This window comes from Nocardia aegles, from assembly GCF_052545135.1.
In genome coordinates this window covers 114,253-171,923 of record NZ_JBQWRI010000009.1, presented here as the reverse complement: position 1 = coordinate 171,923, position 57,671 = coordinate 114,253, and the positions used below count along the sequence as shown (strand labels likewise).

The window sequence follows — 57,671 nt, the reverse complement described above, 5'->3', positions numbered from 1 at the left end:
TCGGCGCCGAGATGTTGCGCGAGGCGGCAGCGCAGGTGTACGCGACGGTCGGACAGGTGATTCCGTCGAACGTGCCGGGACTGACCGCCCTGGCGGAGCGCAAGCCCCTCGGCGTCGTGGTCGGGATCGCACCGTGGAACGCCCCGATCATCCTCGGCGTCCGCGCGATCGCGATGCCGCTGGCCCTCGGCAATACCGTCGTGCTCAAAGCGGCCGAAGAGACCCCTGCCACGCACGCTGCGATCGTGCAGTGCCTGGTCGACGCGGGCGCCCCGGCGGGTGCGGTCAACCTGATCACCAATGCCCCCGCCGACGCCGCCGAGGTGGTCGAGGCCCTGATCGCGCACCCGGCGGTCCGCAGCGTCAACTTCACCGGCTCCACCCGGGTAGGGCGCCGGATCGGTGAGCTGGCGGGCCGCCACCTCACCCGCTCGGTTCTGGAACTGGGTGGCAAGGCCCCGTTCGTCGTACTGGCCGATGCCGACCTCGACGAGGCCGCCGCAGCCGCCTCGTTCGGCGCCTTCATGAACCAGGGCCAGATCTGCATGTCCACCGAACGGATCATCGTCGACCGGTCCGTGGCCGAACCGTTCGCCGCCAAGCTCGCCGAGCGCGCCGGCGCCCTGGTGGTCGGCGACCCGCAGGAGCCGGGCACCCAACTCGGCCCGTTGGTCCACGAAGCCGCAGTCGCCCACGTCCACGCCCTGGTGCAAGACGCGGTCGCGCACGGCGCGGCGGTTCGCACCGGCGGCGAACCCGACGGACTGTTCTACCCGCCGACCGTCCTCACCGGGGTTACGGCCGATGCGCGGATCTACTCCGAGGAGAGCTTCGGTCCGCTGGCACCGATCATCGTCGTCGACGGCGTCGACGAAGCCGTCCGAGTGGCCAACGACTCCGAGTACGGGCTGTCCGCGGCAGTGTTCACCTCCGATGTCGATCTCGGGCTGCGGGTGGCTCGCCGGATCGAGTCCGGCATCTGCCACATCAACGGAGCAACCGTGCACGACGAGGCGCAGATGCCGTTCGGCGGGGCCAAAGCCAGTGGTTACGGGCGGTTCGGGTCGCAGGCCGCGATCGAGGAATTCACCGAGCTGCGCTGGGTCACCATCTCCTCCGAGCACCGGCACTACCCCATCTGAGCGACAACTGCGATGACACGGAGCCTGGAATGACACACAGCACTGCGCCCGTGCAGGGCGAAACGGACGACCCGTTCGCGTCGCTGGTGCCCCGCTACGGGGAACTCGTCGAGCGGCGTGCCGAACGCCAGCCGACGCGCACGGCGATCGTGCACGAGGGCAGGCACTGGTCCTATGGGCAGCTGCGGGAGCGCATCCTCGCGACGGCTCAGTTCCTGGTCCGGCGCGGCGTCGGCCCGGGCGACCGTGTGGTGTGTTTCGCGGAGAACCGCCCCGAGCTGCTGGTGGCGCTGTATGCCTGCTCGCGTATCGGGGCGGTATTCGCCCCGGTGGGGATCGCCTCCACCGTCGAGGAACTCACCCATGTCCTCGACGACCTGGACCCACGGGTGCTGCTGGTCTCCGGCGAAACCGCCGAACGGCTGGCCGCACAGGCCGGCCCGGCGGTCACGCAGTATTTGCTCGCTCCGAGCAGCGGCACGGTGCTGGATGCGCTCCCGGAGGCGGCCACCTTCCCCGTGGAGGCCGCTCACCGGCCTGATCCCGCGGATCCCGTGCTGATCGTCTACACCTCGGGCACCTCGGGGCGGCCGAAGGGAGTGGTGCTCAGTCACCGGGCGCTGTGGTTCAACAGCCTCAACACCCTGCTGGGGCTCGATGTGGTCTCCGACGACGTCACCTTGGTGAACACGCCGCTGTCCCACACGGCCGCGCTGAACACGCTGGCGATCACCACCCTGCACAAAGGGGGCACCGTGGTGCTGGATCGAGGCTTCGAGGCGCGTCGCTGCCTCGAGCAGATCCGGCGCCACCGGGTGACCACCATGTTCGCGGTGCCTTCGATGCTGGCCCTGATGTCCCAGGCGGAAGGATTCGACGACGCCGACCTGTCGAGCCTGCGATGGATTCTGGCCGGCGGAGCGCCGACGCCCCCGGCGCTGGTGGCCGAATGGTCCGAGCGCGGAGTGCCGGTACTCGCGAGCTTCGGCATGACCGAGGCCGGCCCGTCGGTCAGCTTCCGGCGCACGGACGATGCCTCCGGCAAATCCGGGTCGTCGGGTCCCCCGGCGCTGCTGACCGATGTCCGGATCGTGTCCGCGGAGGGGACAGACTGCGCCCCGGGCACGGTCGGCAACGTGCGGGTTCGTGGCCCGCACCTGGCATCCGGCTACTGGCGCAACCCCGAAGCGACCAGCGCCACCTTCCAGAGCGGGTGGCTGGATACCGGCGACCGCGGTTACCTCGACGAAGATGGGGATCTGTGCATCACCGGGCGGTCGAAGGACACGATCATCACCGGTGGCGAGAACGTCGACCCGGCAGAGGTCGAGCACCTGATCGCCCAGTATCCGGGTGTCCGGGATGTGGCTGTGGTGGGCCGGCCCCACCCGGTCTGGGGGGAGATCATCACCGCCGTGCTAGTCGCCGATGTCGAGGTCACCGTCGAGGATCTGCAGGAATTTCTGCGGCCGCACCTGGCCAAGTTCAAGATTCCGCGCGTGGTCGAGACCCGGTCCGCGCTGCCGCGCAGCGCGGTGGGCAAGTTGCTGCGGCGGGCGCTGACGGAGCCGTCGGTGCATACGCCATGAGTCCACCCGGGCCGGGCGAGCAAGGTCATTCCCGCTGCCTCCGCGGGAATCCCGCCCGCTCCGGTCCGGGTGCCCGAAGAACACCCTCGCTCCCGGGTTCGTTCCGGTCCCGGGGCACCCCCGAGAAAGCAGACATCCGATGAGTACTTCCGTATCCGACCAGGGATCCGGTACCGCACTGCGCGTCGTCGTCGTGGGCGGCGGCATCGGTGGCCTGGCGGCTGCCGCCTTCCTGCACCGAGCCGGAATCGATGTCACCGTGTTCGAGCAGGCGCCCCAGCTCGGCGAGGTCGGTGCGGGCCTGGTGGTCTCCCCGAACGCGGTGCGCCTGCTGCGCCGGCTCGGCCACCTGGATCGCTTCCTCGACTCCGCGGTCGAACTCGACGTCGCCTGGGAATTCCGGCGCTGGCAGAACGGCGAAGTCATCTCCGCCGAACAGATGAGCGGGCGTTGCGAACAGCTCTACGGCGAGAGTTCCTACGTCAGCCACCGCGCCGACCTGCTCGAGGCCATTCGGGCCGCGGTGCCGCCGCAGCTGGTGCAACTCGGTAAGCGATGCACCGGTATCGACCAGCTTCCTGACCAGATCCGCGTCCACTTCGACGACGGAACGGCGGTCGACGCCGACGTGGTCGTCGGCGCCGACGGAGTCCACTCGGTGATTCGCGGGTACATCACCACCCCCGCGCCGGCGACGTACTCCGGGATGTGCGCCTACCGCGCCCTCGTCCCGGCGGAGAGCGCACCCGAGTTCAGCCGCCGCCCGGTCCAAACCCTGTGGATCGGCCCCGATCACCACCTGGTGCACTACCCCGTCTCGGCGGGACGCAAGATCAACATTGTCGCCTTCGCTCCCGCCGGGGATTTCACCGACGAATCGTGGAGCAGCCAGGGCACCGTCGAGCAGCTCCTCGCCGAGTTCGACGGGTGGGATCCGCGGCTGCGCGAATTGATCGAGCATGCGGGCACGCCGGGGCGCTGGGCCCTGCTCGACCGCGCTCCCCTGCCGAGGTGGAGCAGCGGGCGGATCACGTTGCTCGGCGATGCCGCGCATCCGATGTTCCCGTTCTTCGCCCAGGGCGCGGTGCAGGCGATCGAGGACGCCGCCGCCCTCGCCCAGTGCCTGTCCGCCGGGTCCGGTGACCCGGAGCGCGCGCTCGCGGTGTACGAGGAGATCAGAATCCCCCGCGCGGGCCGTCTGCAGCAGCTCAGCCATGAACGCAAGGACATCAACCATCTACCGGACGGCCCCGAGCAGCAGCGCAGGGACGCCGAACTCGGCGCGGGCGATGCCCTCGTCCGCAGTGGTTGGATTTACGAATACGACGCCGAAGCCGCAGCCAGGGAGGCACTCGCACGATGCTGACCTTCACTCACCGCACGCTCGGGCAGCGAGTGCTCTTCGGCGAGGGCAGCGCTGCCGACCATCTGCTCGCCGAGGTGAAACGCCTCGAGGCGCAGGCAGTCATGCTCATCGCCGAGTCCTCGGATCGTGAGCGGGCGACACAGCTGGCCCAGCGCCTGCCCCACGCCTCCATCTACGACCGGGTGGCCCCGCACGTACCGGTCGAGGAAGCGGAACGCGCCCGCCGATTCGCCGGTGCGCAGGGAATCGACCTCCTCGTGAGCCTCGGCGGCGGATCGGCCACCGGGCTGGCCAAAGCTGTCGCGCTGACCACCGGTATCCCCATCGTCGCGATCCCCACCACCTACGCGGGCTCGGAGGCCACGAACGTGTGGGGGATCACCGAGAGCGCGCGCAAGACCACCGGCGTCGATGATCGCGTCCTGCCGGTGACCGTGGTCTACGACGTGTCGCTGACCTACTCGTTGCCGGTGGACTTGTCGGTGGCGTCCGGGCTCAACGCGCTGGCGCACTGTGTCGACTCGATGTGGGCGCCGCGCACCGATCCGATCGACCAGGCCATGGCCACGGAAGGCATTCGCGCTCTGAGTGCCGGGCTTCCGGCGGTCAAGCGGGACCCGCTGGATCGCGCGGGCCGCGAACAGACGCTGTACGGCGCGTATCTGTCGGCGGTGGCGTTCTCCTCGGCCGGCTCCGGCTTACACCACAAGATCTGCCATGTGCTGGGCGGCGCGTACAACCTGCCGCACGCACAGACCCATGCTGTGATCCTGCCCCATGTCCTGGCCTTTCTCGCGCCCGCGGCACCGGACGCCGCGGCGCGGATCGCCGGCGCGTTCGGCAGCGACGACGCCGTCGCCGGGCTGAATCGGCTGCGCGAGACGCTCGACGCCCCGGTCGCTCTTGCCGACTACGGCTTCGACGAAACAGCGATCCCGGAAGCCGCGCAGCTCATCCTGCCCGCCGTGCCCGAGAACACGCCGCGGGAAGTCACCGTCGCGGAGCTCGAGCGGTTGCTGCGCGCGGCCTGGGCGGGTACCGCACCGAATACGGAGGGAATGAAATGACGACCGATTCGGACCTCGAGCAGAGCCGGCGGGAGCAGGATCTCACCGATCGGGTCGTGGCGAGCTTCGATTCGTGCACCGACCCCCGTTTGCGGCTGCTGATGCAATCGCTGGTGCGGCACCTGCATGCCTTCATTCGCGAGGTCCGGCTGACCGAGGACGAGTGGCAGACCGCGATCGACTTCCTCACCGCGGTCGGGCACATCACCGACGATCGCCGCCAGGAATTCATCCTGCTGTCCGATGTGCTCGGTGCCTCGATGCAGACGGTGACCGTCAACAACGAGGCCTACGGCGATGCCACCGAGGCAACGGTGTTCGGGCCGTTCTTCGTCGAAGACGCTCCCGAGGTGGCCATCGGCGGAGACATCACCAGCGGTGCGACAGGCGAGCTCTGCTGGGCCGAGGGCACCGTTACCGACACCGACGGAAACCCCGTTCCCGGCGCGCGGATCGAGGTCTGGGAAGCCGACGAGGACGGCTTCTACGACGTCCAGTACGCCGACGGCCGAGTCGCCGCTCGTGCGCATCTGTTCACCGACGCCGAAGGCCGCTATGCCTTCTGGGGACTTCGCCCCACCCCCTACCCGATCCCGCACGACGGACCGGTCGGGCGGATGCTCGAGGCGACGGGGCGCTCGCCGATGCGGGCCAGCCACCTGCACTTCATGGTCAGCGCTGAGAATTACCGCACGCTGGTCACGCACATCTTCGACCGCACCGACGCGCTGCTTGATTCGGACACGGTCTTCGGCGTGCGAGATTCCCTGATCAAGGATTTCGAATCGATGCCCGCCGGCACGCCCACGCCGGATGGCCGCGATCTCGCCGGAGCTGCCTGGTCCCGGGTGCGGTTCGACATCCGGTTGGCGCCGGCGCGGACCGCTACCGCGAAGACCGGCACAGCTCGCTGACGGTCGGCCGGGGGCGCCGACGATGCGGCCCGGTCCGAATGGGTGCCCCCGCTCGAGTACACGAAAGAGAACACAGCCGATGAGTCACTATCACAGCAATATTCGCGACATGCAGTTCGTCCTGTTCGACCTGCTCGACGGCCGAAGCCGGTACGGCACGGCGCCGTTCGCGGACGTCGACCCCGAAATGGCGAAGACGATCCTGACCGAAGCCGCCGGTTACGCCACGGACCGGCTCGCCCTCACCTTCTCCGACCGCGACCGGGAACCGGTGAGCTTCGATCCGGCGACGCACAGCGTCCGATTGCCGTCGGCCTACCGCGACGCCGCGGCCGATTACCTCGACTCGGGCTGGCTCGAGCTGGATCTGCCGGAGGAGATCTCCGGGCAGAACGTCCCACCGTCGCTGCGCTGGTGCGTCACCGAGCTGATGCTCGGCGCCAACCCCGCGATCCCGCAGGGCCTCAACGTCATTCCCCAGGTGGTTCGGCTGCTGTGGCAGCGGGGAACCGACGACCAGCGACGGATCGCGGAGCTGATCCTGAAGCGGCGCTGGATGGTCACCATGCTGCTGACCGAGCCGGACGCGGGCTCGGACGTGGGGGCGGGCCGCACCACTGCGGTACCGCAACCGGACGGCAGCTGGCATCTCGACGGCACCAAGAGATTCATCACCTACGGCGACCACGACCTTACCGATAACATCATCCACCTGGTGCTGGCCCGGCCGGTCGGGGTCGAGGGCGCCGGTGGTCCGGGTACCCGGGGGCTGTCGCTCTTCGTGGTCCCGAAGTTCCACTTCGATCTCGCCACCGGGGATCTCGGTGACCGCAACGGGGTGATGGTGACCGGCCTCGAACACAAGATGGGGCTGACGGGCAGCCCCACCTGCGAGGTGACCTTCGGCGCCGACCGGCCCGCCGTCGGTTGGCTGCTCGGTGACGAGCACGCCGGGCTGCGCCAGATGTTCGAGCTGATCAAACATCTACGCATGCTGGTCGGGGTCAAATCGACCGCCGCGCTCTCCACCGGCTACCTCAACGCCCGCGACTACGCCACTACCCGAGTCCAGGGACATCGTCTCGTCGGAGGCGACAACCGCTCCGTGCCCATCATCGAGCACCCTGACGTACGCCGGTCGCTGATGACTCAGAAGGCCTACGCCGAGGGGATGCGAGCGCTGATCCTTTACACCGGGTCCCAGCAGGACCGATTGGAGGCCTCGCGCAGCACCGGCGAGCTGGATCGTGACGCTGATGCCTGTCATCAGCTGCTCCTTCCGGTGATCAAGGGGTACTGCGCGGAAACGGCCTGGCGCGTGCTCGGTCAGGAGAGCCTGCAGATGTTCGGCGGCTCCGGGTACCTTGCCGACTATCCCCTCGAGCAGTACGTCCGCGACACCAAGGTCGACTCGCTGTACGAAGGGACCACCGGGATCCAGGGCCTGGACCTGTTCTCCCGCAAGATCCTGCGCGACGGCGGGGCGACGCTCGAACGACTGCTGGCCGAGATGGAGAAGACCGCCACCGCCGCCGACACCCGTTTCGGCCACGAGCGGGCCATCCTGTCGGCCGCCATCGATTCGATTCGCGGCATGGTCGCGCTGCTCACCGCCCGGTGGGGGGACGACGACGCGCATGCCGAGCGGGAGCTCGCCGCGCAGGACACCACCAGGCTGTTGCTCGGGCTCGGTGATCTGGTCTGCGGATGGCTGCTGCTACGCGGCGCCGAGGTCGCGCAGACCCGGCTGGCCGACGCCGATGACACCGATCGGCCGTTCTACCTGGGCAAGATCGAGGTGGGGTCCTGGTTCGCGCGACAGGTTCTGGTCGGCCTGCCCGCTGGGCTGGTGGCGATGCAGAACAGCACCCCGGACCTGCTCGCCCTGCCGATCGAGGCGTTCTGACGCGACGAACCATGCCTGGGTGAACCATGCCTGGGTGAACCATGTCTGGGTGCGAGTGCCATCGCTCCCTTTGACGGTCGGCACGGTGCGGGCGTCCGCCCGGCAGCGCCCCCGCATCAGCCGAACCTCGAACGACCGGTTCGCGCGTCTCAGCGCGGACCGGTCGTCTCGCTTCCGGCCGGTAACATGACCATCAGCTGTCGCGGGGTCGAAGCGTGGGTGGGGCCCGCAGCCGATGACCGATGATCGGCGCCCGCCGACTCCTGCGAGGTCGGACAGCTACCACTCGGTGCGTTCGGTGTACCGATCGTCCCCGGCACCGTGTCCCGGCCCGACCTCCTCCGCCCGCCGCGGCGCTATTCCAGTTTCCCACTGGACGGAAATAGTGTGGCCGCGATCATATCAGTGAGTCTTATATATAGACGTCGGCATCGAGGCCGACTCGAAGTTTCAAGGAGTAATCGAAAATGGCAGGAACCATGCTGGCGGCCCGCATGCATCGGGTGGGCGAGCCGATGACCCTCGACGAGGTTCCCGTGCCCGAGCCCGGGCCCCACGACGTGCGGGTGTCGGTGCGGGCCTGCAACATCGTGCCCAATCTGGCGAACATCCTGCAGAACTGGACCACCTGGTTCCCGCAGAATCCACTACCCAAGCTTCCGGCGATCTTCGGGCTCGATCCCGCGGGCGTCATCGAGGCCGTCGGCTCGGACGTGCACGGCTTCGCCCCGGGCGACCGGGTGTACGTCAACCCGGGCCGCTACTGTGGCGACTGTCTGCCGTGCCGACGGGGTGAGCACAACGACTGCACCAGCTACGCCTTCTCCGGCTACTTCGGGTTCACCGCGACCGCCCCACGCATGCTCGACCGGTACCCCTATGGCGGCCTGGCCGAGTACATGATCGCACCGCAGTACGCCCTGGTGAAGTTGCCGGAGAAAGTCTCCTTCGAGCAGGCTGCCCGGTTCGGCTACCTGGGTACCGGTTACGCCGCCCTGCGCAAGGCCCGAGTCGGCACCGACACCACCGTTCTCGTCAACGGCATCAGCGGCACCCTGGGACTCGGCGTGGCCCTGCTGGCGCTGGCCATGGGAGCGACCACGATCCTCGGCACCGGCCGTGACCGCGACCTGCTCGCCCGGGTAGAGGCACTGGCACCCGAACGAATCCGGACGTTCTCCACCCACGACGGCACCATCGATTCCTGGGTGCACGACACCCTCGGCGGTGGCGTCGATGTCTACATCGACGCGCTCGGCCCGGGCGCGTCGCACGAGCCGTTCCAGCAGGGTCTGAAGTCCCTGCGCCGCGGCGGGCGCGCCGTCAACATCGGCGCCACCGCGGGCGAAGTGCCCATCGATGTCCACCACATCATGGATCAACAGCTGCAACTGCTCGGATCGTGCTGGTTCTCCGCGGGCGAAGGCCAGGACATGGCGGCCATGGCCGCGGCGGGATTGCTCGATCTCTCGGTCTTCGAGCACATCACTTACCCGCTGGCCAAGGTCAACGACGCGATCAGCGGCGTCGCCATCCGCAACGGCGGTTTCAGTAACTTCCTCATCACCCCGACCGCGGAGTGAGCGCGATGAGCGACAACCACGATCCCCTCGTTCTGGAACCGGCGCGGACCGCCCTGATCAATGTCCACTGGCAAGCGGACATCGTGAGCCCCACCGGCGCATTCGCTCCGTTCTTCGCCGAGTCGGTCGCCCGCAACGGCGTCGTCGGCACCGCGCGCACGCTTCTCGCCGCCTTCCGCGCGGCGGCGGCACCGGTGGTCTTCGCGCGCGCGGTGTTCGCGCCCGGCTACCCCGAACTGATCCTGAACACTGGGCTCAACCGCGCCATCGTCGACCTGGGAGCCCTGGTCGAAGGGTCACCCGGAGCTCGCATCATCCCCGAGATGGCGCCGCTTCCCACCGAGCCGGTCGTCGGACATCCTGGAACCTCCGCTTTCCCGACCACCGCCCTCGACGCGATTCTCCGGCGCTTCGGAGTCGACACCGTCGTGTTCACCGGTGTGGCGACCAATGTCACGGTCGAAGGCACCGCACGGGACGCGATCGAGCTCGGCTACCAGGTGGTGCTCGTGTCCGATGCGTGCGCGGCCGCCACCGACGAGGCCCACGAGGCCACGCTCGCCACCTTCGGACTGCTCGGACGGGTCGCGACCGCCGACCAGGTCGCTGCGGCGCTGTCACAGGGCACGCCCCGGGTGCCCGCCGGCTCGGCGCCCAGCGCTGTCGCAGGCGAGCACTGACCGTTCAACGGGCGATCCCCCACCTCCGCAACCACGACATGGAACATAGATGCACACCACAGCAGCACTGAGCCGCGGTCCGGCTTCCACATTCACCCTGGAAGAAGTCGAGCTCGCCGACCTGCGGCCGGACGAGGTCCTGGTCCGGCTGGTCGCAGTCGGCATCTGCCATACCGATCTGACCACCAAGGCGACCTCCGCCCCGGACGCGCCCGCGCTGTACGGGCACGAAGGCGCGGGAGTCGTGGAGCAGGTCGGGTCGGCGGTCACGGGTATCGAGACCGGTGACCACGTCCTGCTCAGCTACAACAACTGCGGCACCTGCGCACAGTGCCTAGCGGGGCGCCGCGCGTACTGCGCCCATTTCACCGAGCTGAACAGCTCCGGAGGCAGGCTCGACGGCACCTCCCCGGTGTCGCAGTCCGGCGAGGCGGTGTGGGCGAATTTCTTCGGCCAGTCGAGCTTCGCCCGGCACGCCATCGCGAACCGCGAGAACGTCGTCGTGGTCCCCCGCGACGTCGACCTCGCCGCCGCGGCCCCGCTGGGCTGCGGTTTCCAGACCGGCGCCGGAGCGGTGTCGAACGTCCTGCGGCCGACTGCCGACTCCACGCTGGTCGTGTACGGAGCCGGAGGTGTCGGGATCGCGGCCGTCATGGCCGCCCACGCGCTCGGAGTGCAGACCATCATCGCGGTCGATCTCTCCGAACCCAGGCGACAGCTCGCCGCCGAACTCGGCGCCACGCACGTTCTCGACGGCGCGGATCCGGCGCTCGTGGATCGCATCCGGGAGATCACCGGGGGCGGCGCGACCCACGCCTTCGACACCACGTCGGTTCCGAGTGTCATCCGGGGCGCGGCTCTCGCGCTCGGCGCACTCGGTGTCCTGGTGGTCGTGGGAATCGGAAATCCCGAGATCAGCTTCGACGCCGTGGACCTGATCGTCGGCGGCAAAACCGTTCGCGGCTGCATCGAGGGTGACGCCGACTCGCGGAAGTTCATTCCGCAGCTGCTCGAATGGCACGCACAAGGCAAGTTCCCGATCGAAAAGGTCATTACCCGGTACCGGTTCGAACAGATCAACACCGCGGTCGCGGACGCCGCAGGCGCGGTGATCAAACCGGTCCTCGAGTTCTGATCGGTTCCCAGAGGAGATCCCATGGTCTGCTGCATGCTGCTGGCCGGGCTGGCCCTGTTCGGGCCACGCGGAGCGGCGCTTTACCGGTTCCTGCGCGGGCAGCGATCCGGCACCGCGATCGGGGGACGCAGCGCACCGGAAGTGCAGATCTCCACCCATCTCGTTTTGACCCCGGCAGGGCAGGAAAGACCATGACGACAACAACTCGTGCCTCCACGGACAACAGCAGAGCGCCGAACACCGGATTCTCCTACGGACCGATGACGAAGCGGTGGCGCCGCCGAACCTTGATCATGGCGGTGGTGTTCTGGGCGGTTGCGGCCTTCGCGCCGACCGCGCTCGGGCTCGGCGAGCCGTGGCGGGCATTCGGTGCCGGCCTGGTAGTCCCGGGCGCATCGATGCTGTACTCGATTCCCGCGCTCGATCAGACCTTCGGCGCGACAACAGTGCTCGGGCACGCCGCGCTGCTGCTCGTCGAGGTGATCGCCGTCGCCTGGCTGCTGCGTCGGCGGGCTCCGGTGGTGGCAGTGGCAGTGGCGCTGGCCGGCCTCGGAGCCATCGTGGCAGGGGTCGCCGCCGCGCCGGTGGCAGTGGTCGTGGCCGGCCACGTCGCCGGCTTCCTCGGTGTGCTGGTCAGCTGCTTCTGGGCCTTCGGTCTGCGGCTGATTCCGCACGCCGACTTCGTGACCCTACCGGTCATCGTCGTTGCCACGGCCGCGCTCGGCGCGGGGTTGACCGCGCACCACGGCAGTGCGGCCCACACCGGCCATCCGGTTGCCGATCACCAGCCCACGTCCGGACCGATGACCTGGGTTCCGGTCGCGGCCTTCATCCTGGCCGTCACCGCGGTCGCGCTCATGGCCCTGAAGGAGGCCCGGATTCGCCGGGCCGCGACGCTGGTCCGGGCAGAACGTGAGCGCCTGCTCGCCCAGAGCCCGCAACCGCCGGGACCGGCGCGCACCGACGTCGTACCCCTCGGCACCCATGATTCGCCGATCGTCGGCGAAGCCGGCCCCGACGAGCTGAAGCTGCTTCGGTACCTGATGAGCACCGCGCTGCAGCCGGTCGACAACTGGGACAGCTACGACAAGGAGATCCCCGCGGGCCCGGTGTCCAGGCTCCGCTACCAGCTCAACGCGCTGGGGTGGGCACTGGCCACGTACAACTACACCTACACCCCGGCCTACTCCGGTGCCCTGACCCGAGCCCAGGTCATGCTGTTCGAACGGATGCAGCGCAAAGAGGTGTGGGGCTACTGGTACTGGCAGAACCTGCTCGGCAACTACGACTTCTTCAAACGCCGCGCCGACCCCATCGATGTTCCGCAGAACATCATGTTCAGTGGCTACCTCAACCTGCAGCTCGGCATGTTCAAGCACGCCACCGGCGACGACCGGTACGACCGCCCCGGAGCCCTGGTCTTCGACTGGTCGGCCCGGCAGCGATTCGCCTTCGACCACTCCCGGATCAACGACATCACGCTGCGCAATTTCGACCAGGATCTGTGCCTGTGGCCGTGCGAACCCGCGCCGCTGAGCCTCGATCGCACGCGCGGGTACGTCTTCCCGTACTGCAATGCCGTCGCCACCGCGGGCATCGGTGTGCTGGACGGCCTCAACGGCACCGATCACGCCGCCCGACTGGCGCCCCGCGTGGCGGACCGGATGGATCGCGAATTCCGGACTGCCAGTGGTGATCTCGTTGCCTTCATGGTGTCGGGCACAGGTATCTCCCCTCGTCTGTCGGGCGGCCCCACCACCACTGCGGGCATCTCCACCTATCTCGCACCACTGCAGCCCGAGTTCGGCAGGCGATCATGGGAGGTACTCCGGCGCGAGTGGCTCGACACCGGGAAGTACCGGGAGGCGAACTCGGCCGGCCCGGAGATCCCGGACTGGAGCACCGGCGCGAAGACCAACGCCGAACCACTCGCCGCCGCGATGCTCCTCGCCCGTGAGTGCGGCGAGCGGGAGTGGCACGACGAGCTGTGGAAAACCGCACTCGATCAGCTGGAATTCACCGCCGACCCCGACACCGGACTGCACCGCTTCCAGCTCGCGTCGGTGCGCGCGAACGGCATGCTCGGATTCGGTGGATTCGGCAACGGGCCCACCCTGGCCACCATGATGAGCACCCCGCGCCCGGCGGCGTGGAACACCGGGCCACGCCTGACCGAGGTACCCCACCCCGAGGTGCTCGTGGCCCGGGCCGTCAGCGACGGCGCCGCCCTCGACCTCGTACTCCACCCCGGCAGCGACGGCGGCCGGTACGCGCTGCGCCTCGACCGGCTCGTTCCCGGGGCCCGCTACCGCCTCTCCGGCGCCGTGGAAGCCGAGATCGTCGCCGACGCCGACGGATGCGCGACCGTGACCGTAGACCTGAGCGGTCGCCACAAGGTCGCAGTTCGACCCAACTGAATCACCCGCCGAATACCGCGGAATATCTATTCGAGCAGGCCAGACCCCGTCTGGCCTGCTCGTTCTGTTATCGCTCCGGGCCGCGAGCGCCGACCGTCCCGCCTGCGCGCCTCCCGCCGATGCCCACCCGCGCGCGGCGCTATCGAGCCGAATTCCGCAAATCCGAGCCGGCACCGCGCCGAAAAGTGTCTACTTTCGGCTACTGGCCCCAGTGGTGTTACCTGCGTTACTTTCTTCGGAGCGCTGTGAGGCGAGTCACTGTCATTCAGAAAGGCGAAAAACCTTTTTCGCACGACTCGAAGAAAGCGATGCCGGAGCGTGGGCCGAAAACGGTCGTCGCGCTTCAGCGAATTTGTCCGCCAGAATTTGATCGAAGTAGGCAGGTACCACCGGCATGTCGACGAACTCCACCGCTGAAATCGTCCGAGAGTTCAATCAGGGGATCGGCGCCCTCGCCGCGGAGCCGGCGACCTCGGCGGTGCTGAAAGCATTCCAGGAACTGCACAAAGCGGCCTCCGCGCCGGGCGCCCTGCCGTCGGCTGTCAAGGAGCTGATCGCCCTGGCCATCGCCATCGCCACGCAGTGCGACGGATGCATCGCGTGGCATGTGACGAACGCCGTCAAAGCTGGGGCGCAGCGCGATCAGGTGCTGGAGACGATCGGCGTCGCCGTGATGATGGGCGGTGGGCCCGCGACCTACTACGGCTCGAAGGCGGCGAGGGCGCTCGATTCCGTCGCGGCTAGCTGAAACGCCGTCCACCATGACCTCTCGCGTATTCACGCTGAACCGCTGCGTGACCGGCGACGGGCCTGCGCTGGTGCCGCTACCGCTTTCGGACAGAGAGTTTCGAGGTCGAGCACCGAGCCGAACCGTGCGGAGTCCCCTTTCTCGACACAGCAGCTGCCCCGCACGAACGCACGTTCGCCGCATTTCCGGCGCTTACAGATAAACGGAGTTGCACCATGTACGTGGTCAAATTGCCCCGGCTCGGGCAGACGATGGAAAGTGGAATCATCACCTCGTGGCACCTCGATGAAGGCGACGAATTCGCCGAAGGAGATCCCCTCTACGAGGTCGAGACCGACAAGATGACCAGCGAGGTGGAGGCGAAACAGTCCGGCGTCCTCGCCAAGATTCTGGTCCCGACCGACGAGAATGTTCCGGTAGGTACGGTGCTGGCTCTCGCCGCCGAGCCGGGCGAGACGGTGTCGGACGACGACATCCGGAAGTTCATCGGAGACCAGGACTCGAACGGCACCACGGCACGGGAAGATCCGTCGGCGACCGTGCCCGGGGAATCGCAGGCGATTTCCGCGCCCGCGCAGGCCCCGGTTCCGTCGGGCGCGGTGCGCGCTGTGCCGAAGGCCCGGCACTTGGCGAAGCAGGCCGGAATCGACCTCACGAGCGTCCGCGGTACGGGGGTGGACGGCACGATCCGAGTGGCGGACCTGCCGAGGGCGCACGCGAACGACGCTGAACCCCGCTACGTGGGACCGCCCCGGGTCGCCGAGCGGATACCGCTGCGCGGTGTCGCCAAATCGATGGCCGAAGCGGTGACCCGCAGCTGGCGGGAGATCCCTCAGTTCGTCCAGCAGACGAATCTCGACGCCACAGCGCTGCGCGCGCGGCTGGAGCGACTGCGGTACGAGGGCGTCCAGGTCACGATCACCGATCTGGTGATCGGTGCGGTGGCTCATGCGGCCGCCGACGTTCCGGAGGTCAACGCCACCTTCTCGGATGAGGAGATCATCCGCTATTCCGACGTGAACGTGTCGTTCGCCGTGGCCTCCGATCGCGGCCTGGTCGTTCCGGTCGTACGGCAGGCGAACACGTTGCCGATCGCGGAGGTCTCGCGACGCACCAAGGAACTCGCGGGCAAGGCCAAGGCCGGAAAGCTGACGACGGAAGACGCAGGCGACGGCACGATCACGGTGTCCAATCTGGGGGTATTCGGTATCGACACCGGGACTCCACTGGTCAACGCGCCCCAGTCGGCGATCGTCTTCGTCGGTTCGCTCCGGGACGAGGCGGTCGTGGTCGACGGCCGGATCGTCGTGCAACCCCGGATGAATATCGCCGTGGCCTTCGACCACCGGGTGGTCGACGGGATGACCGGGGCGCAATTCACCTCCACGCTCAAAGGGCGACTGGAAGCGGGAGGCTGACCAGCCCACGCCTACGCCGGATCACCCGGCTCACGCCGCCCTTTCTCGCCCTTCTCGCCTAGGAGACACCGATGCCGACCCCTCAGCTCGCACTCGACATCTACCGCACCATGTACCAGGTCCAACAGTGGGAGAAGCAGCTGCTTCGTTTCCTCGACGACGGACTGGTGTCAGGGTTCTACCACGCCGGACGCGGCCACGAAGCGCTCGAAGTCGCCTCGATGTACGCCCTCCGCGAAGACGACTACCTGCTCTACGATCACCGCGGATGCGGCCACATGATCGCCAAGGGCATGGACATGGTCAGCTTGTACGGCGACTTCCTCGCCAATGACAAGGGCTCCACCAAGGGGCTCGGCGCCGGCATCGTCCACATCGCCGACCCCGCCCGCGGCGTCCTCGGCCAGTCCGGAACGCTCGGCGGCGGACACGTGCTGGCCGCGGGAGCCGGCTTGTCGATCAAACTTCGCGGTACTGATCAGGTGGTCGTCAACTTCTTCGGCGACGGCGCCGCCAACCGCGGAACCTTCCACGAGGGCGCGAACGCGGCAGGAGCCTGGAAGCTCCCGGTGATCTACATCGTGCAGAACAACGGCTGGGCGATCTCGACGCCGCAGGAGAAAGTCACGGCGGTGAAGTCCTTCGCGGAGCGTGCCGCCGGGTACGGGATGCGCGGAGTCACCGTCGACGGAATGGATCCGTTCGCGGTCTACGAGGCGATGGCCGACGCGGTCCGCCGGGCGCGACAGGGTGAGGGCCCGACCCTGTTGGAGGGCACCGTCGTGCGCTTCCGCGGGCATTTCGAGGGCGATCCGGGCACCTACCGCCCCGAATCGGAACTCGAACGTGGCCGCAGCCTCGATCCCGTGGTGACCACCCGGGCCAGGCTGATCGCCGAAGGGACCGCGACCGAGGCGGAGCTCGGCGTGCTGGAGAAGAACGTCGACGAGCAGGTCGCCGAGGCCGCGCGGGAAGCGCTCACCGGCACACTTCCCGGCCGGGAGCGGCTGTCCGAAGGCGTGTACGCCTAAGTCCGCGCATGGCCGCAGCGAAGGCGGAGGTACGCCGGCGCGGTCCGTTCACACACATGGGAAAGAAGACATGACTCGCAAGATTTCGTACTCGCAGGCCATCAACGAAGCGATGGCGGAAGAACTCGCCCGTGACGATCGGGTGTTCCTGATGGGCCAGGACGTCGGCGTGTTCGGCGGCGTGTTCGGGGTGACCTCCGGGCTCTACGAGAAGTTCGGGCCCCAGCGCGTCATCGACACCCCCATCTCGGAGATGTTCCTCGTCGGTGGCGGAGTGGGCGCGGCGATCACCGGTATGCGCCCGATCGTGGAATTGCAGTTCGGCGACTTCATCTGGAACGCCGGCGACGAGGTGGTCGGCAAGATGTCCAAGTGGCGGTACATGCACGGAGGGCTCTTCAGCGTCCCCATGGTGCTGCGCCTACCGGAAGGTGCCGCGGGTGGCGCCGGGCCCGAGCACTCGACGTGTCCCGAGGCGGCACTGCTTCCCGCGGCCGGCACCTACATCGTGATCCCGTCGACCCCGTACGACGCGAAAGGCTTGCTCAAGTCCGCCATCCGGGACGACAACCCGGTGGCGTTCTTCGAGCACAAAGGCATGTACAGCCTCAAAGGCGAAGTGCCCGAAGAGGAGTACCTCATCCCGCTCGGTCAGGCCGACGTGAAGCGGGCAGGCAGCGACGTCACGATCATCGCGTGGGGACGGCTCGTACACCGCGCCCTCGAGGCTGCCGAACTGGCGGCCGCCGACGGCATCGACGTCGAGGTCCTCGATCCTCGCGGCCTGCGCCCTCTGGATGTCGAGGCGATCGTGCGCACCGTGGAGAAGACCGGGCGCGTGATCATCTCGCACGAGGCGGGGAAGACCGGCGGTGCAGGCGCCGAGATCGCGGCGATCATCGCCGAGCAGTGCATCACCAGCCTAGAGGCGCCGATCATGCGGGTGTGCGGCGTCGAGACGCCCGTCCCGCAGAGCGTGCATCTCGAGCAGTTCATCATCCCCACTGCCGCCGAGCTGCATGTGGCGATCAAGGAGATCGCGGACTTCTGAGCCGCGAAGAGACTCGGCTGACGCGTCGGCGAGTGCCCGAAAGGAATGCGATGAGTGGGAAACAGTTCGAGAACAAGGTTGTGATCGTCACTGGTGGTGCCAGCGGCCAGGGGAAGGCGGCGGTGCTGCAGTTCGCCGCCGCCGGAGCCGCGGTGGTCGCCGCCGATCTCGATGTCGACAGTGCGCAGCGCGTGGTCGACGAGGTGCGGGCCGCCGGTGGCGTCGCATCGGCTGTCGCCGCGGACGTCTCGTCCGAGGACGACGTCCGCGCGATGATCGCCGCGGCGGTCGACGAGTTCGGACGCCTGGATGTGTTGTTCAACAACGCCGGCATCGGCTTCTCCGCACGCGGCCGGTACACGATGGCCAGTGTTGTGGAGACCCCGGCAGCGGATTGGGACGCCGTCCTGGCCATCAATCTCAAGGGTGCGGCGCTCGGTTGCAAGCACGCCATTCCGGTCATGCTGAAACAGGAACAGGGCGGTGTCATCATCAACAACAGCTCGGTGAACGGGATCGCCGGTGTGACCGGAGCCGATGCGTACACCGCCGCCAAGGGCGGCGTCGTGGCCCTCACCCGCACGCTGGCCGTCGAATGGGGGTCGCGCGGGATCAGAGTGAACTGTATCTGCCCCGGCGCGATCGAGACCCCGATGATCGCCGAAGCCCTGGAGGACAGCGAGTACGCGAAGGCCGTACGAGACGACAATCCGATGAAGCGTCTCGGCAAGCCCGAGGAGATCGCAAGTGTTGCGGTCTTCTTGGCCGGCGACGCGGCCTCCTATGTCAACGGAGCCATCCTCCCGGTCGACGGCGGCTGGACCGCGAAGTGAGCTCCCCGAGCACCGAGCACATCGCCGCGCGCTCCGCCCGCGCGCCCGGAACAAAGGAGGCAATTGTGTCGGAACCGAAGTCGCGCACTGTGAGCGCGGCAGGGCATCGTATCCATCTCGAGGAGTTGGGCGAAGGACCCATCGTCCTCATGATCCACGGTTTCCCGGAGTCGCCACGATCCTGGCGGCACCAGATGCGGCCGCTCGCTGACGCGGGGTACCGAGCGGTCGCGATCGACCAGCTGGGATACGGACGATCGTCCAAGCCACTCGCGGTCGAGGAGTCCCGCATCACGCGGCTGGTCGACATCGCCGTCGGCGTGGTGCATGCTCTCGGTGAATCGACCGCGGTCATCGTCGGCCACGATTGGGGTGCGCCGGTCGCGTGGACAGCGGCATGGACCCGGCCGGACGTCTTCACCGCGGTCGTGGGTGCCAGTGTGCCGTTCGGCGGACGCGGCATGACCGTACTGCCCGGCAGTGCCCGTGGCGAAGTGCGTCCGAGCATCATCGAGACCGAAATCGCAGGCCCAGGGCTGATCTGGTATCAGCAGTTCATCCAGAAACCGCAGGCGGCCGAGCCGGACGCGGAGTCCGATGTCCGACGCTTCCTGGCGTCGGTCTACTACTCGCTCTCGGCTGCCGCGATCCCGGAAGTACCGACTTTCGACAGCCGCGAAAGCCTCGTCGAGTGGTTGCGCGGCACCGGCGTCTGCCTGGCGCCGGGTCAGGTGTGGAGCGATCGGCTGGCCACGCCCGACGGCCCGCTCGAATGGCTCCCGGACGCGGAGTTCGAGCGGACGGTCGCGCAGTACGAGTACACCGGTTTCACCGGTCCGATGAACTCGTACCGCACCAATGACCTCGACTGGGAGTTGCTCGCCGCATTCGACGGGAAGCCACTCGAGGTCCCCGCGCTGTATATCGGGGCCGACCGCGACGTCTGCACGTTGTGGGGACGCGAGTCGCTCGAACTCTTCCCGAAGCTGGTGAGCAACTACCACCGATCGGTCATCCTCGACAACTGCGGACACTGGATCCAGCAGGAGAAGCCGGACGAGTTCAACCGGGAACTTCTCGATTTCCTGAAAGAAGCCAGTTCGCTCCGCGGCTGAGGCTCGCAGGGATGTCGCGCGCCGGTTCGGTTCGTTTCCCGGGCCCGCGTGCGACACCGGCCTCGTTCATCCGATGACTGTCGCCGGCGACGTCCGTGCGAGGCCGACTCGCGACAGATCAGTGGCCGACCGGATGGGCGAATCCGCCACGGACCTGATCGCGCCGCAGCACCGCCGCTGTCAGCGCGGCTCGGTTGGGGCACCGCGCCGTGACGAAAATCCGACTGAGATGCTTCTTCACGGCCGCCTCGGATACGCAGAGAACATGGGCGATCTCCGCATTGCTGAGGCCGTCGCCGACCAGACGCGCGACTTCCATCTGCCGCGGGGTCAGTTCGTCCAAGAGGTCCGAGCCCTCCTCGCTCGAGATCGAGATCTGGCGGCTGTAGATATTGAGGTGGCGGGCCAGTGTGCGCACCGCGACCAGATCGCTTCTGTCCCAACCGCGATCGGTGTCGAACATCCCGACGAGGGCTTCACCGTCCGCCAATTTGAGATGGAGGGCGGAGGCTTTTCCCATCCGGTGGGGAAGCAGATAGCCCTCCACATACGATCGCTGCTCCATCGGCAGCCACCGCAGCTGATCGAGCGTCACGAATCCCTCCCTGGACAGCGTCCGCCGCGCTTCGGGCGAGGTGAAGATGTCCTTGTCCTTCCACCGAGAGCGATACTCCTCCAGCAGCGGCACGATGTCTCCGGTGAGAATCGGATCGGGATCGGAGAACAGCGCCGCGTACGTCGGCCCGCAGAAGAAGGTCACATCTCGAACGTCGAACAGCTCCCGGACCCTCGTGACGAGAGTCTTCTTGTATTCGGCGAGGGAGGATGAACTGCCACAGGATTCGAGTGTTTCGAGGATCCCGCGCAACTGGCGCCGCGAAAGCATGTCCGCCGAATACTGGTAAGCCATCGTTGATTACCCTCCGCTCCGAAAGCCGGCTTGCTCCCGGACTCGCCTGTTCTCGTTCCGATCCTAGGTGGGAGGCTCCGGCGCCGGAGCCATATCGACAGCCCCACCGCACCGCACGTCATGGCGGTTCCGGACGGAACGGGTGTTACCGGTTACGCCACCGTGGGAGCCGCTTCTCGGCGAAGGCGGTCATGCCTTCCCGCATGTCATCGCTGTTCATCAGATCATCGAGAGCCTGAGCAGGATGCAGGACCGCGTCCACGACATCGGCAATCGCACTCGTCTCACGCATCACCGCCAAAGACGCCCGCACCGACGTGGGCGAGCCGCTCAGGATCCGCTGCGCCAGCTCCCGGGCCTCCTCGAGCACCGCCCCGGGCCGCGAGACCCGATTGACCAGCCCGTATCGATGAGCGGTGTCCGCCGAGATCTGCTCGCCGGTGAGGATCATCTCGGTTGCCAACTTCACGGGAATCGCCCGGGGCAAGCGGACAAGTCCCCCAGCCGCGGCGACGAGCCCAACATTCACCTCGGACAACGCGAACCTCGCCGACGGGTCGGCGACCACCAAGTGGCATGCCAGGGCGATCTCGCAGCCCCCACCCATCGCGAACCCGTTCACCGCGGCGATGACCGGCTTGTCCATCTCGCGCCGACTCGTGAGACCCGCGAATCCGTTCTTCGGCGTCCACATCGGCTTACCGCTGGCCGAGTACTTCAAGTCGTTTCCGGCGCTGAACGCTTTGTCGCCGGCGCCGGTGAGAATCGCGACCCACAATTCGGGATCGGCGAAGAAGCCGTCGAAGATCTCGTCCAGCTCCTCGTTCGCTTGGGGCGTCAGGGCGTTGCGGGCCTCCGGCCGGTTGATGGTCACCTCCAGCACCCGGCCCTGCCGGCTCACCAGAACGTGCTCGTAGTCGTCGCGAAGGCCGGGGCGCCGCGGCGGCGACAGCTCGTTCATGCTCGCCCGGGAAAGGGCGACGCGGTTGCCCCGGCTCGTCGAGCGAACGAAGACCCGGTGTCCCAACGGTTCGCCCTGCGTGAGTAATTCGACGAGTTCGGTGTCGTGCTCGAGGGTGGTCGCCAGGAACCGGCGGCCGTCGTCGAGCCGACCGACCACGATCCCCCTGGTCCGGCGGTCGCGCGTGTACTGGACGGTGTAGGTCTCGATCGTCGCCCACCCGTCGGCGAACTGGGCGACGACCGGCGTGGGCACCGCGTCCAGATCCGCCTGGACGAGTTCGCTGCGATCTTCGCGCCACTGCACCGGGGTGGTGGAGTAGACGGCCGCCGAGTACTTGCTCAGCGTTCCGCCGTTGGCGCCGACGAACCCGTAATCCCCCGGCCGGGCACGCAGCCGGGTCACGGTCTCGGCGATAGCGTGCAGGGAGTAGTTGTTGCCCGCTCCGCCGAAGAACGGCAGGCCGCCGGTGACGGTCAGCCCGCGGGGATCGGCCGGCGAGAGCCCCAGGCCATCGCAGATGTTGAAGACCGCGATCGGAAAGCAGCTGTACAAATCGATCGTGCTCAGAGCGGCCGCGTCGATTCCCGCCACTTCCAGGGCGTGCCGGGCGGCGTGAACCGACGCCGGCGCGACGCCCAGATCCGGGCGTTCCAGCAGCGGCCGTTCGCGCAGATCGGCATGGCCGTGCAGGAATACCCACTTGTCGGAGGAGATGCCCAGCTCCTGCGCGGCTCGCACCGACATGACGAGCACGGCGGCACCCTGATTGACCTGGTCGCGGGCGACGACGAAGCGCGGGTACGGATCGGCGATCATCCGATTGCGCTCGGTCACGGTCGTCAGCTCCTCGGCGGTGCGTTCCACCGGGGCCGCGGCGAGGGGGTTCTTGGCCGCCACGCCGGTGAAAGGAGCGAACAGCTCACCGATCCGGCGCAGATACTCCTGCCGGGACAGACCCAGACGGGAACGCCGGGCGTTTTCGCACAGCGCGTACTGACTGGGGTTGTCGGCCAGCCCGTGCCGGGTGAGGTAGCCCTGGACGAGGCCGGACAGCCCATAGCCGCGGTCGTCCAGCGGGCCGCCGCGGTGCTCGGTGAAGTCGGGACGCACATCCTGCCCGGCGAGGTGCCGCACGGTCGAGATCGCCTCGGAGCCGAACACCAGGGCGACCTCGATGCCGTCGTTCCCGGCGATCCGGCGGCACATTTCCGTCACCAGGTGCTGCGGAGACTGGCCCCCGGCGACTTCGAGGATCGCGTGCCGCGGGTCGATACCGAGGCGGTCGGCGACCGATCGGGGAAAGTTGTCCGAACGCCCCAGCGGCGCTCGGGCTTCCGGACCGGAAATCTCGAACTGGCGCACACCGGCGACGGTATCCACTCGCCGGCGCACCGCGTCCCGGTCGGCGGCGCCGGCATCCTCGAGAGCGCGATCGGCCGCGGCGGCCGCCAGTTGCACCGGTGAAAGCCCTCGATATTCGGCATCGTCGATGCGCTCGGCCACTTGACCGACCCCGACGAGCACCGGCGTCGATGGGTCGACGGCGGGCAGAGCTGTCATGCTGGGAAACTCCTTACTGTAGGAACCGTCGGCTCTCCGGGAGGAGCCGCGCCGCGGCGGCGTCGATGGCGCCGCGGCGGAATCGCCGGACGAGGAAGCGGTCTCAGGCGAGTGACCCGTCACCGCCCTGGAGCCGCTGCTCGATACGTTCGCGGGTCTGAACGAGAGCGGCCCCCAACTCGTCGGCCTGCGCGGCGTCGGCCTTGATCAGGGCGGCGGCCATCCCGTCCGGCCGCTCGCTCGCCGTGACGGTGCGCAGGTGGCTGAAGGTGGTGAAGCCGGTGAAGCCGGAATAGGCACCCATGCCGCTGCGCCCGATTCCACCCGACGGCGCCCCCTCGATTCCCCAGTGCAGGCCGACATCGTTGCGAGTTACCCCACCCGAGGTGACCTTGTTCAGGAACTCCCGATACTGGGCATCGTCGGGACCGAACCAGTACGCGGCGAGGGGGCTCGGCTCGCCGTTGACGTACTCGATGACCTCGGCGAGATCGTCGTAGGTATAGAGCACCGTGACCGGTCCGAAGATCTCCTCCGAGGCCACCCGCATCTCCGGGGTGACGTCGAGCAGCACCGTGGGAGCAATCCGCCGGGACTTCCGGTCCGGCAGTCGCGGCGACTCGTCCGGTCCGGCGATGACCACCGCCCGAGCCCCCTTGTCCACCGCGTCCTCGACCAACCCGACCACCCGGTCGAAGTTCCGCTCGTTGATGATCGACACCACGCCCGCGTGATCGAGGTAGGTGGGGAAGAACTTCCGGATCGCGGCTTCGTACGCTGCGAGGAACTCCGCCTCGCTGCCGCGCGGAACGAACACGTAGTCGGGGCACAGGCAGATCTGCCCACCGTTGGTCAGCCGGAATCCAGCGATACGTTCGGCCGCGGTGGCCAAATCCGCGTCGCGGGACACGACGACGGGATTCTTCCCACCCAGCTCCAGGGTGACCGGCACCAAGTTCTTTCCCGCGACCTCTGCCACCTGCGCGCCGACGGCGGGCGATCCGGTGAAGATGATGTGGTCGAAGGGCAGGTCCGAGAACGCGCGCGCGGTCTCCAGGCCGCCGCGCACGACGGTCACCTCGTCCGGGTCCATCCGGCTCGCCACAGCCCGCGCGAAGACGTCCGCGGTGCGCTGGGGAATATCGGAGAACTTGATCATCACCCGATTACCGGCGGCGAGTGCGTCGATCGTCGGATGCACGACCAGTCCGACCGGGAAATTCCACGGCCCGATCACACCCACTACCCCCTTGGGGCGGACTTGCACGAACGTCGGCGCGCCCGCGGCCGCGGATCCCTCGACCGGACGATCCTTCATCCATTCCACCAACTGTTCGTGCACCGTGTCGGCTGCGCCCACCGCCACGAGCACGTCGGTCAGCAGACTCATCGATCGAGACCGGCTCCCGAAGTCGGCGTCGAGTGCCGCCGCGATCTCCTCGCCGGCCTCCAGTACCGCCGCCAGGAAGCGATCGATCCGATTCAGGCGAACGTCGGCCCCGGGAATTCCCTCGGCGAGGAATGCCCGCCGTTGTGAGCGGAGCACTTCGAGCAGCTCCTCGCGGGTCAGATCGCTCGGCAACACTGCCGGTTCCGTGACTTCGGCACTGTTCATCTCAACAATTTCCTTTCAGCAATGCGTCGTCGAACTGCCAACTGTTCGCCGGACGCGGGATACCGGCATAGGGTCGTGTCCGCCCAGTCGGTCTTCGGTCGCAGTCCCGGCGGCATGACCCCTCCTGACCGGAGAGCGAGATCCGCCGACCGAAAAGCTCGTTCCGTCGGCGGGTCATGCGGACCGTGGTGCGGACAACTCGGAATGCCGGGGGTCGGCCACCTCGAGCACACCCTCCTCGATGAGCGCTTCGATCTCTTCTGTCCGCAATCCGAGAAGTCGCGCCGCGATCTCGCGGGTGTCCTGCCCCAGCAGTGGAGCGGGCCGCAATTCCACGTCCGGAATCCGGGAGAACCGGGCCGGGGTGTTCTCGCTGGGCAGCACCCGATCGATCAAGGGATGCCGGGCCTGCCGGAAGTGCCCGCGCGCGACCAGATGCGGGTCGACGAGCAGGTCCGGCAGCCGGGTCATGCGGGCGGCGGGAATACCCCGTGCCTGCAGCGTGTGCATCGCGGCCGTGGCGGATCGGCCGCATGCCCAGGCCTCGATCACTTTGTCGAGCTCTTCGCGTGCCGCTCGTCGTTGTTGTGGGGACCGGAGATGTGGGCTCTCGGCGAGATCAGCACGCTCGATCGCCGCGGCGAGATTTCGCCAATCCTCGGAGTTCCGCACGTCGATCACCAGCCACTCGTCGTCGCCGCGGCAGGCATAGACGCCGCGCGGGGCGTCGCCGGAGTCATGCTCCGGTATCGAGCGCTCGGCACCGGACAGCTGCGTTCGGGCAGCGAACAGGTGCGCGTGCTGATTGAGGATCACCTCGGCCTGTGACACGCTCACCTGCCCGCCGCGCCCGGTACGACGGCGTTGCAGCAGTTTCGCGACCACTCCGATCGCCACCACGCGCGCCGCGACATGGTCCGGATAGATGGTGGTCGCATCGCTGAACTCGCCACCCTCGTCGAGGGGATACCGCCACTGACCGCTCAGACCGACACTGGCGCGTACGAGCGGCCCGTACCCCATCCGCTTGCTCCACGGCCCGGTCGATCCGAAGGCGCTGGAATCGGCCATGACGATCCGGGGATTCACGGCCGCGAGAGCGCGGTAGCCGAGTCCCAGCTTCTCCAGCGTCCCGGGCTTGAAGTTCGACAGCACGACGTCGGACTTCTCGACGAGCTGTTCGAAGTAGGCCCGGCCACGGGCGCTGCGGAGGTTGAGTCCGAGGCTCTGCTTGTTGCGGTGGCCCCAGGCGAATACCGGACTGATCGCTGCCCCGTCGACGGTCTGCCTGCTGCCGTCCGGGAATATCCGGTTCTCCACCTTGATCACCTCGGCGCCCATGTCCGCGAGAAGCCGACCCGCCTCCCCTCCGGCAACGATGACGCCCAGATCGAGCACTCGCACCCCCTCCAAGGGCCGCCTGCTGATGGCCGCCGACGGCGAGCGGCGCGGACCGTCCCCGGCCGGCTCCCCCGCGCCTGGCTGCTCATCGCTCAGCACCGCGTCGTTGTGCTCGCCCAGCGTGGGCGCCGCGTGCCGGATGCCCGCGCGGCGGCCGTCGATGTCCATGAATCCGTTCGCGATCGTCAGCGTCCCACGGTCGGTGGTGATGTCGGTGAAGGTCGCACGTGCCCGGAAGTGATCCGCGGCCAGTACTTCGTCCAGGCTCAGCAGCGCACCTGTCGGCACACCGAAGCGCTGCCCCTCGGCAACGATCTCATCGCGAGTCTTCTCGGCGAACATCGCTGTCGCGAATTCGGCCAGGGGGCCGGCCGCGGCGTGGCGGGCCGACAACGACCGCAGTTCGGGGTCGGCGAACTCGGCCGGTCTCCCCATCCACTCGAACATTCCGTCCCACTGCCGGGGGCTGAGCACACACAGACGAACATGTCCGTCCGCGCAGGGATAGATCGGGTAGAGGTGGCGGGCGTCCGGCCTGCCCCGCGGACCATCGGACGTGGGGATGCCGCCCGCGGCCGAGCCCGCCATACCGAATCCCGGGTCGATGACCTGCACGGTCGATTCGTGCACGGAAACCTCGACGTCGTCGCCCACGCCGGTCTGCTCACGGTTGAACAGCGCGAGGAGGGCGGCCCAGGCGGCGGTGATGGACGCGGACTCCGTGGCGAGCGCTCCCGGAGGAAGCAACGGCGCTTTTCCGGGAACCCCGGACCGCGACAGCACTCCGCCCAACGCGTAGTGGATCCATTCGGTGGCTACCCAGTCCCGGTACGGCCCGCTCGACCCGAAGTCGGTCACCGCTATCTGAACGAGCGTGGGAAAGCGACGCCGGATGTCGTCGCGCGGGTAGCCGCACCGCTCCAGAACCCCTGGCGCGGCACTCTCGAACAGCACGTCGGCGTCGGCGACCAGACGTAGGAGGTGCCCGGGTCCTTCCGGTGCACTCAGATCGAGAGTGATTCCGCGTTTGTTGGCATTGTGCGTCTCGAAGTACAGCGACCGACCCGCCACGAGCGGTTCTCTGTGCCTGGAGCGGGCGCCGGTCGGTGATTCGACCTTGACGACATCCGCTCCGAGGTCGGCCAGTATCCGTGCGCCCATTTCACCGAGGCCATCGGTGAAATCGAGGACTCGGATGCCACCCAGTGGCAGATCGTTCCGACGATCATCGGGGTCCACTGACACGCAGGTCCTCCTACTCACACCTCGCTCGAGTCGCTGTGCCGCCCCGGCAGACTCGGACAGATCACAGTCACACGAGTCGGCGTGCCCTGACCATCGCAAATCCGAGCAGGAGCACCTTGCGGGTACGGCAATGAACCACAACCGAGGAACCACAACCGAGCCGCGTTGACTGGCTGCCGGGCCGGTCGGATACTCGCCAGGTGGAGATTCAGCAGCTGAAGTGCTTCATCGCTGTCGCCGACGAACTCCATTTCGGCAGAGCCGCCGAAAGGTTGCGGCTGACCGCCTCGCCCGTCAGCAGGGCGGTCAAAGAGCTGGAGCGCGAACTCGGCAGCGAGCTGTTCGTTCGCAGATACCACAGTGTGGAACTCACCGAGTTCGGCCGCGAACTGCTGGCCCCGGCCCGGCAGGTACTCGATCATCTGGAAACGATGAGAGAGCTGGCGCGCCGGAGGGCCGGGATTCGCACGATGACGATCGGCGCGACCCACCTGGTACCGCACCCGCTGATCGATGCGGTCACCGACCTGGTCGAGGAGCAGATCGCGGCCGAGTCGTCGATGACTGTGGTGTGGGGCACGTCGTCGGAGTTGTTTCCACGCGTCGAGCAGGGCGAGGTCGATCTCGCGGTCGTCCACCTGCCCACCGACCGGACCGCGCTCGGCTTCGTGGAGATCGCACGTTATACCTTCGTGGTGATCATGCGGGCCGACGATCCGCTTGCGAGCGCCCCCGTACTGCGGCTGTCCGACCTGCGATCCAGGAAGGTCATCATTCAGCCCGAGTCTCCACAGCCCCTGGCCATGAGCCGGTTTCACGAACGGCTGGTGTCCAACGGCATCAGCGATTTCGTGCGTCTCGACGACCACGACCCGGGACGCCTCGCCGCACACGTGCGGCACAGTCACGGAATCACAGTTTCCCTCAGCCCGCATTCCGGCGGAGCCCCAAAGATCTTCGACGACCCCGCGTTTGCCGCTGTCCCGTTGGGGGAGAACGAAATCCCATTCTCGGCCGGGGTGGTGTGGCTGCGGACCGCACTGGATGAATCCGCCCCATTGCGCGCGGTCGTCGAGGCGATCCGCCGACGCTGGCTCGAAAGCCCCGACCGCTATTGAGACGAGCCGACCGGCGGCGGGCTCGGCGCTCTCCGACCTCGCTCGCGCCGGGTATGTTGCCGCGGCGGAACGAGATCAGTGCAGAGCTTGCGGTTCATCGCGCCCCAGCCGCCCGCAGGATCTCCCTTTCGGGGTTCGGACGCCAGCAGCCGAACGGTGGCCCGGCACACGGGATCGACGCGGGCTTGCCACGCCGATTCCCGTGTGCCGCAAGGCATTTCGAATCACATCGGGTCCGCGCCCGGAATCATCGCCGCGCGCGGGCCGGGACCCCGATGGATGCAAGCCGGCAGCGAAACCCGCGCTCGCGCAGGCCGCGACGATCGCGCGCGACAGCCGTGGACCGCGGGTTCGCGGGAGGGTCACACCGCGAGCGGTGCACCCGTCGCCGCGACGACGTCGTCGACCGACACGTTGGGCGCGGTCTCCACCAGCACCAGGCCGGCTTCGGTGACGTCGAGGACAGCCAGGTCGGTGACGATCCGGTGCACGCAGCCTTTCCCGGTGAGCGGAAGGGTGCAGTGCTCGAGGATTTTCGGCTCGCCTCGGCGGGTTACGTGCTCCATCATGACGATGACGCGCTTGGCTCCGTGGACCAGGTCCATGGCACCGCCCATGCCCTTGACCATCGAGCCGGGGATCATCCAGTTCGCCAGGTCGCCCGCCGCGCTGACCTGCATCGCGCCCAGGACCGCGACATCGACCTGGCCACCGCGGATCATCCCGAACGACTGCGCCGAGTCGAAGAACGAGGCGCCGGGCAGCACGGTGATCGTCTCCTTACCCGCGTTGATGAGCTCGGGATCGAGTTCTTCCTCCGTCGGGTAGGGGCCGACGCCGAGGACCCCGTTCTCGGAGTGCAGGACCACGGTGATGTCGTCGGGGAGGTAGTTGGGCACGAGGGTCGGCATGCCGATGCCCAGGTTGACGTACTGCCCGTCGGCGAGTTCGCGGGCGACCCGCGCCGCCATCTGCTCGCGACTCAGCTTCTGTGCCACCGGAGTGCTCACGCGCGCACCGTCCTCTGCTCGATTCCTACGGTCACCGGGCCCACGTGCACCACGCGCTGCACGTGGATACCGGGAGTGTGGATCTCGTCCGGAGCCAGCTCGCCCGGTTCGACCAGATGCTCGACCTGCGCGATGGTGATGCGTCCGCAGGTCGCCGCGGGCGGATTGAAGTTGCGGGCGCTGGCCCGGTACACCAGGTTGCCGTGCCGGTCGCCCTTCCAGGCGTGCACCAGCGCGTAGTCGGCGACGATGGCGCGTTCCATGATGTAGCGAATGCCGTCGAACTCGCGCTGTTCCTTGGGCGGGCTCGCCACCGCGATTCCGCCGGACCCGTCGTAGCGCAGCGGCAGCCCGCCGTCGGCGACCTGAGTGCCGACCCCGGCGGGAGTGAAGAACGCGGGAATGCCCGCGCCGCCGGCGCGCATCCGCTCGGCGAGTGTGCCCTGCGGGGTCAGCTCGACTTCGAGTTCACCGGACAGATACTGGCGCGCGAACTCTTTGTTCGACCCGACATACGAGCTGATGGTGCGGCGGATACGCCGCTTCTCGAGCAGTCGGCCGAGCCCGAATCCGTCGGTTCCGCAGTTGTTGCTGATCGTCTCGAGATCCGTCGCCCCCTGGTCGAGCAACGCCTCGATCAGGATTTCAGGGACCCCCACCAGGCCGAAGCCGCCGACCGCGATGGATGCCCCGTCGGGGATGTCCGCCACGGCGTCGGCGGCCGAGACCACGACTTTGTTCATCATGCGCCTCACCTTACCAAGGATTGTGCGTCATGTGAACGAGAATCCGTATCGCGAACATTTGCCTTGCGTAGCCCTGATGCCGCGAGCTAGCGTGTTCGGATAACGATTGACCGTGCACGTACCGAACAGAGCCATGGAGTGCCGATGAGCGTCGAACTCGCCCACACCGTGTACGCAGGTCCCGCCGGATCCGAGGCCATCGTGCTGATCGGTTCGCTCGGATCGGACCGGAGCATGTGGGATCCCCAACTGCCGGCCCTGTCGACGGCGGCGACGGTGACGACTGTCGACCTGCGCGGGCACGGCGGCTCGCCGGCCCCGCACGGGCCCTACACCGTCGCCGATCTCGCGGAAGACGTCCTCGCCCTTCTGGATTCACTCGGCCACGACCGCGTGCACCTGGTCGGATTGTCGCTGGGTGGAGCCGTCTCACAGTGGATCGCCGCCCATCGTCCGGAACGGGTGCTCACAGTGTCGCTGCTGTGCACCGCGGCGAAATTCGGTGAGCCCGCGGCCTGGACCGCCCGCGCCGAGACGGTCCGCCGCGAAGGCGTCGCCTCCATCGCCCCGGCCATCGTCGAGCGTTGGCTGACCCCCGAGTTCGCCGCCGCCCACCCGGCCGTCGTGGACCGCTGCCTGGCGATGGTGAAGGCCACCGACGACGAGGGCTACGCCGCCTGCTGCGAGGCCCTCGCCGGGTGGGACTTCCGCGCGGACCTGGCGCGCATCACCGCACCCGCTCTGGTGATCGCGGGCGACCGGGACCCGGCGACCACGCCCGACGATCTGCGGGTCATCGCCGAGAGCGTCGCCGGGGCGAAGCTGCACGTGGTGACACCCGCCGCGCACGTGGCCAGCATCGAGCAGGCGGAGAAAGTGTCCGCGTTGATCCGCGAGCACATCGCGAACGCACCGATCTACCGGACCGTACCGTGACATCCGAGATCGCCGAGCCGGACGGACCGAGCCCGTCCTCGGACTTCGTCCAATCGCTGGGCCGCGGCCTCGCGGTCATCCGCGCGTTCGACGCCGAGCACCCCCAGCGCACGCTGTCCGACGTCGCACGCGCGACCGGACTCACCCGTGCCACCGCACGCCGGTTCCTGCTGACCCTCGCGGAACTGGGCTACATGCGCACCGACGGCGCCACCTTTGCCCTCACCCCGCGTGTGCTGGAACTCGGATACGCCTATCTGTCCAGCCTCACTCTGCCGGAGATCGCCGGACCGCACCTGGAAGCACTGAGCGCGACGGTGCACGAATCGTCGTCGGTTTCGATCCTCGACGGCGACGACGTGGTCTATGTCGCCCGCGTCGCGGTGTCCCGGATCATGACCGTCACCATCAGCATCGGCACCCGCTTCCCCGCCTACGCCACTTCCATGGGCCGAGTACTGCTCGCGGGACTGGACGACAGTGCTTTCGACGAGTACCTGCGGCGGGCATCGTTCACCGACCTCACCGGACGGACCATCGTCACCGCCGACGCCCTGCGCGAACACATCGCAGCGACCCGAGCGCAGGGCTACTGCATCGTCGACCAGGAACTCGAGGTCGGGCTGCGCTCGCTCGCCGCCCCCGTCCACGCCCCCGACGGCTCGGTGATCGCCGCCGTCAACCTCTCCACCCCCGCCGCCCGATACTCGCTCGACGATCTCACCGAGAAACTGATCCCACCGCTGCGCAAGGCCGCGGCGGCCATCGACACCGACCTCACGCGGGTCGGCACCAACCGAGGACGATCCCATGCCTGACGCCGTCATCTGCGAACCACTGCGCACTCCCGTCGGCCGCTTCGGCGGCGCGCTGAAGGACGTGCCGGTGCAGACCCTCGCCGCGACCCTCATCACCGAAATCCTCGAACGCACCGGTATTTCCGGATCCGACGTCGACGACGTCATCCTCGGGCAGGGTTCGCCCAACGGCGACGCCCCGGCTCTGGGCCGCGTCGCCGCCCTCGACGCCGGGCTCGGTATCGACGTACCCGGCCAGCAGGTCGACCGGCGCTGCGGATCCGGCCTGCAAGCGATCGTCAACGCCTGCATGCAGGTCCGTACCGGAGCGAGCGATCTCGTCCTCGCGGGCGGCGCCGAGTCGATGAGCGGCACCGAGTTCTACGCGACCGGTATGCGCTGGGGCGTGTCCGCCGAATCGGTCGGGCTGAACGACCGGCTGGCACGGGCACGGATCACCGCGGGCGGCAAGAACTTTCCCGTTCCCGGGGGCATGATCGAGACCGCGGAGAACCTGCGCGCCGCGTACGCCATCAGCCGCGCCGACCAGGACGCCTTCGCCGTGCAATCGCACCGCCGTGCCGTCGCAGCCCAGCGCGACGGGGTGTTCGCCGAGGAGATCGTCCCGGTGCGGGTGCCGCAGCGCAAGGGCGAACCGATCTCCGTCGACACCGACGAGCATCCCCGCGCCGACACCAGCGTCGAATCGCTCGCGGCGCTGCGCCCGATCCGCGGCCGGATCGATCCCGACTCCACCGTCACCGCGGGCAATGCCAGCGGCCAGAACGACGGCGCCGCCCTGTGTATCGTGACGACCCCGGAGAAGGCCGACCGACTGGGCCTGCGGCCCCTGGTGCGGCTGGTCGGATGGAGCGTCGCGGGCGTGGCTCCGAGCACAATGGGGATCGGACCGGTCCCCGCCACCGACACCGTGCTGCGGCGCGCCGGACTGACGCTGGACGACATGGACCTCATCGAGCTCAATGAGGCATTCGCCGCACAGGTGCTGGCGGTCCTGGCCGAGTGGAAGCTGGAACCGGACGACCCCCGGCTCAATCCGCACGGCTCCGGTATCTCTCTCGGCCATCCGGTTGGTGCCACCGGTGCTCGCATCCTCACCACCCTCGCTCGTGAGATGGCGCGCCGCGACGCCCGCTACGGGTTGGAGACGATGTGCATCGGAGGCGGACAAGGACTGGCCGCGCTATTCGAGCGCTTCTGATCCGCGACGCGCGGCAGCGGCAGCGGCAGCGGCAGCGGCAGCGGCAGCGGCAGCGACGATCACCGGGCCGGATCGAGCGTGTCCTGCCTGCCGGATAGTTCTTTCGGATCGAATCCGGCCGCGGAGAGTTCGGCGAAGCTGGGTTTGCGAACTCCGGACAGCACCTTTCGGGCCGCCAGGTGGACGGCGGGTTGATTGATCGACTCGACCGCTACCAGGACGTCGTCACGGAAGCAGAAGGTGGAGAACTTCCCGGTGCTCGGGTCGGCCGGAATCACCGTCCGATCGATCCGGCCACCGGCACCGGCGATCTGGATTCTGCAGGTCCCCTGATGGCTCCAAAACCACGGTAGTTCCTGGTAGGCGGTGGGTTCTCCGGTGAGGTTCGCCGCCAAGACCCGGGCTTGATCGACGGCGTTCTGCACCGATTCCCGCCGCACCCGGGTACCGGTGTGGGCGCACGGGAACTCGGCACAGTCTCCGATCGCCCAGATGTGCTCGTCGTTGGTGCGCAGGTACTCGTTCACGCGAATTCCGTTGCCGGTGATCACTCCGGCCGCGGCCGCGAGGTCGGTGACGGGTTCGGCTCCGATACCGACGACGACGAGATCGGCGGGAACGAGTTCCCCGTCGGTGCAGGCGACGGCGGTGACGCGGCGGTCGTCGCGTTCGATCGCCGCCACCTCGGCCGAGAACCGGAACCGTACGCCGGACCGGCGGTGCACGGCGAGTACGTGATCGGTGGTGGGCTCGGTCAGCGCACGCATCAACGGCCGAGGCCCGGATTCGATGACGGTCACCGCGATGCCGCGCTTGCCGGCAGCCGCGGCGAACTCGAGGCCGATGAATCCGGCCCCGACGACAACCGCGGTGGCGGCCCCGGCCAATTCGCGGTGCAACCCCGCGGCGTCCGCGGTGCCGCGCAGGTAGTGCACCCCCGGTCCGTCCGCGCCGGGAACCCGCAGCAACCGGTTGCGCGAGCCGGTGGCCAGCACGAGGTCGGTGTAGGCGATCGAAGTGCCGTCGGCGCATTCCACCCGGCGCGCATCGGAATCGATGCGGGTCACCGCTGCCGCAGGCCGCAGATCGATGTCGTGTTCGCGGTAGAAGTCGGCGCCGCGTAGGGGTAGCGGCTGGGGATTCTCGCCGACGAGGTAGTCCTTCGATAACGGTGGGCGCTGGTAGGGCAGCTCGTTCTCGGCGTTTGCCACGGTGATCGACCCGGTGTATCCCCGAGCGCGCAGTGAGTCGGCGAGCTGGATGCCTGCGTGACCGGCGCCGACGACGACGATGCCGGTCATGTCAGATCTGGCTCTCGGGGAGGTCGACCTCGAGGCCGTTCAGCGCGGAGGTGACCGGGATCTGGCAGCCCAGCCGCGAGCGCCGGGCATCGCGCGGCTCCGCGGTGCAGTCCAGCATCTCGTCCTCGTCCTCGCCCACGGCGGGCAGTTCGCCGAGGTGGTCGGAGCGGATGTAGACGTGGCAGGTGGCGCACATCGCTTGGCCGCCGCATTCCCCCACGATCCCGGCGATCGAATGGGTGAGGGCGGCACGCATCACCGAGGTGCCCTCGGCGACGTCGACGACGTCGGCGCGGCCGTCGGGATGGTGGAAGGTGAGTTTCGGCATTGGTTCGCTCCGGTCAGTCGTTCCAGGTGACGGGCAGGTCGGTGAGTCCGCGGAAAACCCATCCGTCCCAGCGGGTGGTCCGGGACGCGTCGACTCGCAGATCCGGGAATCTGCGGTACAGCATCGGAACGGCGACCTGGCCGACCGAGACCTTCGCGGCCCACAGTCCCGCGCACAGATGCACACCGCTTCCGAATGCCAGGTGCGGTTGGCGGGGGCGGTGGATGTCGAATACTTCCGGGTCGCCATCGAAATGGCGGTCGTCGCGGTTGGCGGCGCCGACAACCACTCCCAGGGAGGCGCCCTCGGGCAGGGTGACTCCGCCCAGTTCGACCTCGCGGGTGGTCTGGCGGGGGTACATACCGATCGGGGCCAGCCACCGCACGGTCTCCTCGAACACCGCCGGCCACAACGACGCGTCGGCGGCGACCTGCGCGTGCTGGGCGGGGTGTTCCGACAGCGCCCACACCATGTTCGTGATCATGTGCTGCGGTTCGTTCATCCCGCCCGCGATGGTCAGTTTCACGTTGGCCGCGACCGCCGCTCGCGACAATCCCCCGTGGATCAGTGCGGAGGTGAGCGAGTCGTTGGGGTGCCGTTCGTAGAATGGGATCAGCCGCGCCAGCAGGTCATCGACCTCGTTACGCGCGTCTTCGCAGCGGCGCCAGATATCCGGGTCGTCGAGCAGGTTGCCCGCGCCCGCGATGAACGCGTGCGACCACCTCCGCATCGACGCGACGTCCACCTCCGGCAGTCCGAGCAGGTCGATCAGGTTCTGCGAGGCGATCGGTGAGGCGTAGTCCCGATTCAGCTCCGCCGCACCCGGTCCGGCCTCGGCCAGCACGTCCAGGTAGGTGTTGGTGTTGCGGGTGAATACCTCCGTCCACACGGACTTGACCGCCTTGGGACGCAGGGTCGGGTTGATGACCGAACGCTCCGTGGCGTGGTCCGGGTCGTCCTTGCGCAGCATGGGATGGCCGCCGAGGGCGCGCTTCATGGTGGCGCCGGCGCCGCCCACGTCGGCGGTGTAGGTCTGCTGATCGCACTCGATCGCGTGGCACTCCGGATAGCCGGTCACCAGGAAGCGTCCGACCGCGGGCACCCACGCTACCGGCGATTCACGGCGCAGCCGCCGATAGGTCGGATACGGATCGGCGGCCATCTCACCGGCCACCACCCAGTCCGCCACCGGCGCCGCCGGTGGGGACACCGCGGAGGCTCCTATATCTGCCATCTCCAACACTCCTATGTGCCAAGAGTCACATCAATCTTGAACTACAGTTCACATCACACTGAATCTCTCGTAAAGTGAAGAAAACGGCACTAGTTATTCAGTTGAATCGAGGATGGGGTGGCGAAGCTCACCATGCGGCACCTGGAATTGTTCGCAGCCCTGCCGCGACACGCCACCTTGGCCCAGGCTGCCGCCGCCCTGCATATCTCGGAATCCGGCCTGTCCCAGGCGGTTTCGGAGATCGAGCGAATCGTCGGTGAGCAGCTCTGCGTGCGCCGCAAGGCCAAGGGACTCCAGCTCACTCCGGCGGGCCAGTACTTCGCCCAGCGCGCTGGACAACTCGTCGACGAAGCGTCGGCCCTCGTCGGTGATCTCGCGGCAACCCGGGGCGAGATCACCGGCCCGGTCGGTGTCGGCTGCTACGTCGCGCTCGCCGACACCGTCCTGCCCGCGACGCTCGCCCACTTCGCCCGGCACCATCCCAAGGCCCGGATCGGAGTACAGGTCGGCGGCGACGATGACCTGCTGCCCGCGTTGGCCGACGGGCGCCTGGACTTCGCCGTGCTCTACGACATGTTCCTGCCGTCGGACCTCAACAAGCAGGTGATCTACGAGACCGAGGTCACGGCGGTGTTACCCGCCGATCACCGCTTGGCCGAGCAGCCCAGCGTGGCCCTGCGCGACCTCGCCGACGAACCGTTCGTGCTCCTCGACTCCGCGCCCAGCACCGCCAACACCCATCGCGTCTTCGCCGAACAGAACATCCAGCCCACGCTGGGCACCGCGGTTCCCACCATCGAACTCGTCCGCGCGCTGGTCGGACGAGGCGTTGGCTACGGCCTGCTGATGTCCCGGCCGAACGCACCGAAGGCCACCACCGAGGGCCGGCGCATCGTCACCCGACCGCTGCGACCCCGCGCCGGGCGAACAGCAGTGGTAGCGACCTGGCCCCGGCATATGACCCTCGGACCACGCGCTCGAGTGTTGCTCGACCGACTGGTCGACAGCTTGTCCTGAGCGCCGCGGTCGGGCGGGCCGCGGCTCGGGGTTCGGACCCGCGAAGGTGGTCGATGAATGCTCGATGACCAGTCGACTTCAGCTTTTCGACCAGGGCCTGGGCAGCCGTGGCGTGATCGGATTCGCCGGGCTGGTGTTGCTCAAGGCGACGGTCAGGCCTCTAGCCGCCGACTGCACGAGACTGGTCATCTCACGAATGTCCCTGCTACCGGGCGTGCTCAACAGCGAGACAGCCGCGATACCGATTTCCGGTGGGCCGACAACGAGAGCAGCACACGAAGCCGAGTTCGGCGTCAACTCCTCGATCGATGTCGCGGTACCGGTGCGCCGTACGCGCGCGATCTCGTAACGCAGGTCGTTCGGATCGGTGATCGTTTCGGCGGTGTAGGCCTTGAGCGACCCCTGCAGAACCTCCTGCTGAAAGTCGGCGTCGGAATGGGCGAGCAGCACCTTGCCGACCGCACTCGCATGCAGCGGCAACCGGCCGCCGGCCCGCCCGACCGGCGGTACGTCACGCGTTCCGCTGATCTTCTCGACCAAGATGGCCTGATGGCCGTTGAGCACGGCGAGCAGCACGTGAGCGTGCGTGGTTTCCCAGAGTCCCTGCAGAAACGGCAGCGCCGTCTCCCGCAGCCCATAAGTCCGAGTGCTTCGGGCGGCGACTTCCCACAGCCGCACTCCGATGGTGTAGTCGCCGCGTCTGGTGCGCTCGAGACCGCCCCATTCGACCAGCTCCCGAATCAGGCGATGCACTGTACTGGTCGGCAAGCCGCTGGCTCGCGCGATGTCGGACAGCGACCACTCGGTGCGCTCACCGGTGAACACCTCCAAAATGCTGAATATCTTGCTGGTCACCGACCGCCCAGGCAGAGCATTGTGGCCCGACATGAGTGCTCCTTCGCAGTCCGATGTCTCCCAGCTTCCCACTGACAGGAACGGCTTGTGTCTTCCATCACATAAGAGAGTCTTACATACGGGAAATCGGCGGAGACGTCGGCTCAGTGATGCGACGGGCTCCGAGCGCTTCGGCGACCGCACGGGATCCCATCGACCGCGTCCGATGCGCGGTGGTCGGTCGGCCCACCGTCCGCTCGGCAATGCCAGTTCGACGTGAACGATTCCGCTGTCCTCGAAGGGTGCGGTCAGCGTGCGACAGGCCGAAGCCCGCGACTACCCGCCCCCGGACGAGCCGCCGGGAGTCCCTGGATGGCCTGGACGCTGTGGGAGCTTGGGCTCGGGCGAATTTCGCAACGCGGCGAGTTCGACCCGGGAGCGGATTCCGAGCTTGGAATAGATGCGGGTCAAGTGGTATTGGATGGTTTTGGTCGAGACGAACAGTTCCGCCGCCACCTCACGGTTGGACATCCCTCGCGCCACCAGCTCGGCGACCGCCTCCTCCTGTGGCGTGAGCGCGTCCACCGCGCGTTCGAGCCGATGGACGCGGACGCCGCCGGCTTTGTGCTCGCGGTCGCAACGGATCACATAGGTCCGCGCGCCCAAGGCCACGAAGATGTCGCGGGCAGCGGTGAATTCCGCATCCGCCTCGCGGCGCTTCCCCGCTCGGCGCAGGATTTGACCATAACTGAACGTCACGCGGGCCCGGTCGTAACGCAACGGCAGCTCGTCGAGCAGACCGAGCGCGGTCTCGAACGCCTCCCTCGCGCCGTCGAGATCGCCGCGGACCCCGAGCAGATAACCACGGGCGCCGCCCAACCTGGCCTGCGCGGAGATGCGTCCCAGTTCGGCCGCACGGCGCTCGTGCTTCGCCAGAAAGCGGTCGGCCTCGTCGTATCGTCCCTCGGCGATCAACGCGTGCGCGTAGAGATCCGCCCACGGCCATTGCCCGGGATCATCGACATTTCCCCGCGCCCAGGGCTCGGTCAGCGGACGCAGGACGCGCAGTACACCCGCCGCGTCGGCACGCGCCTCCGCCCACTGAGCACGCGCGAGAAGCGAAGGCACCCGCATGATCTCGTAGTCCTGCGGACCGGCGTCGGCGCGGCGCAACGCCGAGTCGGCCTGCTCCCATTCACCGCGCAGAGTGTGCACTGCCACTACCGTCCACTGCACCAGAGGATCGAGCAGCACCATACCCGTCCGATCGATCAGCTCGGTGGCTTCACGAGCGATGCGCAACGCGTCTTCCCAGTCACCGGTGAGAAACCGCACCCGGGCCAGCCACGCGCGCGCCCACAACGAAATCCGGGTGGACCCACCCAAAAAGGTTGTGGGGACGGACATTTTGAAGTCGACACGGGCATCGTCGATGGCATCCGCGATCAGACTCACCCAACCACGACCGATCGCGACGCGCTGGACCTGAGCGCCACGCCGCACATGTTGTCCCAAATTCTCATAGGAGTGTCGGGCGGCCTCGACATCGCGGTAGGCCAGGCCGATGCCGCGAATAGCGGCGGCCTCGACGGCTGCCGGAGTATCCGCGCCGACCAGCCCGATCGCCCGATCGGCCCACGTCACCAATTCCTCCGGGCGACAGCGACACAGTGCATGCAGCACATAACGCTGACAGATCAACGCGGCGACATCGGGCTCTCGTCGGCTGTTCACCAGATCCCATGCCCGGCCGAGCCTGTTCTCGGCCTCCGTGGGCCGACCACGCACGATCGCGAGATACCCCAGCACGGCATTTCGCAATGGAGTTTCCCGCAGGCTCTCCACCGCGGGCACCAAAGCGGCCGCACCGAGCACATCGCCGGCGCCGATCAGGGCATCGACTGCCCTGGTGAGCCGGCTTTCCCGCGGCAACCGTTCCTCGGTGAGCCGACCCGAATCCCAGAGCAACCCCGCCGCCGCCCCCCACGCGCCTTCGGCCGCCCGCTCGACAGCCAATCTGTCGAGCCGGTCGGCAAGGGCTGAATCGGGTACCGGAGTCGCCGCGACGAGCAGCCGCACCTGCAGAAGGGGATCGTCGACCAGCTCGGCCGCCTGCCGCCGCAAGGCAGATGCCGCGGCCGGACCCATGGCGGCGAGAACCGCCGCCCGCACCATCGGATCCGCCGGGCCGACTTCGGTGAGACCACGGGGACCGAGCACCACGAGTCCCACGTCGACCGCCTCATCGACGACGGCGAGCACGTCGTCGTCGATACCGGCGAGGCGGGCCGCGTCGTGCACCGCGGTGCCCGGACCGAGTACCGCGACGGCCTCCGCGAACGTTCGGGCCCGCGCCGAACAGCGCTCCAGGATCTCCTTCACCCGGCCCGCGACGAGCGCGGGCGCAGGCAGGTCCGGGTCGAACCGTTCCCAGGTCGAGCGCGGGAGCTCGATGAGCAACTGCATGACATGCCGCGGCATGCCCCCCGTATGCGCCTGAAGGCGTTCGGCCATCGCCGGATGCAGCACGATGCCGTGCACGGCGGCCAACTCCCCCACCTCTGCGGCCGTGAACGGCTCGAGCGCGAATACCGCACTCGAGATGTGTTGCAGCAGTTCGAGAGTCGACCCCGGAACCGTGGGGTCGCCGATTACGGCCGATGCCACGACCAGAAACCCGCGCCCCGTGTGGTGACGGACCGCGGACCCCAGCACCTGCAGGGACTCCGGGTCCGTCCACTGCGCGTCGTCCACGATCACCAGCACGGTATCGCCGTAGTGATCGAGATGTCGGCGAAGTCGCTCCGCCACCTCGACGGGATCGCCACCGGTGTCCACCCGCGGCGCCAGCTGATCCAGCACGCCGTAACTGCGGCGCGCCTCCCACGGCGCGGCCGCGGCCCGCAGCACCGGCCCCTCGTGCCGGGCGGCGAACTCGTCCACCAGCGTGGTCTTGCCGACCCCGGCCTTTCCGCCGACGAGTACGCAGCACGAATCGCCCTCGCCGGCCCGCCGCAGCAAGTCGGTCAGGCCGGCGAGGGCGGTATCACGGGCGATCACCGCCGGGCGCTGCCGGGTCACCTCGCCACAGTAACCCGCTGCCGACGTCCGTGCGGCCACCTCGAGATCGCAACCACTTCGCCTCAGCGGTGGCCGAGCGACACATCAGCCGAGATCGCCGCCGCCCACCGGCAGCACGACACCGGTGATGTAGGACGCCTCGTCCGAAGCGAGGAAGGTGATGGCGGCCGCCTGCTCGTCGAGGGTGCCGTAACGCTTCATCGGGCTGGACGCCAGGGTCTGGTCGATGTGCGCCTGGTACCAGATCCGTTCCTGTTCCGTCTCCAGTGCCGAGCCGCCCCGGGAGATCCGGCGCGGCGGCGCGGCGGTTCCGCCCGGAGCCGTTGCCACCACACGGATACCGGCATCGGCATACTCCAGCGCCAGCGATGCGGTCAGGGCGTTGACACCACCCTTGGCAGCCGAATACGGGATTCGGTGGATCCCGCGGGTGGCGACCGATGACACGTTGACGATCACGCCGCTGCGCCGTTCGAGCATATTCGGCAGCACGGCGTGCGTGCACAGCATCGTGGTCAGCAACGAACGCGTGATCTCGGTACGGATCTCCGCCTCGGAGAACTCGACGAACGGCTTGAACCATATCGCGCCGCCGACATTGTTGATCAACACGTCGATCCTGCCGAACCGAGCCAGTGCCTGCGCGATCGCGAACTCCGCGCCTTCGCCGGTCTCCAGATCCGCGGTGACCGCGAGCGCGTCACCACCGGAGGCGACCAGTTCGCCCGCGACCTCGACCACCAGATCCGAGCGGTCGACCAGCACAACGCGGCCACCTTCGGCGCTGATCCGCCGGACCGTCGCCGCCCCGATGCCCTGGGCTGCTCCCGTCACCAGGACGACTTTGCCGTCGAAGCGCCCGGGGCTGATGAACCGCGGCCGCCGTGTGGCCTCGGCGTCGGCCAGCGCCCGGCGCATCGTGCTCTTGGAACGTTCGGAATGCTCGGTGACCAGTTGACGCGCGCGCTGCCGGTCACCGGCTTCGAAGGCAGCGACCAAGTCGAGGTGATCCTGCGCGCAGCGCGGGTCGCACCACGTCGCGTTCCGTAACGTTTCCTCCATGCGCGCGGTCACGCCGAGCGCGCGATACGCCTCGAGCAGGTGCGCATTGCCGGTGAGGGTGAACAGGTACTCGTGGAAAGCGGCGTTGGCGTCGGTGTAGGCCGCGGCGTCCACGAACCGATCGCCGTCTACGTAGGCGAGAGTCGCTTCGGCGAGCAGCCGGTAACCGGAGAGCTGTTGGGCGGTGAGTCTGCCGAGCGTGACCTCCAATGCACCCAGTTCGAGCGCCTGACGCGCTTCGAACACCGCGTCGGAGTCGTGCACCGACGGATGTTCCTCGCCGATCTCGTAACTGTCGACCGGGTCCGGCGCGGCGGGGGCCACCAGCGGAGCGAGGTCGTCCGACGAGCCGAACACCTGCTGACCGGCAATGGCGCGCGCCGATTCGGCAGGCCGCAGCGTGTCGTCGGCGTCGACGGCGCCGGGCGAGCCGCCACCGTCCGGCCAGACGATCTGGCCGGATATCGACCGGATCGCCTCGGGCTTCTCCGGCGCGGACGGATCCGTCCCCGTCGCTCCGCGTGGCGCCAACGAGGAAACCGGGAAGACCTCCTGGCCCGCGATCGCTCGGCCCTGCACCCGAACTGCTTCCTGGAGGCCGGCCGAAGCCGCCGATTCGACGACCACCGGGACTACCTCACCGAGAGCCCGCCCATCGGCAGCCGGTACGACGGTATCGGAAGCGAGTCCGGATCGGACCTGCTCCACAACGGGAGCCGCGGATGGCGCCTCGACGCTTGTCGTCGGGATTGCCGAGTCCGAGGAATTCCTATCGGCCCCGGCAGCCGACAAAGCGAACTTCTCGAAGAAGAATCCGGCCGGAACAATGCGCTGCTCCGCCAGATGCTTCCGGACCGACTCCACCATCGCCGGCGGACCGCACAGGTAGACCGCGCCTTCGCCGTCGTAGAGGTGGTCATCACGAATAAGGCTGGTCACGTAGCCTTTGTTCGGAGCGGAACTGGCCGGGTCGGCAACGCAGTACTCCCAGGTGAAGCCATCCACCTGCGAGGCCAATTCGGTCAAGGTATGGAGTTCGACCACGTCTTCGTCGGTGCTCGCCCCGTAGATCAGGTGCGCCGGCCTGCTCGACCCCGTGTCGCGCAGCGTCCGCACGATCGACAGGATCGGCGCCAATCCCGTTCCGCCGGCCAGCAACAGCACCGGTCCGGCACCCTCTCGCAGGAAGAAACTGCCGTTGGGGCCGGTGAAGGTGAGTTCATCGCCCACCGCCGCGCGTTCGGTGAGGTACCCCGACATGACTCCGCCGGGGGTGAGCTTCACGAGGAAGGTGAGGCGCTTCTCATCGGGCGCGTTGCTGAACGAATACGACCGGGACTCCGAGGTGCCGGGGACCGCGATATTGACGTACTGACCGGGAAGGAAGACCAGCCGCTCCCGATCCGGAATCTCCACGGTCACCCGGACCGTGGTCTCGGTCAGTCGTTCCAGCGCCGCGATAGTTCCGGTGAAGGTCGCCGCCTGCGTCTTCGCGACCGCGGAGGTGCTCGCGATCTGCAGCACGAGATCCGACTTCGGCTTCATGCTGCACGGCAGCACATAGCCGGCGGCTGCTTCATCGGCGGTCAGCGCGTCCTCGATGTAGTTGCCGCCGTCGTACTCGCCGGACTCACACAGCGCCTTACACGTGCCGCAGGCGCCGTCACGGCAGTCCAGCGGAATGTTGACGCGTTGCCGGTAGGACGCTTCCGCGACGGTCTGGTCCGCGGAACAGGTGATGAAGCGCGTCACCCCGTCCTCGAAAGCCAACGCAATCCGGTAGGTCATATCAGGTACCCCCGCGCGCTCAGAAGTGGTACACGTCGACGACGTGGTGGATGTAGTCGTTCTTGAGCACCACGGTCTTGCGACGGATCAGCGGGGAAGCGCCCGAGAAGTCGATCGTGTAGAAGGACGTCCCGTAGTAGGGATCGACGGTCTTGTACCGGAAATACATCGTGTGCCAGTTGAATCGGACGTCGACGAGGTCGCCGCGGCGCTCGATGACCTCCACATTGGAGATGTTGTGGCTGGTCCGGGGCTCCGGAATCGAGGTCGCGCTCGATCGCTCGGTCCGGATGCGGAAGACCCGGTCCTCCAGCCCACCCTTGTTCGGGTAGTAGATCAACGAGATGTCGGTCTGCGGATTCTCGGTCAGCAGGTCGTCATCGCCCCATGCGGGCATCCAGTAGACGACGTCATCGGCGTAACAGTCGAGCCATTTCTCGAATTCCCGGTCATCGAGGTAGCGGGCTTCCCGGTAGAGGAACTGCTCGATGTCGTTCTGGGTGATGAGCTTGGCGCCCACGTTCTGGGCGCTACCGGTGGTGGCGGTCATTGTGGTGATCTCCTCAGGCTTCGGCGCTGGTCGCGGCGGACTGGTCGGCGCTCGCTCGGGCGCGCTCGCGTGCCACGGCCGCACGCATGATCGAGCGCCAGTAGCCGTGCTGCACCGGGTACAGACCCTCGTCCTCGTTCTTCAGCCCGGCGGAGAGCACGCCGTTCATGCCGAGCGACTCCGCGACCGGGTCGGGTCCGGGCAGCCAGTGCTCGGCGCCGCGGCTCATGTCGTTCCACGGCGCGGCGGTCGCCTGGAAGGTGAGCTGGCAGGAGCGGAACTCCTCGAGGTCGTCCGGCGTCGCCATGCCGGAGGCATTGAAGAAGTCCTCGTACTGCCGGATCCGCCAGGCACGCGCGTCCGGGCTCTCCCCCTTCGGGGCGATGCAGTAGATCGTCACCTCGGTCTGGTTGTGGCTGATCGGCCGGAAGTGCCGGATCTGCGTGCTGAACTGGTCCATCAGGTACACATTCGGGTACAGCAGCAGGTTGCGGGAGCCTTTGACCATGAACTCGCCCTTGGCGTCGCCGAAGCTGCTCTTGAGCTCGTCGATCCGAGGCCACAGCGGCCGGTCCTGCGGGTTGGCTGCCCACGTCCACAGGCAGAGGTGACCGTTCGGATACGACCAGTACCCGCCACCGGACTTGCCCCAGCCGCCGGCGTCCAGCGTCTTGGTGTCGTTCTTGGATTGTCCGGAATTACGGCGCGCGGTGGTGGCGGCGTAGTTCCAATGCGTCGCGGTGACGTGGTAGCCGTCGGCGCCGTTCTCGGCCTGCACCTTCCAGTTTCCGTCGTAGGTGTACGTCGAGGAGCCACGCAGCACCTCGAGCCCCTCGGGCGACTGGTCGACCAGCATGTCGATGATCGTGGTGGTGTCGCCGAGATGCTCGGGCAGAGTCACCACATCCGCGTTCAAGCTGCCGAAGAGGAACCCGCGGTAGCTGTCGAACCGCGCCACCTTCGTGAGGTTGTGCGACCCGTTGGTATCGAACGACTCGGGATAACCCGCGCCGTCGGGGTCCTTCACCTTGAGCAGCTTGCCGTCATTGCGGAAGGTCCACCCGTGGAACGGGCAGGTCAGGGTGAGGCGGTTGTCCGTCTTACGGCGGCAGAGCATGGCCCCGCGGTGGGCGCAGGCGTTGATCAGGCAGTGCAGCTCGCCGTCGCGGTCCCGGGTGATGACGATCGGCTGCCGGCCGATGTAGGTGGTGAAGTAGTCACCGGGGTTCGGGACCTGGCTCTCGTGGGCGAGGTAGACCCAGTTGCCCTCGAAGATGTACTTCATCTCGAGTTCGAAGATGTCCTCGTCGGTGAAGATCCGACGATTCGCCCGGTAGATACCGGCCTCATGATCCTCGACGATCGCGTCGTCGAGGACGCCGGACAGGTGATCGAGGGTACTGGTCATTGAGTCCTCCAACAGCGTCGAGCGGCTTCGCTCCGGCCACGGACGGCACTCCCGTCCTGGCATGTCTGTCAATACAAACAGGATGTGACCTCACTCACCCCAGGTGATTGCCCAGTTCTGACCTGGGCGGCCATTCATCAATCTTGCGTATCAATAGTGCGATAATAAGTATTTGTCTGAACTCAATATCCGTGTCTACCGTGACTCAATGCACAGATCGAGGCGAGTCGCGGAGTTCGGGAAGGAGGCCCCATGGAGTTACGCCACCTGCGTTACTTCGCGACCGTCGCCGACACCTGCCACTTCGGCCGCGCGGCGGAACGGCTGCACATGGCGCAGCCCGCGCTGTCGCAGGCGATCCGCCAGCTGGAGACCGAGCTCGGCGCCGAGCTGCTCACCCGTACCACTCGCCAGGTGTCCCTGACTCCGGCAGGCGAGTTCCTGCGCGGCGAGGCCCAGCGCGTGCTCGACATCGTCGACGAGGGAACTCGCGGCGTCCGCCGGATCGCCGCGGGCAGGCGCGGCATGGTCCGTCTGGCCTTCACCGGCACGGCGGCGCTGTCGCACCTCCCGCGGATCGCTCGCACGATGCGGCGCGATCTGCCGGGCGTTGCCCTCGAAGTGCATTCCGACCTGCTCACCTCCGCGCAGTGCGATCGTCTGCGCGAGGGCAGTCTCGACCTGGGCGTGCTCCGCCCACCCATCGAGGGTGACGGCATCGCGCTGCACACCCTGGAGGTCGAGCCGCTCGTGCTGGCCGTGCCCGCCGACCACCGGCTCGCCGTCGAGCCCGTGGTCGCGATGTCGGATCTGCGCACGGAAAAGTTCATTGTTTACGCGAGTCCGGACTCGGTGGTCAATGCGGCGGTTGTGCGCAGCTGCCGGACTGCCGGCTTCAGTCCACATCGCGAGCACGAGGCCACCGGCACAGGTGTGCTGCTGGCCCTGGTCGCCGGCGGACTGGGCATCGCCGTCCTGCCCGCCTCGGCCCGGGCTCTGCCCCTGGCCGGGGTCGTGTTCCGCGATCTCGTCGACGCCGAAGCGGTCGAGCTGGCGCTGGCCTGGCGCCGCGACCACGACTCCGCCGCGGTCGCATCCGTTCTCGAAGTTCTGACAGATGCCCTGGCGGCGGACCACCCACCTACCGAGGTCAGCCGATGAAAATTACTGCTGTAGAAGCGATTCCGTTCGCGATCCCGTACCGCAAGCCCCTGAAATTCGCCTCGGGCGAGGTGCACGTCGCCGAGCATGTGCTGGTGCGGGTGCACACCGACGACGGCGTCGTCGGTGTCGCCGAGGCGCCGCCACGTCCGTTCACCTACGGCGAGACCCAGGACGGGATCGTGGCGGTGATCCGGAAGATCTTCGCTCCGCAGATCATCGGGCTGACGCTGCTGCAACGCGAGACCATCGGCGCACGGCTGAGCCGCACCGTCGGCAACCCGGCCGCCAAGGCGGCGCTCGACATGGCCGTGTGGGACGCGCTCGGCCGTACCCTCGACGTCCAGGTGACCGAATTGCTCGGCGGTTACACCGACCGTATGCGGGTCTCCCACATGCTGGGTTTCGCCGAGCCCGCCGCGATGGTCGCCGAGGCCGAACGCATGCGCGACCAATACGGCATCACCACCTTCAAAGTGAAGGTCGGCCGCCGGCCGACGAGCCTCGATATCGCGGTCGTGCGGGCTCTGCGGGAACGGTTCGGTGACAGCGTCGATCTCTACATCGACGGCAATCGCGGCTGGACCGCCTCGGAGTCCGCGGCAGCCATGAAGGACATGGCCGACCTCGGACTGCTCTTCGCCGAGGAACTCTGCCCGGCCGACGACGTTCTCGGCAGGCGGTGGCTGGTCTCCCAGCTGGACGTGCCGTTCATCGCCGACGAGTCGGTGCCCACACCGGCCGACGTCACCCGGGAGGTATTGGCCGGCGCCGCCACAGCGGTCAGCATCAAGACCGCCCGCACCGGCTTCACGGGGTCGCAGCGTATCCATCACCTCGCCGAAGGGCTCGGCCTGGAAATCGTGATGGGCAACCAGATCGACGGCCAGCTCGGCTCCGTGTGCGCCGTCGCTTTCGGCGCCGCCTTCCAGCTCACTTCACGGCGGGCAGGCGAACTGTCCAACTTCCTCGACATGAGCGACGATCTGCTCGCCGAACCACTGCAGATCCGGGACGGTGAACTCACCATCCGTCCGGGCGCGGGCCTCGGCGCCGAGCTGGACCCCGACAAGCTCGAGCGCTACCGGCAAGACCACTGAAATTCCTACAGCCCAAGAGAATCAAGGAGGATTCAATGACCACTACCGGCATCGAACCCACGGCGGCCGATTCCGGCGCGAGCGCCACCGCCCGGTTCAAGACGGACAAGTCCGCCGGCGCCGCCGGGACGCCGAAAGAGCGCGTCGATCTCCTCGCGCGCGAAGTGCTCGAGGCGGTCCACGCGACGATCCGCAAGCACCACGTCACCTACGAGGAGTACAACGCCGTCAAGGCATGGCTGATCGAGGTCGGCGAGACCGGCGAATGGCCACTGTTCCTCGATGTCTGGGTCGAGCATGTCGTCGAGGACGTGAACACCAAGCACCGCAAGGGCAACAAGGGCACGATCGAAGGCCCGTACTACGTCCCGGGCTCGCCCGAAATCGGTTCGCGTGGCGCGGTGCCGATGCGGGAGAACGAATCCGGCACCCCGTTGACCTGGACCGGCCGGATCACCTCGACGGACGGCACCGTCCTCGACGGTGCCCGGATCGAACTGTGGCACGCCGACGCCGACGGTCTGTACTCCCAGTTCGCACCCGGCATCCCGGAGTGGAACCTGCGCGGCAGCTTCACCGCCGACGCCGAGGGCCGGTTCGAGATCCGCACCGTGCGCCCGGCGCCGTACCAGATTCCCACCGACGGCGCGTGCGGCAAGCTCATCGCGGCCGCCGACTGGCACGCCTGGCGTCCGGCCCACCTGCACGTGAAGGTGTCCGCGCCCGGGCACGAGTTGCTGACCGCGCAGTTGTACTTCCCCGACGACGCGCACAACGATGACGACGTCGCCTCGGCGGTCAAACCCGAACTCGTTCTGCACCCGGAGACCGCAGCGGACGGCGTGTCGGAGACGATCGCGTACGACTTCGTTCTCGATCCCGTCGAAGCCTGACAATCGCTTTCGCCCAAGGAGTTCACACATGCTGTTCCACGTGCGGATGGACGTACAGATCCCCCACGACCTTCCGGCCGATATCCGCGCCGACATCGTCGCCCGGGAGAAAGCCTACAGCCAGACGTTGCAGCGCGACGGGAAATGGCCGCACCTGTGGCGCATCGTGGGTGAGTACTCCAATTTCTCCATTTTCGATGTCGAGTCCAACGACGAATTGCACGAATTGCTTTCCGGGTTACCGCTTTTCCCTTATATGGCGATCAAGGTCACCCCGCTGGCGACGCACCCGTCGAAGATAGACGACTCGGGGAACTGAATAGATTTCCCTCGCACATCTCGGGCCGGGCCGGATACTCAGATCAGAGTTCCGGTCCGGCCCTTCCGTATGGTTGTAGTTGTTTCTGATGACATCACCTGACTCCCGTTCCTGGGTGGTCGCGTCATCAGGGCCGCTCAGATGGAACTGTGACCTGCGGACATACAAACGCCCGCCGGTGGATTCCGCGGCGATGAGCCGCGGAATCCACCGGCGGGCAGAATGTTCTGTGCTGTGGACGTACTGGCGCGCGACCACGCACGCCAGTACGTTCCTTCGTTCCGGTCAGATCGGCCGGGGGTCGATGGGGGTCGTGAACTTCGACCTGCTCTCGATGACTTCGCCGGCTTGCAGGAGGGTTTCCTCGTGGAATGCCCGCCCCGCCAATTGGACACCGATCGGAGCACCCGACGTCCGCGTCACAGGCAGGCCGAGTCCGGGCAGTCCGAGTGCCGCGACGGCGGTGTTCGGCCACTGGTGCCTGATGAGCTCGCGGGTGCGTTCGGCCGACCGCACGTCCTCACCGAGCGTGAACGCCGGCTCACCGGACAGTGGCAACAGCAGGATCGGGTACCGATCCATGACCTCCAAGACCTGCCGGCTCACCAGCGACAGCCGCGCCTGGGCGTGCAGGTAATCGTCCACGGTGACAGTGCCGAATACGTCCCCGTACGCGGCTGCCAGGTGGTCGAAGAACGCCCGGATCCCCGCATCGCCGACCCGGGCGACCTCGGCGAACATACCGCCGGCCCGCAAATCCGTCAGCGTGAGCTGCCACCACAAGGTTGCGGCCTCACCCAGCACCGGCAGTTCCACTTCGTCCACCTCGTAGCCCGCAGCGGACAGCCAGGCCGCAGCGGTGCGCACCGCGTCATCGGTCTCCGGCTGACCGGGCCCGGCGAGCGGATGACTTCCAGGATGTGTCACGACGCCGACCCGAATCGGCCGAGCCAACTCGACGTGCCGAGCCGGAATCCACGACGGATCGCGGGGGTCCGCGGACTCCATCGCGCGCAGACCGAGGCGGACATCCGCGATGGTGCGTCCCATGGGACCCTGTACGCCGAATTGCTGCAGGCACAGCGGCATGCCCATGCCGGGCGGCGCGTGCCAGCCCGGAATCCGGCCCCGAGTGGGACGCAATCCGGCGACACCACACACCGCGGCGGGATAGCGGATGGATCCGGCGATGTCGTTTCCGTGCGCGACGCTCACTACGCCGGTTGCCAGCGCGACCGACGAGCCGCCGCTCGACCCACCCGGGGTCACGGTCGGATCCCACGGGTTACGGGTGACGCCGAACGCGTCGCTGCTGGTGGACCACATGAACGAAAACGGCGGGCAATTCGTCCGGCCGATCGGAACAGCTCCTGCCGCGAGCAGGTTCGACACCACGGGCGACGACTCGGCGGCGATATTCGCACGATAGGCTTCGACGCCATCCGGTGTCGGCAGGCCCTCTACCGCGGTGTTGAGCTTGATTGCGGTGGGGACGCCGTGCAGCGGGCCCAGTCGCTCGCCTCGAACGACCGCCGCGTCGGCGGCCTTGGCCAGTTCGAGCGCGTTGTCCAGCACGTCGCCGAAGGCATTCGAAACGGCATTTGTTGCTTCGAGTCGAGCAATCGCGGAACTCACGACTTCTGTCGAGGAGACCTCCCCGTCCCGAATCCCGCGCGCCGCCTGTTCGGCGGACCAACGCCACAACTCATCACTCATGTTCTTTTTCCAATCAGTCGGGCAGACGACGCTGCCGGACGGTCGCAAATCTGCTGGTCGACGCGGGACAGGAAGGCACCGTGCGATCTATGATGGCAAGGACCGAAGCGCTACTTAACAGCAGATTCAGTATTTGTACCCTTCGTTCATATTTGTGTCAATGGCCATAGTCCGGCGGCGCCGCCGCGCAGAGATCCGCCCCGCGGCCCGCGCCGCGACGAGGATGTGAACCTACCGGTCGCCGACAGGCCCCTCCGCACCGAATCGGACTCGGGTGGGCCGCCCGGCACGAAGGGATCGACGGCGTCCGGGACCCTCCCGCGCGAACTCGCAGGCCAGGGTCGGCTTTACTGCTAGTAAATTTTCTTGTTTAAAAGTTGATTTTACTTCCTGAAGGTCTGCGCTTCTCGTATAGTCATGCGCACCGCCCTTGCCAGACGTAGGAGCACCGACGTGATCGAGCTCGAGTTCCGCGACCGAGAAGTCCTGGTCGTCGGAGGCGTGTCGGTTACCGGTTCGCCGGTTGCGAAGCTCTGTGTCGGCGCGGGCGCGTGGGTCGGTGTTGCCGGCCCGACCCCGCAACGGCCGGCGCCGGCGCTCGAGGTCCATGCCCACCCGATCTTCGGTGGACGATCGGACAGCTCGGGCGTCGACGGCGGCCCCCATCGACAGTCCGGTCGCGATCCTGAAGAAGGTTTCGATGCCCGCGCGGACCCTCCCTCCCAGGGATAGGTAATCGCTGGCGGCGGTAGCCGCCGAGGCGTACAAAAAGATACATACCCGGCCGAGACGCGATCCGTCCGGTGCTCGTCACGAGTCGGCAGGCCCGCCGATCGAGTGTGCGCGGCAACCCCACACCGACCTGGTCGACATCGCTCCGCCACAGGACCGCACGACCGGAATCGTCCCGGCCCGTTTCCGAGAACGGATGACCTCCGGCTCGGATCTCTGAGCGCACTTTCTCATCAGACAGCACACGATTGGAGACCTCGAATGAACGCACCTGCCACTCAGCCGAACATCGTCTATACCGGCGGCCAGGTGATAGTCGATTCCCGCGGCCCGGCCGCAGAGGCCATCTGGATTCATGACGGTCGCATCGGTGCCGTGGGGACGGCCGACGAGGTGATCGCCGCTGCCGGGCCGGATGCCGAACACCAGGACCTCGATGGCGCGGTCGTCATCCCGGGCCTGATCGACACCCATCCGCACCTGTTGCACTTCTCGGGCTTCCTCGCCGGTCTGGTGAACCTGGCCGACGTCCGCGATCACGAGGAGATCGTCGCCCTGCTGCGGGAAAAGGCCGAGCAAACCCCGAAGGGCAAGTGGGTGCGCGCCACGCCGGTGGGCGAACCGCACTACTTCAGGCGTCGTGGCTATCGCGACCTGGTCGAGGGCGAGTTGCCCAACCGCCATGTCTTGGACCGCGCCAGCACCGACCACCCGGTGATCATCGAGGCGTGGGCGCCGGTCCTGCCCAATGCGCTCGCCATGAACTCCGCGGCGCTGGAGCTGCTCGGCATCGACGCCACGACTCCGGACCGGGCTTCGGATGTCTGGATCGAGAAGGATGCCGACGGCAACCCCACCGGCATCCTGCGCGGCAACGTGACCAACTATTACAACGATGATCCGTTCTTCGCGGGCCTGCACGCCAAGATGCCCCCGATCGTGGACCTCGAACTCGCTCCCGGCGCGGTGATCGCGGGTATGGCCAAGTACAACAGCATGGGTATCACCACTGTGTACGAGGCGCACGCCATGACGTTCGACCTGCTCGACGCTTACCGGGCGCTTCGGGCCCACAACCTGCTCACCGTGCGGGTGAAGGCCGCCCCCGAACTGCAGCCCCGGGCAATGATCGAGGACACCGAACTGCCGCCGGAGGGCATTCGGGCCAACCTCGAGAAGGCGTTGGCGATCACCGAACTGGAGGACGAGTGGCTGCGCTTCGACGGGATCACCACGTGCACATACGGCCCGTGTCACAGTGGGAATCTGTACTGGCCCGCCGGATACAAGGACGCGTACGGCCGCGACACCACCGGAAAACGTGTGGTTTCCGCGGAAGCCAACCGGATGGCGTTCGAATTCTGTGCCGAGCACGGTCTGCGGCTGAACCTCTGCGCGGTCAGCCCGGCCGAGATCGACGATCATCTGGCCATGGCCGATGAAGTGATGGCCGAATACGGGCTCGACCGTACGGGCTGGGTGGTGCAGCACGGGTTCCTCCTGCGGGAAGACCAGGCCAAGGCACTCGTCGATCGCGGCTTCGACATGACCGTCTCGATGAGCTTCACCTTCGGTAAGGGCGACACGATCGCGGAGCGGTTCCCCGCGGATGCGCTGCCGCTGCTCAACCCGCTGCGGCAGGTCATCGACGCCGGCCTGCGGCCTGCCGGCGGCATGGACTGGGGTCCGAACAACCCGTGGGAGCAGATGCAGCTGGCACTGACCCACAAGCGGTACCCGAGCGGCGCGAGCAATGCCGGACCGGCCCAGGTGATCAGTCGCGAAGAGGCGTTCGACATGTGGACGGTCAACGGCGCCGAAGTAATCCGTTGGGAGGGCCTGGGCGCTCTGGCACCCGGTAACCCCGCCGATATCGCCATCGTCGACCGCAACCCGATTACTTGCGATCTCGACGACCTGCCGCACACCCGCGTGCTGCGCACCCACCTCGGCGGCCGCATCGTGCACGACGACAACACCTTGAAGGCCGCCGCCGAGGTGTGACACCACGTCCGGCCGGACGCGACCGGGGTCATGAACCAGGCCGGTTCATGACCCCGGTCTTCGGTGCCGTCCGCCCTGCCCGCGCCGTGTGAGCACCTCGATACACTGGCAGCCGCACAGTCGAGATCGAATAGGGCCGTCATGAGCAATCCCGCAGCACAACGAGCCGAGCGGCCGATGCGTGCGGACGCAGCACGGAATCGGCGGCGAATTCTGGCGACCGCGCACCGAGTGCTCGCCGAGCGCGGTTTCGACTTCACGCTCGACGATGTCGCCGCCGCGGCCGGAGTCGGCGTCGGTACCGTCTATCGCCGCTTCGCGAACAAGCAAGAACTGATCGACGAACTGCTCGAGCAGTATCTCCGCGAGATCGCCGAGCGCGCCGCGGTGGCCGCGACCTGTCCCAGCCCCTGGCAGGGATTGGTCGAGTTCATGCGTTTTGTCGGGCGACGCGCGGCGGAGAGTCGCGCCTTCGGTCGCATGATCGTCGAAATACGGGATGGCACAGAGCTTTTCGAGTATTTCTGGCGGAGTATCGATCCGCCTCTGGCGCAGCTGCTCGAACGCGCGAAGAACGCCGGGGACCTGCGCGGGGACGTCGCGGTGACCGACCTGTTCGCGGTAGTCGTCATGCTGGATCCGGTCGCGGCGTTCGTCCGGACGGTCGACCCGGGCAAGTGGGAGCGGTACCTGGCCTTCGCCTTGGACGGCATGCGAGCCGCAGGCCCGGGCCACTCGACACCGGCTCCGACCGCGTTGACCGAGGAGCAGGTGGGCCGCGCGCTGCGCTGTCGGCACCGACGGTAGCCGTTCGGCCACACCAGGCGGGCCGCCGCCTCCGCGCTGCGGCACCTCGATGGCCCCACGGTCAGGTGCGCTGTGCGTGGCTTCCGGCCAGCGGGCTACGGCCCTGCGGCACCCGCTCGAACTGCGCGAGCACCTGCCGCAGGAAGGACCGCATTTTGGCGGATGTCGTGGTGTCCTGCAGTGTTTCGATCACCGGCCGCAGCTGCTCGCCACTGTCGACGACAACCCGCACCAGCCCATGTTCGGCGCAGCGGATCAGGGCCGGCTCCAGCAATCGCACGGCCTGCGCCATTCGTCCGGTCGCCGACAGACAGCATCCGTGCAAGAGCTCGGCGTTCAGCAACGCGTGCGGCCGATCCTGCGTGGCGATACCGCGCACCAGGTCCTCGGATCGGCGGCACGCTCGATCCGCCGCCGCCGCGGTTCCCTCGGCGAGCAGCAGGCGGATCGCGGACTCCTGGTGCAACTCGGAAGCGACACCCGACGGCGCATCCGCGTGCGGAACATACGGCGGAAGCTGCTCCAAGGCCAGCCGCTCGGCATCGGTCAAGGGCAACCCCAAACGGACGCGCTCGTTCAGCATCCGGGCCGACAGCCGCTGCAAAGACCGGTTGGTCGCGATCTTGGCGCCCTCGGCCAGCAGTTCATATGTCGTCTCGAGGTCGCCGCGTACCGCGGCCACGCGCACACCGGTGCCGTAGGTGGCCAGCAAGAACTCCACAACGCCGCCCTCCGGGCGCAGGTGAGCCGCCAGTAGTTCCTCGGCCTCGATGAATTGTCCCTTCTCGTAGAGCAGCTCGCCGAGCAGCGCACTGGTCAGCAGGGTGGCATCCGACTGCCCGCCGGTCTCCAGCGCTTGACGCAAGGCGGTCCGATACCGAGACTCCGCGGTGTCGATATCGAGCTGCTGATACGCGGCGGCTCCGTCGATGCAATCGGAGTACACCGGGCCGTACGGGCCGTGTGGGAGATCCCGATACGGCTCTACCCGACGATGCCAGCGGTGCACCTCGTCGAAGTCGAACCGATACAACGCCGACACCATGGCGGCCAACGCCGTCGCATGCGCCAGGAAGGGCCGGATCGGCTCACGGAATCGCGCGAGCACCGCCTCCGGGGTGGTCGCGGGCCGGTCCACGACCAGGGTGGCCGCGGTACGGACGACATCCACTTCCAGACGTGTTTCGGCGGTCGTCTCGTCGCCGGGCGGCGCCGCGTCGAGGAGCGCGTCGGCGCGTTCGACGGCGGCCAGCGCGTCGGCCGGACGTCGCAAGGAGATGCTCGCCCAGGCGATGTGCACCTGCAGCATGGGGTTCAGCGCGGTGAGCGATGGGGGCAACTTGGCCACGAGCCCGAGAAAAGTCGCGTTGCGCCCCTTCTCGATCAATTCTTCGGCATGCGCGTCCACCAGTGCCACGGCGCGCTCGGGCTCGCCGGCCGCGAGCGCATGGTCGACAGCTTCGGCGAACAGGTCGTGATCGGCGAACCAATCCGATGCCTTCAGATGCAGCTCCTCGAGCAACCCGGGATGCCTGCGGACCAGCCGGCTGCGCAGGAAGTCGGCGAACAGCGCGTGATATCGGAACCAGTGCAGGTCGTCGTCGATACTGCGCAGGAACAGATCCCGTTGCCGTACCTCCTCCAGCAGTTCCTGTCCGGAGCTCACACCGGCCAACGCCTCGGCGAGTTCTCCGCAGATCCGATCGGGTACCGCGGTCCGCATGACGAATTCGAGCATGCGTGGTTCGAGCGCGTCGATCACGTTCTCCATCAGATATTCCCCGATGGCGTAGTGCCGCCCGGAGATCTGGTCGAGGCACGCGCCCGGATCGTCGCGTCCACGCAGCGACAGCGATGCCAATTGCAATGCGGCGGCCCAGCCTTCGGTCGACTGGCGCAACCGCTCGACATCCGCGGCCGCCAGGGACAAGCCGTCGGCCCCGGCGAGGAACTCGGCGGTCTCCTCCGCGTCGAATCGCAAGCCGGTCTCGTCGATCTCGACGAGTTCGTCGCGAACCCGCATGCGGCCCAGCGGTAGTCCACGCCGGCTACGGCTGGTGACGATCAGGCGCAGGTGGTCGCAGCCGTGATCGAGGAGGAACTCCATCGCCGCGATGGTGGCGGGATTGGTCACCCGGTGCCAGTCGTCGATCACCAGCGCGACCGGCTCCGCCCGATTGTGGATCTCATCGATGAGCGTGGCCAGCACGTGCCGCACGGCATCACTGGAGCGTTCCTCGAGCATCTGCGCCAGCTCCTGCGCCACATCGGGGTGGACCAGTCGAACTGCCTCGACGACATGCGACAGGAACCATACGACGTTGTTGTCGTCCAGGTCCACACTCAGCCAGGCCGCCCGGACGCCTTCGTCGGCGAGCATGTCCACCCATTCCGCGGCCAGCGTGCTCTTGCCGAATCCGGCCGGCCCGTGGATGAGCACCAGCCTGCGCGACCGTCCTTCCCGCAACACGTCGAGCAGTCGGTGCCGCTGCACGGGTTCACGGCGCGAGGTGGGCGGGCGGTAACGCGTCGACGGTGCCGGTGCCGGTGCCGGTGCCGGCGACGGACCGGGCCGCATCGTGGCGACGGTGACCGGCGGCGCGGCCGCGGCCGGCTGGTCGGTGTCGGTCCCGCCCAGCAAGGCCATCGCGTCCACCGTCAGCCCGCAGGAGAATTGGATGTTCCGCAGCCGCTCCCCGAGTTCGCGGGCGGTGGCGGGCCGCGCCGCCGGGTCTTGCGCCATCGCGCCTTCGATCGCGGCGCACAACAACGCGGGGACTCCGCTGCGGCGCAGGTCCGGCACCGGGTCGGAGGTGA

At 67.7% G+C, this 57,671-nt stretch carries 45 protein-coding genes (2 of these 45 only partly in view); 29 read left to right on the top strand and 16 right to left on the bottom strand.

Translation table 11 applies throughout. The features are described from left to right. The 17 genes from ACT89H_RS23440 to ACT89H_RS23360 form a co-directional block, all read left to right on the top strand. Positions 1 to 1,142 carry the 3' portion of an aldehyde dehydrogenase gene (locus tag ACT89H_RS23440; protein WP_445110802.1) on the top strand. The gene continues 328 nt to the left of window position 1, outside the view, so only the last 1,142 of its 1,470 coding nucleotides appear in the window; the start codon falls outside the window, past its left edge; its stop codon occupies positions 1,140 to 1,142. Positions 1,143 to 1,171: 29 nt separating this feature from the next. Next, complete coding sequence (locus tag ACT89H_RS23435; protein ID WP_445110801.1) at positions 1,172 to 2,731, top strand: class I adenylate-forming enzyme family protein; 1,560 nt, start codon at positions 1,172 to 1,174, stop codon at positions 2,729 to 2,731. Between the two features lie 139 nt (positions 2,732 to 2,870). Next, a complete protein-coding gene (locus ACT89H_RS23430; RefSeq protein ID WP_445110800.1) occupies positions 2,871 to 4,097 on the top strand; it encodes an FAD-dependent monooxygenase in 1,227 nt (408 codons plus the stop codon). Then, entirely contained in the window at positions 4,091 to 5,164 is a 1,074-nt protein-coding gene (locus ACT89H_RS23425; RefSeq protein WP_445110799.1) for a maleylacetate reductase, read from the top strand. The genes ACT89H_RS23430 and ACT89H_RS23425 overlap by 7 nt, the downstream gene beginning before the upstream one ends. Further along, positions 5,161 to 6,078, top strand: coding sequence for an intradiol ring-cleavage dioxygenase (locus ACT89H_RS23420; RefSeq protein ID WP_445110798.1), 918 nt, complete (start codon positions 5,161 to 5,163; stop codon positions 6,076 to 6,078). Before ACT89H_RS23425 ends, ACT89H_RS23420 begins: the two co-directional genes overlap by 4 nt. A 79-nt stretch (positions 6,079 to 6,157) precedes the next feature. Then, the gene (locus ACT89H_RS23415) at positions 6,158 to 7,984 is read left to right on the top strand and encodes an acyl-CoA dehydrogenase (RefSeq protein ID WP_445110797.1); all 1,827 of its coding nucleotides are present in this window, start codon (positions 6,158 to 6,160) and stop codon (positions 7,982 to 7,984) included. Positions 7,985 to 8,451: 467 nt separating this feature from the next. Beyond that, the gene (locus ACT89H_RS23410) at positions 8,452 to 9,567 is read left to right on the top strand and encodes an alcohol dehydrogenase catalytic domain-containing protein (RefSeq protein WP_445110796.1); all 1,116 of its coding nucleotides are present in this window, start codon (positions 8,452 to 8,454) and stop codon (positions 9,565 to 9,567) included. 5 nt (positions 9,568 to 9,572) lie between these two features. Beyond that, entirely contained in the window at positions 9,573 to 10,247 is a 675-nt protein-coding gene (locus ACT89H_RS23405; protein WP_445110795.1) for a cysteine hydrolase family protein, read from the top strand. Positions 10,248 to 10,296: 49 nt separating this feature from the next. Then, positions 10,297 to 11,382, top strand: a complete 1,086-nt coding sequence (locus ACT89H_RS23400) for an NAD(P)-dependent alcohol dehydrogenase (protein WP_445110794.1) — start codon at positions 10,297 to 10,299, stop codon at positions 11,380 to 11,382. A gap of 21 nt (positions 11,383 to 11,403) precedes the next feature. Then, the gene (locus tag ACT89H_RS23395; RefSeq protein ID WP_445110793.1) at positions 11,404 to 11,577 is read left to right on the top strand and encodes a hypothetical protein; all 174 of its coding nucleotides are present in this window, start codon (positions 11,404 to 11,406) and stop codon (positions 11,575 to 11,577) included. Further along, on the top strand, positions 11,574 to 13,799 hold the full coding sequence (locus ACT89H_RS23390; protein ID WP_445110792.1) for a linalool dehydratase/isomerase domain-containing protein: 2,226 nt from the start codon (positions 11,574 to 11,576) through the stop codon (positions 13,797 to 13,799). The genes ACT89H_RS23395 and ACT89H_RS23390 overlap by 4 nt, the downstream gene beginning before the upstream one ends. Before the next feature lie 394 nt (positions 13,800 to 14,193). After that, positions 14,194 to 14,547 (top strand): carboxymuconolactone decarboxylase family protein, encoded by a 354-nt coding sequence (locus ACT89H_RS23385; RefSeq protein WP_445110791.1) that lies wholly within the window; start codon positions 14,194 to 14,196, stop codon positions 14,545 to 14,547. 215 nt (positions 14,548 to 14,762) lie between these two features. Then, positions 14,763 to 15,965 carry a dihydrolipoamide acetyltransferase family protein gene (locus ACT89H_RS23380; RefSeq protein WP_445110790.1) on the top strand — a complete coding sequence of 401 codons (1,203 nt, stop codon included), beginning with the start codon at positions 14,763 to 14,765 and terminating at the stop codon, positions 15,963 to 15,965. Positions 15,966 to 16,036: 71 nt separating this feature from the next. Beyond that, complete coding sequence (locus ACT89H_RS23375) at positions 16,037 to 16,996, top strand: thiamine pyrophosphate-dependent dehydrogenase E1 component subunit alpha (protein WP_445110789.1); 960 nt, start codon at positions 16,037 to 16,039, stop codon at positions 16,994 to 16,996. 70 nt (positions 16,997 to 17,066) lie between these two features. Further along, entirely contained in the window at positions 17,067 to 18,047 is a 981-nt protein-coding gene (locus tag ACT89H_RS23370) for an alpha-ketoacid dehydrogenase subunit beta (RefSeq protein WP_445110788.1), read from the top strand. A gap of 50 nt (positions 18,048 to 18,097) precedes the next feature. Next, a complete protein-coding gene (locus ACT89H_RS23365; protein WP_445110787.1) occupies positions 18,098 to 18,880 on the top strand; it encodes an SDR family NAD(P)-dependent oxidoreductase in 783 nt (260 codons plus the stop codon). A 65-nt stretch (positions 18,881 to 18,945) separates the two neighbouring features. Next, positions 18,946 to 19,995, top strand: coding sequence for an alpha/beta fold hydrolase (locus ACT89H_RS23360; protein WP_445110786.1), 1,050 nt, complete (start codon positions 18,946 to 18,948; stop codon positions 19,993 to 19,995). Positions 19,996 to 20,113: 118 nt separating this feature from the next. On the opposite strand, the gene ACT89H_RS23355 is transcribed toward ACT89H_RS23360, so the two are convergent. The 4 genes from ACT89H_RS23355 to ACT89H_RS23340 form a co-directional block, all read right to left on the bottom strand. Beyond that, positions 20,114 to 20,905 (bottom strand): helix-turn-helix transcriptional regulator, encoded by a 792-nt coding sequence (locus ACT89H_RS23355; RefSeq protein WP_445110785.1) that lies wholly within the window; start codon positions 20,903 to 20,905, stop codon positions 20,114 to 20,116. Positions 20,906 to 21,050: 145 nt separating this feature from the next. Further along, positions 21,051 to 23,429 carry an acetyl-CoA acetyltransferase gene (locus tag ACT89H_RS23350; RefSeq protein ID WP_445110784.1) on the bottom strand — a complete coding sequence of 793 codons (2,379 nt, stop codon included), beginning with the start codon at positions 23,427 to 23,429 and terminating at the stop codon, positions 21,051 to 21,053. A 103-nt stretch (positions 23,430 to 23,532) separates the two neighbouring features. Continuing rightward, positions 23,533 to 25,044, bottom strand: a complete 1,512-nt coding sequence (locus ACT89H_RS23345) for an aldehyde dehydrogenase family protein (RefSeq protein ID WP_445110783.1) — start codon at positions 25,042 to 25,044, stop codon at positions 23,533 to 23,535. A 174-nt stretch (positions 25,045 to 25,218) separates the two neighbouring features. Further along, positions 25,219 to 27,690 carry a CaiB/BaiF CoA transferase family protein gene (locus ACT89H_RS23340; RefSeq protein WP_445110782.1) on the bottom strand — a complete coding sequence of 824 codons (2,472 nt, stop codon included), beginning with the start codon at positions 27,688 to 27,690 and terminating at the stop codon, positions 25,219 to 25,221. A 200-nt stretch (positions 27,691 to 27,890) separates the two neighbouring features. On the opposite strand from ACT89H_RS23340, the gene ACT89H_RS23335 reads away from it, so the two are divergent. Next, positions 27,891 to 28,808, top strand: coding sequence for a LysR family transcriptional regulator (locus ACT89H_RS23335; RefSeq protein WP_445110781.1), 918 nt, complete (start codon positions 27,891 to 27,893; stop codon positions 28,806 to 28,808). Between the two features lie 362 nt (positions 28,809 to 29,170). On the opposite strand, the gene ACT89H_RS23330 is transcribed toward ACT89H_RS23335, so the two are convergent. Then, positions 29,171 to 29,779: a CoA transferase subunit B gene (locus tag ACT89H_RS23330; RefSeq protein ID WP_445110892.1), complete on the bottom strand. Its 609-nt coding sequence runs from the start codon at positions 29,777 to 29,779 to the stop codon at positions 29,171 to 29,173. A gap of 35 nt (positions 29,780 to 29,814) precedes the next feature. Further along, a complete protein-coding gene (locus ACT89H_RS23325; protein ID WP_445110891.1) occupies positions 29,815 to 30,561 on the bottom strand; it encodes a CoA transferase subunit A in 747 nt (248 codons plus the stop codon). A gap of 147 nt (positions 30,562 to 30,708) precedes the next feature. On the opposite strand from ACT89H_RS23325, the gene pcaD reads away from it, so the two are divergent. Genes pcaD through ACT89H_RS23310 form a run of 3 tightly spaced genes read left to right on the top strand, consistent with a single transcriptional unit; the run spans position 30,709 to position 33,519 of the window. After that, positions 30,709 to 31,500 carry a 3-oxoadipate enol-lactonase gene (pcaD, locus tag ACT89H_RS23320; RefSeq protein ID WP_445110780.1) on the top strand — a complete coding sequence of 264 codons (792 nt, stop codon included), beginning with the start codon at positions 30,709 to 30,711 and terminating at the stop codon, positions 31,498 to 31,500. Then, the gene (locus ACT89H_RS23315; protein WP_445110779.1) at positions 31,497 to 32,318 is read left to right on the top strand and encodes an IclR family transcriptional regulator domain-containing protein; all 822 of its coding nucleotides are present in this window, start codon (positions 31,497 to 31,499) and stop codon (positions 32,316 to 32,318) included. Before pcaD ends, ACT89H_RS23315 begins: the two co-directional genes overlap by 4 nt. Continuing rightward, positions 32,311 to 33,519 carry an acetyl-CoA C-acetyltransferase gene (locus ACT89H_RS23310; protein ID WP_445110778.1) on the top strand — a complete coding sequence of 403 codons (1,209 nt, stop codon included), beginning with the start codon at positions 32,311 to 32,313 and terminating at the stop codon, positions 33,517 to 33,519. Before ACT89H_RS23315 ends, ACT89H_RS23310 begins: the two co-directional genes overlap by 8 nt. Before the next feature lie 59 nt (positions 33,520 to 33,578). Here ACT89H_RS23310 and ACT89H_RS23305 read toward each other — a convergent pair whose 3' ends face one another. The 3 genes from ACT89H_RS23305 to ACT89H_RS23295 are packed head-to-tail and all read right to left on the bottom strand — an operon-like array spanning position 33,579 to position 36,382. Continuing rightward, entirely contained in the window at positions 33,579 to 34,820 is a 1,242-nt protein-coding gene (locus ACT89H_RS23305) for an NAD(P)/FAD-dependent oxidoreductase (protein ID WP_445110777.1), read from the bottom strand. Position 34,821: 1 nt separating this feature from the next. Next, entirely contained in the window at positions 34,822 to 35,148 is a 327-nt protein-coding gene (locus tag ACT89H_RS23300; protein WP_445110776.1) for a 2Fe-2S iron-sulfur cluster-binding protein, read from the bottom strand. Between the two features lie 13 nt (positions 35,149 to 35,161). Further along, a complete protein-coding gene (locus tag ACT89H_RS23295) occupies positions 35,162 to 36,382 on the bottom strand; it encodes a cytochrome P450 (RefSeq protein WP_445110775.1) in 1,221 nt (406 codons plus the stop codon). 117 nt (positions 36,383 to 36,499) lie between these two features. Here ACT89H_RS23295 and ACT89H_RS23290 point away from each other — a divergent pair, with 117 nt between their 5' ends. After that, complete coding sequence (locus ACT89H_RS23290) at positions 36,500 to 37,399, top strand: LysR family transcriptional regulator (RefSeq protein WP_445110774.1); 900 nt, start codon at positions 36,500 to 36,502, stop codon at positions 37,397 to 37,399. Positions 37,400 to 37,477: 78 nt separating this feature from the next. On the opposite strand, the gene ACT89H_RS23285 is transcribed toward ACT89H_RS23290, so the two are convergent. The 5 genes from ACT89H_RS23285 to benA form a co-directional block, all read right to left on the bottom strand. Then, on the bottom strand, positions 37,478 to 38,287 hold the full coding sequence (locus tag ACT89H_RS23285; protein ID WP_445110773.1) for an IclR family transcriptional regulator: 810 nt from the start codon (positions 38,285 to 38,287) through the stop codon (positions 37,478 to 37,480). Between the two features lie 282 nt (positions 38,288 to 38,569). Beyond that, positions 38,570 to 41,314, bottom strand: coding sequence for a helix-turn-helix transcriptional regulator (locus ACT89H_RS23280; RefSeq protein ID WP_445110772.1), 2,745 nt, complete (start codon positions 41,312 to 41,314; stop codon positions 38,570 to 38,572). Positions 41,315 to 41,398: 84 nt separating this feature from the next. After that, on the bottom strand, positions 41,399 to 44,164 hold the full coding sequence (gene benC / locus ACT89H_RS23275) for a benzoate 1,2-dioxygenase electron transfer component BenC (RefSeq protein WP_445110771.1): 2,766 nt from the start codon (positions 44,162 to 44,164) through the stop codon (positions 41,399 to 41,401). A gap of 19 nt (positions 44,165 to 44,183) precedes the next feature. After that, positions 44,184 to 44,714 carry a benzoate 1,2-dioxygenase small subunit gene (benB, locus tag ACT89H_RS23270; RefSeq protein ID WP_445110770.1) on the bottom strand — a complete coding sequence of 177 codons (531 nt, stop codon included), beginning with the start codon at positions 44,712 to 44,714 and terminating at the stop codon, positions 44,184 to 44,186. A 13-nt stretch (positions 44,715 to 44,727) separates the two neighbouring features. Further along, the gene (benA, locus tag ACT89H_RS23265; protein ID WP_445110769.1) at positions 44,728 to 46,122 is read right to left on the bottom strand and encodes a benzoate 1,2-dioxygenase large subunit; all 1,395 of its coding nucleotides are present in this window, start codon (positions 46,120 to 46,122) and stop codon (positions 44,728 to 44,730) included. A 252-nt stretch (positions 46,123 to 46,374) separates the two neighbouring features. On the opposite strand from benA, the gene ACT89H_RS23260 reads away from it, so the two are divergent. Genes ACT89H_RS23260 through catC form a run of 4 tightly spaced genes read left to right on the top strand, consistent with a single transcriptional unit; the run spans position 46,375 to position 49,595 of the window. Further along, complete coding sequence (locus ACT89H_RS23260; protein ID WP_445110768.1) at positions 46,375 to 47,283, top strand: LysR substrate-binding domain-containing protein; 909 nt, start codon at positions 46,375 to 46,377, stop codon at positions 47,281 to 47,283. Further along, positions 47,280 to 48,383, top strand: coding sequence for a mandelate racemase/muconate lactonizing enzyme family protein (locus tag ACT89H_RS23255; RefSeq protein ID WP_445110767.1), 1,104 nt, complete (start codon positions 47,280 to 47,282; stop codon positions 48,381 to 48,383). Before ACT89H_RS23260 ends, ACT89H_RS23255 begins: the two co-directional genes overlap by 4 nt. Positions 48,384 to 48,418: 35 nt before the next feature. Continuing rightward, a complete protein-coding gene (gene catA / locus ACT89H_RS23250) occupies positions 48,419 to 49,276 on the top strand; it encodes a catechol 1,2-dioxygenase (RefSeq protein WP_445110766.1) in 858 nt (285 codons plus the stop codon). Between the two features lie 28 nt (positions 49,277 to 49,304). Continuing rightward, positions 49,305 to 49,595 carry a muconolactone Delta-isomerase gene (gene catC, locus ACT89H_RS23245; protein WP_445110765.1) on the top strand — a complete coding sequence of 97 codons (291 nt, stop codon included), beginning with the start codon at positions 49,305 to 49,307 and terminating at the stop codon, positions 49,593 to 49,595. A gap of 285 nt (positions 49,596 to 49,880) precedes the next feature. On the opposite strand, the gene ACT89H_RS23240 is transcribed toward catC, so the two are convergent. Beyond that, the gene (locus ACT89H_RS23240; protein ID WP_445110764.1) at positions 49,881 to 51,311 is read right to left on the bottom strand and encodes an amidase; all 1,431 of its coding nucleotides are present in this window, start codon (positions 51,309 to 51,311) and stop codon (positions 49,881 to 49,883) included. A 453-nt stretch (positions 51,312 to 51,764) separates the two neighbouring features. On the opposite strand from ACT89H_RS23240, the gene ACT89H_RS23235 reads away from it, so the two are divergent. The 3 genes from ACT89H_RS23235 (at position 51,765) to ACT89H_RS23225 (ending at position 54,854) form a co-directional block, all read left to right on the top strand. Then, entirely contained in the window at positions 51,765 to 52,043 is a 279-nt protein-coding gene (locus tag ACT89H_RS23235) for a hypothetical protein (RefSeq protein WP_445110763.1), read from the top strand. A 261-nt stretch (positions 52,044 to 52,304) separates the two neighbouring features. Further along, entirely contained in the window at positions 52,305 to 54,047 is a 1,743-nt protein-coding gene (locus ACT89H_RS23230) for an amidohydrolase (protein WP_445110762.1), read from the top strand. Positions 54,048 to 54,188: 141 nt separating this feature from the next. Continuing rightward, positions 54,189 to 54,854 (top strand): TetR/AcrR family transcriptional regulator, encoded by a 666-nt coding sequence (locus ACT89H_RS23225; RefSeq protein ID WP_445110761.1) that lies wholly within the window; start codon positions 54,189 to 54,191, stop codon positions 54,852 to 54,854. Between the two features lie 61 nt (positions 54,855 to 54,915). Here the strand turns inward: ACT89H_RS23225 and ACT89H_RS23220 are convergent, their stop codons facing one another. After that, on the bottom strand, positions 54,916 to 57,671 hold the 3' portion of the coding sequence (locus ACT89H_RS23220) for a protein kinase domain-containing protein (protein WP_445110760.1). The gene runs 715 nt beyond the window's last position; the window shows 2,756 of its 3,471 coding nt (coding positions 716–3,471); its start codon lies off the right edge, out of view; the stop codon is at positions 54,916 to 54,918.

What these genes read in the sequence shown, in the direction of transcription:
- ACT89H_RS23435 (WP_445110801.1), top strand. Translation starts at nt 1,172, where the DNA reads ATGACACACAGCACTGCGCCCGTGCAGGGCGAAACGGACGACCCGTTC.
- ACT89H_RS23430 (WP_445110800.1), top strand. Translation starts at nt 2,871, where the DNA reads ATGAGTACTTCCGTATCCGACCAGGGATCCGGTACCGCACTGCGCGTC.
- ACT89H_RS23425 (WP_445110799.1), top strand. Translation starts at nt 4,091, where the DNA reads ATGCTGACCTTCACTCACCGCACGCTCGGGCAGCGAGTGCTCTTCGGC.
- ACT89H_RS23420 (WP_445110798.1), top strand. Translation starts at nt 5,161, where the DNA reads ATGACGACCGATTCGGACCTCGAGCAGAGCCGGCGGGAGCAGGATCTC.
- ACT89H_RS23415 (WP_445110797.1), top strand. Translation starts at nt 6,158, where the DNA reads ATGAGTCACTATCACAGCAATATTCGCGACATGCAGTTCGTCCTGTTC.
- ACT89H_RS23410 (WP_445110796.1), top strand. Translation starts at nt 8,452, where the DNA reads ATGGCAGGAACCATGCTGGCGGCCCGCATGCATCGGGTGGGCGAGCCG.
- ACT89H_RS23405 (WP_445110795.1), top strand. Translation starts at nt 9,573, where the DNA reads ATGAGCGACAACCACGATCCCCTCGTTCTGGAACCGGCGCGGACCGCC.
- ACT89H_RS23400 (WP_445110794.1), top strand. Translation starts at nt 10,297, where the DNA reads ATGCACACCACAGCAGCACTGAGCCGCGGTCCGGCTTCCACATTCACC.
- ACT89H_RS23395 (WP_445110793.1), top strand. Translation starts at nt 11,404, where the DNA reads ATGGTCTGCTGCATGCTGCTGGCCGGGCTGGCCCTGTTCGGGCCACGC.
- ACT89H_RS23390 (WP_445110792.1), top strand. Translation starts at nt 11,574, where the DNA reads ATGACGACAACAACTCGTGCCTCCACGGACAACAGCAGAGCGCCGAAC.
- ACT89H_RS23385 (WP_445110791.1), top strand. Translation starts at nt 14,194, where the DNA reads ATGTCGACGAACTCCACCGCTGAAATCGTCCGAGAGTTCAATCAGGGG.
- ACT89H_RS23380 (WP_445110790.1), top strand. Translation starts at nt 14,763, where the DNA reads ATGTACGTGGTCAAATTGCCCCGGCTCGGGCAGACGATGGAAAGTGGA.
- ACT89H_RS23375 (WP_445110789.1), top strand. Translation starts at nt 16,037, where the DNA reads ATGCCGACCCCTCAGCTCGCACTCGACATCTACCGCACCATGTACCAG.
- ACT89H_RS23370 (WP_445110788.1), top strand. Translation starts at nt 17,067, where the DNA reads ATGACTCGCAAGATTTCGTACTCGCAGGCCATCAACGAAGCGATGGCG.
- ACT89H_RS23365 (WP_445110787.1), top strand. Translation starts at nt 18,098, where the DNA reads ATGAGTGGGAAACAGTTCGAGAACAAGGTTGTGATCGTCACTGGTGGT.
- ACT89H_RS23355 (WP_445110785.1), bottom strand. Translation starts at nt 20,905, where the DNA reads ATGGCTTACCAGTATTCGGCGGACATGCTTTCGCGGCGCCAGTTGCGC.
- ACT89H_RS23350 (WP_445110784.1), bottom strand. Translation starts at nt 23,429, where the DNA reads ATGACAGCTCTGCCCGCCGTCGACCCATCGACGCCGGTGCTCGTCGGG.
- ACT89H_RS23345 (WP_445110783.1), bottom strand. Translation starts at nt 25,044, where the DNA reads ATGAACAGTGCCGAAGTCACGGAACCGGCAGTGTTGCCGAGCGATCTG.
- ACT89H_RS23330 (WP_445110892.1), bottom strand. Translation starts at nt 29,779, where the DNA reads ATGGCGGCGCGGGTCGCCCGCGAACTCGCCGACGGGCAGTACGTCAAC.
- ACT89H_RS23325 (WP_445110891.1), bottom strand. Translation starts at nt 30,561, where the DNA reads ATGAACAAAGTCGTGGTCTCGGCCGCCGACGCCGTGGCGGACATCCCC.
- pcaD (WP_445110780.1), top strand. Translation starts at nt 30,709, where the DNA reads ATGAGCGTCGAACTCGCCCACACCGTGTACGCAGGTCCCGCCGGATCC.
- ACT89H_RS23310 (WP_445110778.1), top strand. Translation starts at nt 32,311, where the DNA reads ATGCCTGACGCCGTCATCTGCGAACCACTGCGCACTCCCGTCGGCCGC.
- ACT89H_RS23305 (WP_445110777.1), bottom strand. Translation starts at nt 34,820, where the DNA reads ATGACCGGCATCGTCGTCGTCGGCGCCGGTCACGCAGGCATCCAGCTC.
- ACT89H_RS23300 (WP_445110776.1), bottom strand. Translation starts at nt 35,148, where the DNA reads ATGCCGAAACTCACCTTCCACCATCCCGACGGCCGCGCCGACGTCGTC.
- ACT89H_RS23295 (WP_445110775.1), bottom strand. Translation starts at nt 36,382, where the DNA reads ATGGCAGATATAGGAGCCTCCGCGGTGTCCCCACCGGCGGCGCCGGTG.
- ACT89H_RS23285 (WP_445110773.1), bottom strand. Translation starts at nt 38,287, where the DNA reads ATGTCGGGCCACAATGCTCTGCCTGGGCGGTCGGTGACCAGCAAGATA.
- benC (WP_445110771.1), bottom strand. Translation starts at nt 44,164, where the DNA reads ATGACCTACCGGATTGCGTTGGCTTTCGAGGACGGGGTGACGCGCTTC.
- benB (WP_445110770.1), bottom strand. Translation starts at nt 44,714, where the DNA reads ATGACCGCCACCACCGGTAGCGCCCAGAACGTGGGCGCCAAGCTCATC.
- benA (WP_445110769.1), bottom strand. Translation starts at nt 46,122, where the DNA reads ATGACCAGTACCCTCGATCACCTGTCCGGCGTCCTCGACGACGCGATC.
- ACT89H_RS23260 (WP_445110768.1), top strand. Translation starts at nt 46,375, where the DNA reads ATGGAGTTACGCCACCTGCGTTACTTCGCGACCGTCGCCGACACCTGC.
- ACT89H_RS23255 (WP_445110767.1), top strand. Translation starts at nt 47,280, where the DNA reads ATGAAAATTACTGCTGTAGAAGCGATTCCGTTCGCGATCCCGTACCGC.
- catA (WP_445110766.1), top strand. Translation starts at nt 48,419, where the DNA reads ATGACCACTACCGGCATCGAACCCACGGCGGCCGATTCCGGCGCGAGC.
- catC (WP_445110765.1), top strand. Translation starts at nt 49,305, where the DNA reads ATGCTGTTCCACGTGCGGATGGACGTACAGATCCCCCACGACCTTCCG.
- ACT89H_RS23240 (WP_445110764.1), bottom strand. Translation starts at nt 51,311, where the DNA reads ATGAGTGATGAGTTGTGGCGTTGGTCCGCCGAACAGGCGGCGCGCGGG.
- ACT89H_RS23230 (WP_445110762.1), top strand. Translation starts at nt 52,305, where the DNA reads ATGAACGCACCTGCCACTCAGCCGAACATCGTCTATACCGGCGGCCAG.
- ACT89H_RS23225 (WP_445110761.1), top strand. Translation starts at nt 54,189, where the DNA reads ATGAGCAATCCCGCAGCACAACGAGCCGAGCGGCCGATGCGTGCGGAC.